Here is a 50,340-nt window from a genome sequence, read left to right as displayed (position 1 = left end):
GAAGGAGAAGCTCAAGGCCGGGTTGATTCGCTCAGAGGAACCCACCACCACGATTAACTGAGGACCGGGCGGGTGGGTGAGGAATTCTCAATGACCGCAGATGGGGAAATTTGAATGACCGTTGACAGTGGGCATCAGTTGGACGGCGACACTAAAGGCGGGAGGTACGGCCTAGGGCGATATCGCTCTAGACAAAGGCGATATCGCCTTATCGCTGTTGCTTGGGACCCGCCGCCAACTCTTCAGATCGACGGCTCTAGCCCTATTCTGTTCGCTTGAGGTCTACCTTCTCCTTTGCCTCGTTCAGCCACTTACGGACGGTCTCATCCGTAATCTGAATCCCCAAGCGCTCGAGGTCGCTGGCAATCATGGACGCGGTAGGACTCCGTGCTGCGTCTGGATCGTGACGGTATTTGGCAACCGCCATGCCGAAGACGAGAGCCGCAACTAGACTCCTTTCTTTGCCTTCGACTGCCTCGGCAGCCCTCGCGCGCGAGACATTACTTTCCTCCTTATGTGGTGGCTCGTGTTGGAGCGGATCAATTTGAGCTTGCAGCTCGCATACTGATCGATTCGCAGTATCCAAAGCGTCCTGCAACTGTTGAATAGTCGATTCCTTCGTCCTCACAAGCTCCGTTTGTTTATCGTAGAGGTCCTTCCAATTCGCAATCAGGCCGCCGAACTTTTTGACTCCGGCTATCAGCTCAGGCGGGACTTCGATCTCATACTTGGCTGCCCACGCGAGAAAAAGCGTCGGTAACACCGGGTCGAACAATTGGCTCCAAACCACAGCCCGCGTCGCCAGATCACGGCGCTGCTCGTATTTGCGAGCGAAGGCTGAACTGTGAGTGATGGGTTTGAGATACTCCCACTTCACTGCGCTTGGATCACGCCCAAGGCTAAGCGCGATAGCCTCCTCAATCGTCCAATGCGAGCACTTGGTCCAGTGGTCGTATTTGGGCATTGCCGACGGCAGGTTAAAAAAGCGCTGGTCCTCTTCCCGTTGCGCCTTTTCGTTCTGCTCAGCTGCCCATTTGTCGTACTCTTCTCGGTATATTTCTTCTAGTTCTTCAGGCGGCTTGGCGGCAAGCTCTTCCCTATACTGCGCCACTGACTCATTGAATTGCTCACGCGCCTTTATATCCTTGTGAGGCGCGCTCCGAGCAAGGCCGGTGCCATAGATATCGTCCCATTCAGTACGGCCGAATTTCCGCCAAACCAAGAAATCCTCGGGGCTTTCGTCCGGAATCTTTGCCATGTCGCACCCTACGCGGTCCCTGAGAGACACCGCGCCAATTGGGCAGGGTTACCCAACTTTCGGTAGCGAGCCTAGGCGCGGCGTTAGCCGAAACGCTTCGAGCGGATTGCGACTACCGCGCCTTTGGCTTTCAGCCCGTCGAGGTAGTCGGCCCAAGCCTGCATCATCTTCTTTCGTTCTGCTAGACGCTCTGCGCGGTTATAGGCTGCGCGCACTTTGTTTCGTTCCTTATGGGCCAGCTGTAGCTCAATCACATCGGGATGCCAGCCCTGCTCATTGAGGCAAGTTGACGCCATCGCGCGAAAGCCATGCCCGGTCATTTCTTCTTTCGAGTAGCCCAGGCGACGCAGGGCGGCGTTCACCGTGTTGTCGCTCATGCATCGCATAGGTGTCCGCAGGGAAGGGAAGAGGTATTTCCCATCGCCGGTCATAGCGTGAAGCTCGCGCAGGATTGAAACAGCTTGGCGGGATAGCGGGACTAGATGCTGCTCGGCCATCTTCATTCGCGCGGCCGGGATTCGCCACACCGCTTGGTCCAGGTCAAATTCAGTCCATTCGGCGGCCCGCAACTCGCCTGGACGCACGAACGTCAGTGGCGCGAGCTTCAGGGCCGCCATAGTTGCCGGCTGCCCTGAATAATCGTCCATCGCGCGTAGAAGCTCGCCGATGCGCTTCGGATCAGTAATGGCGGCACGGTTCTTCACTTCCAGCGGCGCGAGAGCGCCCCGCAGGTCTGCGCTCACGTCGTGCTCAGCGCGCCCCGTCGCGACCGCATACCGCAGGACACGGCCGCATAGTGATCTCACACGATGCGTGGTCTCTATCTTCCCTTGCGCCTCGACACGGCGAAGCACAGCAAGCAGGTCTGCAGGCTTGATTGCAGATACCGGCCGACTGCCGATCTGCGAAAAGGCGAATCGCTCCAGCCGGCCAGCATCACGAAGGCGTGTTGCTTCGGAAAGGTTGGTCTGCTTTCCCAACCACTCACGCGCGACCGATTCGAACGAGTCGGCGAGCGCAGCTTTCTTTGCCTGTCGCTCGGCACTGGGGTTAATGCCGTCGAGTATGAGCTGACGCACTTCATCACGGCGCTCACGTGCGCGTTTCAAGCTTACGTCCGGATAGGTGCCGAGGCTCAGCAGCTTCTCTCTACCTTCGAAGTAGTACTTGAATCGCCACCCCGGGGAATACTTGGGATCGATGAGCAGGTAGAGCCCGCGCTCGTCGAAGAGCTTGTAGGGCTTGTCGCGTCGCTTGGCGGCGCGGATGGCGGCCTCGGTTAGCATTTCTACCCCCGCTGCAGAATCTACCCCTGGATTCTACCCCCGAAGGTATCAGGCTGCCAGCGGATCACCTCGGACGAAGCCGGATGGAATTTCTCGGGATATTGGCTGCTTTCGGGAGCTTCAAAGACACCACGCGATGTCTTCAGAAGCAGAGATGGTGCCTGGGACCGGAATCGAACCGGTACGGAGTTGCCCCCGAGGGATTTTCGTACTCGCTACAGCTTTCGCTGCCGACCGACGGACTGTTGATCCGTTGGTCGTTTGGAGTCTGGACTTTCTCTTTGTCGTGTTCCGCGAGCGAGCGCGGAAGTTAGACAGGGGCCGTCAAGTCTCTACACTTTCCTGGACATCGCCCAGGCTTAGCTCGGGATTGCAGGCACGTGCGCGGTGAAGCGCGAGCGTGAGGCTGGTTCCCCGAATTTGACCCCATTCACGCCGGCCGTTTCCGAGCCGGGTGCTCAAAAATTTAAGTCCCTTGCGTCTACCAATTTCGCCACCCAGGCACGGGCGGGGCGGGGATTGTAAGCCACTTGAGGGCAGCATGCTAAACTGCGCGCGCACAAACCATTACACACAGAACTTAGCGCGACACCAAGCATGCTTGCACAGGTCGCTGCGACTTCGCCGCAGCCGCAATTAGAAGCGCGCGCCGTCCATCTCTGGCGCGGCGAAAAACACCTGTTACGCGGCGTGTCCTTTGCCCTTTACAGCGGCGAGCTGCTGCAGGTCGTCGGGCCGAATGGCGTCGGCAAGACCAGTCTTCTGCGCTGTGTGGCGGGCTTGTTGCCGACCGAGTCGGGCGAGATCGTCTGGCAGGGGCAGCAATTGCCAGATGGGCGTGATGAGTTTCATCGCGAGCTTGCCTACCTGGCGCACGTGAACGGCCTCAAAGCCGAGCTCACGGCGCTGGAGAACCTGCGGTTTGGTGTAGCCGTCCGGCGCGCAGTCACTACGCAGGAGCTACGCGAAACTCTCCAGTTACTGCAAGTCGAAGCTTGCGCAGACTTGCCGGTGCGCGCGCTGTCGGCAGGGCAGAAGCGGCGAGTCGCTCTGGCCCGCATCATGCTGACGCGCGCCTCACTGTGGATTCTGGACGAGCCGATCACCAACCTCGACAAGGCCGGCATCGCGTTGTTCGAAGCGCGGATCGCCGAGCACATGCGAACCGGCGGCATGATCCTCACGGCCGCACATCAGCTGCTACTTCAGGGCCAGCCTGGGGTACGTACACTGGAGTTGCGCTGATGCAGTCGTCCGTTCAGACGACGCCCGGGCTGGGCAAAATCCTGATGCTGGTGCTGACGCGCGACCTGCGGCTGGCCGTGCGCCATTGGGATCAGGTGCTTCAGCCGCTGATCTTTTTCGTGATCGTCACGACGTTGTTCCCGCTGGCGATCAGTCCCGCGCTGGACGAGCTGCGCAAGATCTCGCCGGGGGTGCTATGGGTGGCCGCCATGCTGGCTTCGTTGCTGGCCCTTGAATCGCTATTCAGGCCCGACGTCGAAGACGGCACCATGGAGCAGTGGGTGCTGTCGGGCCAGCCGTTGTCCCTGTTGCTGCTGGCGAAGACGCTCGCGCATTGGCTGCTGACAGGGCTGCCATTGGTGCTGATGGCGCCGATCGTGGGAACTGCTTTGGGAATGCCGCAGTCTGTATGGCCGGTGCTGGCCGCGACGCTGGCCCTGGGCACCGGATCGCTGTCGGTGCTTGGAGCCATCGGTGCGGCTCTTACGGTGAGTGTCCGGCGGGGAAATGTGCTGTTAGCGTTGCTGGTGCTGCCGCTGGAGATGCCGGTGCTGATCTTCGGCGCCCGCGCCGTGGACCTGGCCATGCACGGCGAACCGGTGGCCGGTCCGCTAAACTTGCTGACAGCGCTATTGTTGTTCTTCGTCAGCCTCGGGCCTTTTGCCATGGCTGCCGCCATGCGGATCAGTGTGGAGTCCTAAAAAAGCTATGTGGCTGTGGTTTCACAAGCTCAGCTCGCCGCCTTACGCCTACCGCACGGCCGGTCTGGTGCGCCCGTGGCTGTTCTGGCCGGCGATCCTTTTGATGATCGTCGGCGCCGTCGGCGGCCTGGTGCTGGCGCCCGAGGATTACCAGCAGAAGGATGCGTTCCGCATTATTTATGTCCACGTCCCGAGCGCATCGCTGTCATTGATGATCTACGTCGTCATGGCCGTGGCGGCGGGTGTCGGCATGATCTGGCGGATCAAGTTGGCCCACGCGGTGGCCGCGGCCTGTGCGCCGATCGGCGCCTGGTTCACGGTCGCAACGCTCGTGACCGGCTCCATCTACGGCAAGCCCATGTGGGGCACCTGGTGGGAATGGGATCCGCGCCTCACCTCGGAACTGATCCTGCTCTTCTTATATCTGGGCTACATGGCCCTGCGAGCGTCATTTGACGACACGCAGCGCGCCGATCGGGCCAGCGCGATCCTGGCGATCGTCGGTGTGGTCAATGTGCCCATCGTCAAATACTCGGTGGTCTGGTGGAACAGCTTGCACCAGGGCCCCAGTATCTCGAAACTTGCCGCCCCCTCTATCGAAGGGTCCATGCTCTGGCCGTTGTTGATCATGATGCTGGCCTTCATTCTGTACTTCGGCGCGGTGCTCTGTGACCGCCTGCGCGGAGAGATCCTCCGGCGTGAGCGCAACGCCAGTTGGTTAAGCGAAAGTCTAGCCCGATCATGAACTTGAAAGACGTACTTGACATGGGGGATTACGGCGTTTACGTCTGGTCCTGCTATGGACTGGTGCTGGCCGTGCTGGTCCTGAACGTGTGGCTGGGCAAGCGCTCGCTGGCCGAGCAGGTGCTGAGCGCCCGGCGCCGGCTCAAGATCGCGGATTCAATCAACTCGGAGTCGTCGTCACCGTCATGACCCCTCGTCGCCGTCGCATGACGCTGGTTGCACTGATCGTCCTCGGGGTGGGCGCCGCCACCGCGTTCGCGCTGACTGCCTTCCAGGACAATCTGCTGTACTTCTATTCACCCTCGGACGTGAGTGCGGGCAAAGCGCCTGCGGATCGCGTGTTCCGCGTTGGTGGCATGGTTCCCGAAGGCACCTTCAAGCGGGAGCCGGGCAGTCTCGAGGCACACTTCGTGCTCACCGATTACGCCCACAACGTGAAGGTCAGCTACACCGGCGTACTGCCGGATCTGTTCCGTGAGGGGCAGGGCGTGATCGCGCGCGGACGCATGGGTGCCGATGGCGTATTCATCGCCGAAGAAGTGCTCGCCAAGCACGATGAGAACTATATGCCGCCCGAAGTGGCGGACTCGCTGAAGAAGCAGCATCAGAAGCCGCCGGCCGACGGGCCGCTGCCCACCACTTAGGAAGCGACATGGCCGCCGAACTCGGACACTTCGCGCTGATCCTGGCGTTCTGCCTGGCGCTGCCTCAGGCATTCTTCGGCTTGATGGGCGCACATTGGCGGCGTCCGCATTGGATCGCGCTGGCCAATCGCGCGGTCGCGGGTCAGTGGGTGTTCACGCTGTTCTCGTTCGCCTGTCTCTCGTACGTTTTCTATCAAAACGATTTCTCGGTGCTGTACGTCGCGCAGAATTCCAACTCGGAGCTGCCGACGTTCTATCGATTCGCCGCTGTGTGGGGCGCGCACGAAGGCTCCTTGTTGTTGTGGCTGCTCGTGCAGGCAACCTGGGCGCTCGGGGTTGCGGCCTTCAGCGGCAACATGCCTCAGCAGATGACGAGCCGTGTGCTCGGCGTGTTGGGTCTGATCAGCGCGGGCTTTGCGCTGTTTATTCTGATGACCTCGAATCCATTCCTGCGCTTGTGGCCGGCCGCGCCCGATGGCCGCGATCTCAATCCACTCCTGCAGGATCCGGCGTTGGCGATCCATCCGCCGATGCTCTACATCGGTTACGTCGGCTTCTCCGTGCCGTTCGCGTTTGCGGTGGCGGCGATGCTGGAAGGCAAGCTCGATTCGCTGTGGGCCCGCTGGGTGCGGCCGTGGGCCACGGTCGCCTGGATGTTCCTGACCTGCGGTATCGCGCTCGGCAGCTGGTGGGCGTACTACGAGCTCGGCTGGGGCGGCTGGTGGTTCTGGGATCCGGTCGAGAACGCCTCGTTCATGCCGTGGCTGATCGGCACCGCATTGATTCATTCGTTGGCGGTGACCGAGAAGCGCGGGTTGTTCAAGAGCTGGACGTTGCTGCTGTCGATCACGGCGTTCTCTCTTTCGTTGCTGGGCACGTTCCTGGTCCGCTCCGGCGTGATCGAGTCGGTGCACGCTTTTGCGAGCGATCCGGGCCGCGGCCTCTTCATCCTGTCGTTCCTTGGAGTTTGCGTCGGCGGCGCCTTGGGGCTGTACGCCTGGCGCGCGCCCTTGTTTCGTTCGAATGCCGGCTTCGCGCCCGTCTCGCGTGAGTCGTTCCTGCTGTTCAACAACATGCTGCTGGTGGGCGCGACCGTCGTGATCTTGCTAGGCACGACCTATCCCATGTTCATGGATGCGTTCGGTCTCGACAAAGTCTCTGTCGGTCCGCCGTACTTCGAAGCGATGTTCCTGGTGCCGATGTTGCCGATGGTGTTCCTGCTCGCGCCGGGTATGCACGCGGCCTGGAAGAAGGCGTCCTTCGAATCGACCAAGAAAATTCTCGGTGTGCTGTTGGGCGTAGCGGTCGTGCTGGCGCTCGCAGTGTCGGCAGGCGTGTACGGCTGGAATTCCGTGATGACCATCGTCGGGCTGACGGCGGCGTTCTGGGTCGCCGGCGCAGCTTTGGTCGATCCGATCAGCCGCTGGCGCAACGGCCATTCGCTGCCGGCGAGCATCGTCGGCATGAGCGTCGCTCACTTCGGTCTCGCGCTCTTCATCATCGGCGCGACCACGGTGGAGTCGTACAAGGAAGAGACCGACCTGAGCTTGAAGCCCGGCCAGACCACCGAGCACGCCGGCTTCCAGTTCACCATGACCAAGCTCGAAGACGTCGCGGGTCCGAACTATCAAGCCGTGCAGAGCGAAGTGGTGATCACGCGCGATGGCGAGCAAGTCGCCGTGGTGCATCCGCAAAAGCGTGTTTATCGCGTGCAGAAGAACGCCATGACCGAAGCCGGCATCGATGCGCACTGGAACCGCGATCTGTTCGTCGCCATGGGCGAGCCGCTCGGCGAGGACGCCTGGAGCCTGCGCTTGCAGTACAAGCCCATGGTCCGATTCATCTGGTTGGGCGCGGCCGTGATGGCCCTCGGTGGTCTGATTGCGATTTGCGACCGACGCTACCGCAAGCGGGTGACCGTCGATGAAGGCGCCGCCGCCGCAGCCGGCGCCAAGACTGCCTGAGCCACGCCACCGCATGCTTAAGTACCTGCTTCCTATCGGGCTGTTCGCTGTCCTCGTCGGCTTTTTGTATTTCGGCCTGGGCCGCGACAAAGAAACGCTGCCATCGCCGCTGATCGGCAAGGCCGCGCCGGTCTTCGAGCTGACCCGTCTGGACGATCCCGCCAAGACCTTCTCGAACAGCGAACTCGCCGGCAAAGCGTACGTGCTCAATGTGTGGGGCTCCTGGTGCGTGGGCTGCCGGCAGGAGCACGGCGCGTTGCTGGAGATCGCTCGACGCGGTGAAGTGCCCATTGTCGGCTTGAACTACAACGACGAGCGCGAAGCGGCGTTGAACTGGCTGGAACAACTGGGCAATCCGTACGTCGTGAGCGCGTTCGACGGCGACGGTCGCGTCGGCATCGATTGGGGCGTATACGGCGCGCCGGAAACGTTCTTGGTTGGCGCGAACGGCAAGGTCATCAAGAAACATGTGGCGCCCATCACGGTGGAGATTTGGGAACAGGAGTTCGTGCCGCTGTTGTCGCAGGCAAAGGCGGGCTCGCCATGAAACAACTTCTTCTGGCCGCGATGCTTACGCTGTTCGGCTTCCAGGCGCTGGCCATCGACAAGGCGCCGGCCTTCGAGGATCCCGTGCAGCAGGCTCGTTACGAGCGGCTGGCGCGCGAGCTGCGTTGTCTGCAGTGTCGCAGCGAGACCATCGCCGACTCCAATGCACAGCTCGCCGCCGACTTGCGCCGCCAGCTGCGCGAGTTGATGGCGGCCGGCAAGAGCGATCAGGAGATCATGCAGTACATGACGGATCGATACGGCGACTATGTGCTCTACAAGCCGCCGGTCACGCCTCGCACCTGGCTGCTGTGGGCCGCGCCGGTGCTGCTGGTCATCGGCGGCGGCCTCGTCGCGGCCATCGTGATCTCGCGAAAATCCAAGCTTCCTGACACCGATCCTGCCGATCCCGGCCTGGGTGCCTCGTGACCGTTTTCATCGTCGTCTGCGTCGCCATGCTGCTGGCGGCGCTGTTGTGGATGGTGCTGCCGCTACTGCGTGCTCCCCAAGAGAAGGGGGCGGCGGCTGAGTCGACGGAGCTCGCGTCGTATCGCACCGAGCGGCGTTTCTCCGGTCTCGCGGTCGCACTGCTGGTGCCCGTACTCGCCGTCCTCATGTACGCCGGTCTCAGCAACTGGGACTGGAAGGCCGTGCAGATCGAAAGCGCGCAGGCGGCGAACATGGAGCAGGCCCTCGCTGGCCTGGAAGCGAAGCTCAAAGAGAATCCGGACAACCTGGAAGGCTGGATCATGCTCGGTCGCTCGTACACGGCGATGAGCCGTTACGCGCGCGCCGCGGATGCCTACCAGCAGGCGTATGAGCTGTCGAAGGGTCAGGACGTCGAAGCCGTCGTCGGGCTGGGCGAAGCGCTGGCGCTCACCGACGAAGCCTCGTTGGCGGGCCGTGCCGGCAAGCTGTTCGATGCGGCGCTGGCGATGGCGCCGAATCATCCCAAGGCGCTTTGGTATGGCGGTGTCGCCGCGTTGCGCTCGGGCGACCTGCGTCTCGGTCGGGACCGTCTGAAGATGCTCCTGGCGCAGAATCCGCCCGAAGAAATACGCGGCGTGCTCGCCCGGCAGGTCCAGGATCTGGACGAGCAGATTGCAGCTGCCGGCGGCGAAGCGCCACCGGCGCAAGCTTCAACGCCTTCGGCCGCGCCGGCTGCGGGGTCGCGGGCGATTCAAGTCTCCGTCTCCTTGTCGCCGCAACTGCGCCAACAGCTGACCGGCGCTTTGCCGCTCTTCATCCTGGCTCGCGACCCAAGCGCGGGCGGCCCGCCGCTCGCTGTGCAGCGGCATAGCTCCGACTCGCTGCCATTGAATGTGACACTCTCGGAAAGTGATGCGATGATTCCGTCCCGCTCCATTGCCAGCGTACCGAAGGTGGTAGTTGTTGCACGGTTGTCGCGCTCCGGCGCGCCTCAGCAGCAAAGCGGAGATTTGTATGGCGAGGCCGAATATGAATTCGGCAAGAGCAGCGGTCCGTTGACCATCGTCATCGATCGCGTCGTGCCCTGAGCTTCGTCACCGTCATTGTCCTTAAACCGTCGCTCATTGATGTCAGCACCGACCAAGATTTCTTTTGCCCGCCGCCCCTCGATGGTGCCTGCGTACGCGCGCGTGCTGCTCGGCAAGAAGCCGTACAGCGCGCCTGCCGGCACGGTGATCGAGCCCGTCGAGCTCGAAGCTCGCACGGTGAAGCTGTCGGCGGCGCATCTGCAGCGCTATCGCGATGTGTGCGCCGTGCCCGCGGCGGCGAAGGGATTGCCGCCGGCCTACCTGCACGTGCTCGCGATGCCGCTGCACATGCAGCTGTTCGTCGTGAAGAATTTCCCGGTGAAGGTGCTGGGCTTGATTCACCTGCGCAATACGATTCGAGTACTGGCGCCGGTCGATGAGCGCGCTCCGCTGCGTCTGCGGGTGTACTTCGAGACCATGCGTGAGACGGACTTCGGCCAGGAATATGACTTCACCACCAGCTACGAGCAGAACGGCACGCTGGTGTGGGAAGAGATCAGCACGATGTTTGCTCGCGGCACGTCGGGGCCGAAAGAGGGCAGCAAGCGTCCGGTGATCGAGCGCTCGCACCATCCCGAAACCGGCACGCACACCGACACGCTCGAAGTCGCGGACAACACCGGCTGGCGCTACGCGCGCGTTTCCGGCGATTTCAATCCGATTCACCTGACGGCGCGCACCGCGCAGATGTTCGGTTTCAAGCAGGCCGTGGCGCACGGCATGTGGTCCATGGGGCGCTGCCTGGCCTCGGCCGCGCCGCATATTCCGAACATGAAGATTCAGATCGACACGCAGTTCAAGCTGCCGGTCTACATCCCCTCGCAAGCGCTGGCTCGGACCTGGGCGGTCGACGGCGGCGCCGACATTTCGATGTGTACGATGAAGGGCGACCGGCTGCATCTCGCCATGCAAGTCCGGACGCTCTAATAGGTTAGGACAGACGATGGATCTGCTGGAAGGTATTCAGTCGCGGACCTCTCCGCTGAAGCTCGCCGCGCCGGCGCCGAGCGCCGTGCAGGTAGAACAGATCATTCGTGCCGGCACGCGTGCTCCGGATCATGGGCGCTTACGTCCCTGGCGGTTCACTGTGCTCGAAGGTGCTGCCCGCGAGAAGCTCGGCGCCGCGATGGCGAATTCGCTGCGCACTCGAGTGCCTGGCTCTACGCAGGAACATCTGGATGCCGAGAAAGGCAAGGCGATGCGCGCGCCGGTCGTGATCGTCGTCGGCGCTAAGATCAGCAAGGGCAAGATTCCCGAGATCGAGCAGGTGTGCGCGACGGCGGCAGCGGTGCAGAACATGTTGCTCGCGGCACAGGCACTCGGTTTCGGCGCACAGTGGAAGACAGGTGCGGCCGCCTATGATGCCGGCGTCAAAGAGCTGTGCGGCCTTGCGCCGGAAGATCACATCGTCGCCATCGTTTATCTCGGCACGGTGACTTCGCCGGGCCCGCTGGTCGAAGCACCGGTCGACATCAAGCGTCTCTGAGCCGACGCCGCTTAGGTAAATCTCTTCAGGGAACCTGCTCCGTCCGTCAGCACTGCGGACGGGGATCCTCTGTGCTCGATCACTTATCCGAGGCCGCGGCGATATACTGAGCTCGTCGAAGCGCGGCTGCGGAGGATCGAGCGATGAGCCAGATACTAAAACCGGGTGCGGTGACGCTCGAACAATGGCAGCGTGTATACAGGGGCGCGTCAGCGACGCTCGACCCTTCCTGCTTCCCAGCCGTTGAACGCAGCGCCGCTGCTATCGAGCGCGTCGTCAACAAGGGCGCACCTGTCTATGGAGTGAATACAGGCTTCGGCAAACTGGCGTCGGTGCGCATCGAGATCGCGGACCTGGAGCGCTTGCAACGTAACATCGTGCTATCGCATTCGGCGGGTGTCGGCGATCCCATGCCGGCCGCCATCGTGCGACTCATGATGGCGCTGAAGATTGCAAGTCTCGGGGTAGGCGCGTCGGGTGTGAGATTGCCGACTCTGCAATTGCTCGAAGCCATGCTCGCGCGCAACTTGCTTCCAGTCGTGCCGGCGCAAGGATCCGTTGGCGCATCCGGCGATCTCGCGCCGCTCGCGCACATGTCGGCCGCAATGATCGGCGTTGGAGAAATTCTGGTCGACGGCGTAGCGCGGCCTGCGGCTGACGCATTGGCTGCGGCGGGACTGAAGCCGGTCACGCTCGGCCCCAAGGAAGGTCTTGCGTTGTTGAACGGTACACAATTCTCGACCGCCTATGCGCTCGCCGGATTGTTTGAAGCCGAGCAATTGTTCAGTCACGCACTGATCTCTGGCGCGATGTCCACTGAAGCTGCGAAAGGGTCGGACACTCCGTTCGATGAGCGTATACATCGACTGCGCGGACATCGCGGTCAGATCGAGTCGGCGACGGCCTTGGCGCAGCTGATGGCAGGCTCGGCGATTCGCGCGTCGCATCGGGACAATGATGCTCGCGTACAAGATCCGTACTGTCTGCGCTGCCAGCCTCAGGTGATGGGTGCCTCGCTCGACCTGTTGCGTCACGCCGCTCGCACGCTCGAGATCGAAGCGAACAGCGTTTCCGACAATCCGCTGGTGTTCGCCGAGGACGACGCGGTGCTCTCGGGCGGCAACTTCCACGCGGAGCCGGTGGCCTTTGCGGCGGACATCATCGCTCTGGCGCTCTGTGAAATCGGCTCATTGGCCGAGCGGCGCATCGCCATGCTGGTGGATCCGGCGCTCTCGGGGTTGCCTGCGTTTCTCACGCCGCGTCCGGGATTGAACTCAGGATTCATGTTGCCGCAGGTCACCGCCGCCGCGCTCGTGTCCGAGAACAAACAACGGGCTCATCCCGCGAGCGTCGATTCCATTCCCACCTCGGCAAATCAGGAAGATCACGTTTCCATGGCCGCCCACGCTGCACGTCGCTTGCTGCCGATGGCGGCGAATGCGGACGCGGTGATTGCGATCGAGCTGCTCGCGGCCGTGCAGGGTTGTGACTTTCACACACCCTTGTCGAGCAGCAACGTGCTCGAGCAGGTGAGACAGCAGGTCAGGGCGCTGTCGCCGGCATTGGAAGACGATCGTTATCTGCACGCCGATATGCGAGCCACGCTCGCGCTGCTGCAATCCGGGCGATTGCTGGAAACCGCGGCGAATTGTGGTGTGCGCTTGCCGTCCACGCTGCTCGCTGCATGAAGTTCGGCCTGATCGAAACCACTGCGCTGGCGAGTCTGCTGCTGTTTCTCGGCTATCGAGCTCGCGCCGCCGTGCCGATTCTGCAGCGGCTGAACATTCCGGCGCCGGTCATCGGCGGTTTGACCATGTCGCTCATCGTGCTGGCGCATCGCGCGCTCGCTCCGGCGCCGATGGAATTCGATACAACGCTGCAACGGCCTCTGATGATCGCGTTCTTCACCAGCATCGGCTTCGGTGCGAGCTATCGACTGTTACGCGCTGGCGGACCGCAGGTTGTGATCTTTCTGCTGGCGTGTTCGATCCTGGCGTTATTGCAGAACGTGCTCGGCGCAGGCGTCGCTGCGATGTTTGGCTTGCCGCCGTTGTTTGGAACGTTGACCGGCGCGGTCACGCTCAGCGGTGGACCGGCGACGGGGATGGCGTTTGCGCCGCTCTTTGAAGAGGCGGGCGTGGCAGGCGCGGGGTCGATCGCGCTGGCCACTGCGATGGGCGGGATCGTGTTGGGCAGTATCGTCGGTGCGCCGCTCGCCACGCTGCTCGTGGAGCGCAATCGTCTGCGTGCGGGAGGCGGGCAGTCGCCTTCCGAGCAAACGGTCGCGGCTCCTGCCGAACCGGAAGCCGATCCAGTCTATGCCGCTCTCAAGAGCCTGACGTTCGTGCTCGTCGCCATGTGGCTCGGCTCGGGCATCAGCCAGCTCATCGAGAATGCCGGCGTCACCATGCCGGCCTACGTCGGTGCGTTGATTGTCGGTGCGGTGCTCAGAAGCGTGGATGACGCCACCGGATGGCTGCGGCTTTCCCATCCGTCACTCGACACCATCGGCGCGGTCACGCTGTCCCTGTTTCTTTCGATGTCGCTGATGACGCTGAATCTGCTCGAGCTTGCGAGCCTGGCGTGGCCCTTGCTGATCAACCTGATCCTGCAGACGGCGATGGTCGCCCTGGTCTGCCTCGGTCCGATCTACAAGCTCATGGGCAAGGACTACGACGCCGCTGTGATGAGCGGCGGCTTCGCGGGCGTGATGCTCGGCACGACGGCAAACGCGATGGCGGTGATGCGCTCCGTGGTCGAGCGTTACGGCGTCGCGCCACGTGCGTTTCTCGTCGTGCCCATCGTCGGCGGTTTCTTTGTCGACTTCAGCAACGCACTGATCATCACGCTGTCAGTGAACCTGCTGCGCTGACCTTCGAACTGGCTGCGTCCGGGAAGGATTCGAGCAGCCGTCGCACGATCTTGCCGGCGCCCATGGCGATGGGATCTTCACAAGGCAGGTTGAGCTCGTTCTCGATCTGCTCGCACAAACGGCGTGCGGCGCCTGCATCGAGCTTCGAAGTATTCAACGCGATGCCGACCGCAACGACCTCAGGCTGCGTGACTTGTGCCGCCTCGAGGTTCGCGAGCAAACATTCCTTGAGCGACGGCAGTGCTCTTCCTGGCAACCCGCGCATGTGAGTTCGTGTGGGCTCGTGGCACATCACCAGTGCATTCGGCTGTGAGCCGTGCAACAACCCGAGGGATACGCCGGCGTAGGACGGGTGAAACAGCGAACCTTGACCTTCGATGATGTCCCAGCCGCCGTCATGGCGAGCCGGGGACAACCATTCCGCCGCGCCCGCGATGAAGTCTGCGACGACCGCATCGATGGGCACGCCGCTGCCGGCCACCAGGATGCCGGTCTGACCGGTCGCACGAAAATCTGCGAGCCGGCCCTGTCGGCGCAGCTCCCGCTCCAGGGCGAGGCTGGTGTACATCTTGCCAACCGAACAGTCCGTGCCCACGGTCAGCAAGCGACGGCCGGGACGTGGGCTACCGTTGCCGATAGGCAAGTCAGCGGGGGGCTCTCGAACGTCGAACAGCAGGCGCCCCGTGCGCCGAGCGGCATGTCGAATGTCGGGGTGCTGGGCAAGGCGCTGATGCAAACCGGACGCGACATTCAAGCCCGCTTCCAACGCGGCGACGACTTCTCGCGCTGAAACCTCGCTGAGCACGCCACCCGCATTCGCTTCGCCGAGAATCATCGTCTTCGCGCCGCGCGCCACGGCTTCGGAATAGGAAAGATCGTCCAGACCCAGCGTGAGATCGCAGCCGGGCAGGCGACGCTGGCCGACGCACAGCTCGCGCCGCCAGTCAGCCACGCCCCGCGAGGTCTTGATGGACAGCGGATCGGTCGCGGCTCCGAGATACAGCAGATAGGGCGCAGGAATAATCATGACGGTAATGATTTTTCATCCGGTCGCCGGCGTCCAATAGCGAAGCTTACGGCACCCATAGACTGGGGTTATGGCCTTTATCGGCTCCGCGGGTTGTGGGCGGCCTGCGCCTGCAGAACCTGCTCCTTCATCGCCTGCACGAACGAGCGTGCCAATTGCGACAACGGCCGGTCTTCGAGATGGATGGCGCAAACGTTGAATCGCATCGGCGGGTCGAAGCACTTGATATCGGTGCGTGCATCGCTCATGGCATAGGCGGTGGGCTCGTCGACGATTGCGATGCCGGCGCCGTGGCGGACCAGGGCCGCGGCGAGATAAAACGTTTGTGCAGAGATCACTTCGTTGGCGATGACGTGTGATCGGCCGAGCGCGGCCGCAAACAAATCGCCGACCGGACCGCTGGTTGACAGGCCCACGATGTCCTTGCCCTTGAGCCAACTCAGCTCGATGCGAGCGGGAATCTTCGCGGCCTCACGGCCGTGCATGAGCACCAGCTCTGCCGTGCATAGCTCGATGATTTTGAGTCGCGGATGCGGCGCCGGTGCGTAGGCAATCGCGACTTCACTGCGGCGCTCGTATAGAGATCGCAACACGTCGTCGTGGTGCAGAGTCATCAGATCGAACGTCACCGCCGGATGGGCTTTGCGCAGCTTCGCCACGGCGGCCGGCGCGAGATCGAGACCCAACGCCGGCAGGACAGCGACGCGAACGTTGCCGGCCGAGCCGCTGCGAAGATTGCGCGCCGTCTTGCGCAGGGACGACAGACGATCGTGAACGTCGCTCACCTCCCGAAACAGGACGTGCGCTTCGTCGGTGGCGACCAGCCGGCCCTTAACGCGACGGAACAGCGCGAATCCCAGCTGTTGCTCGGCGTGCTGAAGCACTTTGGTGAGCGAGGGCTGCGAGACGTTCAGGACGCGCGCGGCGCCGCTGATCGAGCCGCTGACATAGATGGCGTGAAACGCTTCGATTTGTCGCATGCGCATGGGCGTATAATGCCACGCGCCCGCACCGACACCATTCACGGGGATGCGAATGACCCTGACCCTGGCCGACATCCGCGCCGCTCACAGCCGTATCAAGGACCGCATTCACCGCACGCCGGTCATGACCAGCGAGGCGCTCGATGAGAGAGCGGGCGCACGGCTGTTCTTCAAATGTGAGAACTTGCAGAAGATCGGCGCGTTCAAGGCGCGAGGCGCGACCAACGCGGTTGCCTTGCTATCGGATGAAGAAGCGAAGCGCGGTGTGGTGACGCATTCGTCCGGCAATCATGCCGCCGCCTTGGCGCGGGCGGCAAAATTGCGAGGCATTCCGGCGTATGTCGTCATGATGTCGACCGTGCCTCAGGCGAAAATCGCGTCGGTGCGACGCTACGGGGCGGAAGTGATTCTTTGCGAGCCGACCTATGCGGCAAGGGTCAGTACTGCGAACAGCGTGGTCGAGCGCACTGGCGCCGTGTTCATTCATCCATTCAACGATCCACGAGTGATGGCGGGGCAGGGCACCACCGCGCTGGAATTGCTGGAGGACGTGCCGGATCTCACCGACATCCTGTGTCCGGTGGGCGGTGGCGGTCTCATCAGCGGCATCTCGGTAGCCGTCAAGAGCATCAACCCGGAAATCCGTGTGTTCGGTGTCGAGCCGAAAGGCGCGGATGACGCCGCGCAGTCGTTGGCCGCAGGACGGATCATTCCATGTACTTCGCCGAACACGATCGCCGACGGCCTGCGGGGCACGCTCGGCGATCTGACGTTTGCAGAGATCCAGCGTCACGTGGAGGGCATCGTCACGGTTTCGGAAACCGAGATCGTCAATGCGATGCGCACGATCTGGGAAGTGTTGAAGATCATCGTCGAGCCGTCGGGCGCGGTGGGCTACGGCCCGCTGGTCGACGGCCAGTTGGATATGCCCGGGCGCCGCATCGGCATCATTCTCACCGGCGGCAACCTGGATCTGGACACGCTGCCCTGGATGACGCCGGCTAAAGCGTAGCGGGCGCCTCGATCCGGCCAAGCTTGGTGAAGTAGCCGTTGACCTCGAGCACGATGGTCAGCGGTGCATCGCTGAGGTTGCGCCAGTACCACCCGTGCCTGCCCGTGAAGGGCGCGACGAACGAGCCGTGCGCCGTCTGGCTGCGCTCCACGGTTTCATAGCTGCGGTAATAGTCCTTGGGCCATTCGCCCTCGGTCGGCTCGCCATGAAACTCGTAGTACACCGGGCCCGCGCCCTGCGTGGTCCACGAGTACAGCAGGGGCTCGCCCGCCGCGAGCTCGGCTTTGTATTCGAGCTCTTCGCGAGGCTGCACGTTGATCTCGATGCGCACCGTGCGAGGCTTGCGAGGATGCGCGTGCATGACGCTGGCCACGGTGCGTGCGCTCGTATCGCTGCCGAAATAACCGGTGAGCTGAAAGCCCACGAGCACAAAACCCGCTGCCATCAACAAGACATTCGCCGCCTTGGCGTGTCGCGTGAACGAAGGCGCCGTGCGCCAGTACATCATCACCATCAGGATGGCGCTCAGTGCCAACACCTGCCCGATCTCCACGCCGACGTTGAAGGCCAGCATGTTCGGCACCAGCCCGTCGGGCGACAAAGAAAAATCCTGCAGCTTCGTCGCGAGGCCGAAGCCATGGAAGAAACCGAACACCAGCACCGCGACCTTGTTGTTCGGCTGCACGCCGAGCCAGCGCTGAAACACGCCGAGATTGTCGAGCGCCTTGTAGACCACCGACAGGCCGATGATGGCATCGATCAAATAGGGATCGACCTTGAGTCCGCCCAACACCCCCAACAGCAGCGTGACGCTGTGGCCGATCGCGAACAGCGTGACATAGGCGACGACTTCCTTGAGCCGGTGCAAGAAGAAGATGACGCCAAACAGGAACAGCAGATGGTCGTAGCCGGTGACCATGTGCTTGGCGCCGAGATACATGAACGTCAGCAGTTGCATTCCGCTGGCATTCTCCAGTAACGATTGATCCTCGGGCGCAACGCCGTGCGCCAGTGCCTGGCTGCCGAGCACACAGCCGACGAGCGCAAGGATCAGAGATTTACTGTCGATCATCTGGCGGCGCAGTGAATATGTACTTGGCATGACAGTCGGTGCAGGTTTGATAAATGTCTCCGGAAGCGGCGAACAACGCCTCGGGGTCTTTTACGTCGGTCGCCGCGATGGCAGTTCGAGCAGCCGCGCTCATGGCGCGAGCTTTCGCGTTCCAATCGGCGACATCCTGAACCGATGAGGGGCGGGTGCGGCCTTCGAGCATCAGCAGGTTGCCGGCCTCGAGCACCATGACCGCATTGTTACGAACGTGGTTCCATTCCTCGTCGGTGTGGGGCTGCACGTTCTGCTCGCCTTGCTCGGTGATGATGGTCGCGACCGCGCCAAACACCACTTTGGAGCTCGGGTCGATCATCCAGTTCATCAACTGCCGCGTATCGACCGAAGTATCGAACGCCACCGCAGCTCGATCGCTGCACGCCGACTGCAGCAGGGCGCCGGCGAGCAGCGCTGCCATCGTTATTGTTCGCATGAGCTCGGGCACCGACCGAACGAGGGAGGCGGTTATCGTAGCGCACCGTCGAGCCCCGACCGTCAAGAATTGCCTGCGAACGTATGCAGATCGAGACACGCTGCTATCCACCTCGCCTTATTTCCATGCAGACCGATTGCTGTACACTACGGACGGCGGCGGGGGCTGTCGTCATGAAAGTTATTCATAGCGGAGAAAGCTTTGAACGCTCTGCAGTCGCTCGTCCCGCCTCGTTTCCGTCCCGCCGCTAAACGCGCCTTCTTTGCCGGTCAACGGCTCGTCAATCTGCCGCTCACGGTGCTCCACAAGCTGGTGTTGACGCCGGCGCACCTGCTGGCGCGACGCTCCAGAAAACATCGCAAGCTCGAGATCGGCCCGGGCGAAGAGCGCATCGCCGGCTTCGAGACGCTCAATGTCATTCCCGCCTCGAACGTCGATTTTCTGTGGGACGCCGCGAAGCGGTTGCCGTTTCGCGACGGCGCGTTCGACGTGGTCTACGCCAGTCACATTCTCGAACACATTCCCTGGTACCGCACCGAGGAGGTGCTGGCGGAGTGGGTGCGCATCGTCGCGCCCGAGGGACGGCTGGAGATCTGGGTGCCGGATGGCTTGAAGATCTGCAAAGCCTTCGTCGATGCCGAGGAGCGCCACTCGCCCGACTACGAGCAGGACGGCTGGTATCGCTTCAACGAAGAAAAGGACGCGTGTCGCTGGGCTTCGGGGCGCATCTTTTCGTATGGCGATGGTGTCGGCACGCTCGGACACCCGAACTGGCACCTGGCCGTGTTCTCTTATCGCTATCTCGAACAGGCGTTGAAACGGGCCGGTTGCCGGAATGTCGAACGACTGCAACGCTCGCAGGTTCGCGGTCACGATCACGGCTGGATCAATCTCGGCATCGCCGGCATCAAGTAGTCCATCATTCCCAACAATCCAACGCCAGACGTGTAGCCGCGTACGCCACCTCGCAGCGCGAGATCAGCCTCTGCACGCTGTGAAATCGCAGGTTCTCGCCTGTGAGCTCACTGTATCGCTCAACCGTCCAAGCATTCGCCGCGCTCTTGAACCGCGACTCCCGTTAGCATCGCGCCGCTCATCGCATCGTTATGAAGGAGCGCGCCATGGCAGGTGGGTTTGACGACGAGAACGGCAAGTTCCGCGTACTGGTCAACGAGGAAGAGCAATATTCCCTGTGGCTGGACGGCATGGACATTCCGCGCGGCTGGACTGACTGTGGCGTCGCGGGCGATAAAAAGACCTGCCTCGACTATGTCGGCAAAGTGTGGACCGACATGCGACCCAAATCGTTGCGCGTGTGGATGGAAGAACACGCGAAGAAAACCGCCGCAGCCGAATCGACAGAGGCAGCGACGCCGGAGACATGACGCACGCTCGTGGTGCACGTGTCGCTGTTGGCTCTAACATTTGTTAACCAATAATGCAGCAGCTCCGTTTGGAGCACCCGCGCGCGCTGGTTACACCCTATGCCCGATTGGGGCATAGGACGTCGCTTAGGACGCTCAAGGAAAACTCTGAACTCGCGTTGCCCGCTTTGCCGGCGTGACTTTGCCAGTCGCGCTCATCAATAACTGCCTTCGTAGTGCCGATCCTGTATCGACAGGCAATGGACCCGTGAATGAGTCGCGGGCTGGCACTGAAGGAGAGGACATTGAGAGTAGCGGCACGGTTGCTGGCTTTGTGGATGTCGATGGGCGCGGCGGCGGCTCATGCGCAGCAGTTCGACAAGCTTGGCTTTTTTGTTGGGGAGGCAACGCCCGCGACCGCGGCGCCTGCCTATCGCGCCTTCGTGAGCAAGGTGCAGCAGATCCCGAACTCCACCAATGTGTTCGTCGATTATCGCGAACCGATCTGGAGCGCCGGCACGTACGATCCAAAGTGGCGCAACAACGCTGCGTGGGCCGCCGGCAATCTGGCGGAGTTGTGCGCGGTGGAATATCTGAATCGACTCGATGCCGATGGACGGCCCACGCTGATTCCGATCGTCAGCGTCGGCCTCACCGACGATCCCACCGCTTATCAGCTCAATCTGCCGGCGGACGATCCGAATCGCGGCAAGTACAGCGAAGCGGCGGCCGTGGCGATGATGAACGCTGTTGCCGCGGGGAAGTACGACGCTGACGGCACAGACCGACATCGCGTCTGGCCGGCCATTTTGGAGGTGTTCAAGAACCAGGGGTTTCGCAAGATCTATCTGCGCATCGGCTGGGAGCAGAACGGCAACTGGTATGGCTGGCAGGTTCGCAGTGAGGCGACCCGCAGTGCTTACATCGCCGCCTGGCGTCACGTGGCGAATCTGGCACACGCCTATGCGAAGGCCAATGGCATGGTCATCGAGACCATGTGGAGCCCATCGGCGTCATACGCCAACTACGGGCTGAGCGAGGAGAGCAGCTATCCGGGCGATGCCTATGTCGATATCGTCGCGCCCACTCACTACAGCCCGATCTGGAACCCGACGCGCTCGCGGGACAAAACCGCCTACCACGATTGGACGAGCGGTCAGAACGTCACACTCGCGGACTGGCTTGCGAACGCGGCTAATCGTCGCGTGATCTGGGATTATCCGGCGGCGGACTATTGGAACCCGACGCGCGGCTGGGGCTTGCCTGCGGCAATCGAATTCGCTCTGGCCCGTAGCAAACGTTTCGCGTTGTCCGAGACGGGCACCGGCAGCTTCGGTGTGACTCGCTCCGGGGGCGGCCCCATCGACGAAGGCGATTATCCGATCTATCTCGGCGAGCGCCTCGCCGCGGCTGTTGCCCGAGGCCTGGAGTTGGAGCTCGTCGAAATCTGGCCGCAGGCTTCGGGCGCTGATCGGCTGACGTTCCTGAGTGACGAGCGGCCGCTCGAGGCCGCGGGCTGGAAGAACTTCGGCACGATGATGGCGGCGGCACAATCGCCGCGCAATCTCGCGAAGGGGCGCAAGGCTTATCCGAGCTCGACCGAGAGCAGCACGTACAGCGCCGCCAAAGTCACCGATAGCAACACCTCAACCAGTTGGCATAGCGCGCCTGGCGCTGCCGACAAGCAATGGATCTACGTGGATCTCGGCCAGCGCTATTCGATCTCGCGCGTGCGCCTCATCTGGGACACGGCCTATGCGTCCGAATACACGATTCAAACGCAGGTGAGCACTAACACGTGGGCCAATCTCTACAAGACGACGGCCGGCGATGGCGGTGTCGATGATGTGCGCGGGTTGACTGGGACAGGACGATTCATCCGCGTGTTCGCGACCAAACGGGGCACGACTGCACGCAACTACGGCATCAAGGAAATCGAGATCTATCCTTGAGGCGATCCTTCAAGCCGCGGCGCTCGCTGAGCGCCGCGCGATCACCAGCCAATTGTTGAATGGAGTACGCCCCCACAGCGGCTTGAACTCGGCGTGCAGGCCGTGTCGTTGCAGAACGGCGCGCAGTTCCTGCGCCGAAGGTTGGGCCTTGAAGGATGTTTTCATCCAGCCGACCAGATGACCGAAGCGATCGGTAGCTCGGGTCATCGTGCTTCGCCAGGAGCCGTCGGCAAGTCCGGTGCGAATCACCAGCTTGCCTCGTTCGCTGACGCACTGAACGGCCTGCTCGAGCAACGTTCCTTGCGCTTGCTGCGGCAGATACTGAAGGACGTCCAGCAGCGCGACACTCCCCCGATGCTTCGGGAACTGCACGCTCAAGTCGCATACCTGAAAGTCCGCATCGTTATACCCGCCGCGCGCCGAGGCGACGCGTGCTGCTTCGATCTTCGCGGCATCGGTGTCGACACCGACGTACGGCAATGTGCAACCGCTGGCACGCAGGCAGTGCAGTAGCAAACCAATTCCGCATCCCAGATCCAGCAGCGGTTCGCGCTCGTCATCGAATGCACCGGGCACGGCTTCATACAGCGGATCCATCGCCAGTTTGCTCAGCGAATACCAGTAACGATATTGATCCGGCAGGAAGCTGGCAGCGATCGCGCGTTTGGGCAGCGGCATAAAGGGTCAGGACTTTTCTTGACATTGTCGGCACTGGCCAGGCCGGTGCGCAGGGTTAGTATGGTCGCACACTAACGAATGCCTGATCGAGGGGGACTATGGTCGGCAAGTACTCGCGGCGTGAGGTCATTGCGAGCGGTGTAGGCGCGGTGGTGACCGCTGGGCTGTTACAAACGCCCCGGGCGTTCGCCACTTCGGATCCTGTCGCCGAAACGACCGCTGGCAAAGTCAAAGGGCTCACTCGAGAGGGCGTGCACATCTTCAAGGGCGTGCCCTATGGCGCGCCGACGGGCGGGCGCAATCGCTTTATGCCCCCTCTGCCGCCGGTGGCTTGGAAGGGCGTGCGAGATGCGCTCGACTACGGCCCCAGTACTCCGCAAAGAGAGCCCGGCAAACCGCCCGCGACGGGTGGCCCAGCAGCCTTGATCGGCGAACTGAGCGATCGCCCCGAAAGCGAAGATTGCCTGGTCCTCAACGTATGGACGCGAGGCTTACGCGACGGCGGCAAGCGTCCGGTGATGTTCTGGATCCATGGCGGCGGCTTCACGGCGGGCTCTGGGTCTTCGCCGGGCTATGACGGGACCAATCTCGCCAGGCGCGGAGATGTGGTAGTCGTCACGATCAATCATCGACTGAATGTCATGGGCTTCACGTATCTGGCCGGCATTGGCGGCGCTGAGTTTGCGAACACCGGCAATGTCGGCATGCTGGATATCGTTCAGGCGCTGCGCTGGGTCCGCGACAACATCGAGAGCTTCGGCGGCGATCCGAATCGCGTGATGATCTTCGGTGAGTCCGGTGGCGGTCGCAAAGTCGGCACCTTGCTCGCGATGCCCGATGCCAAAGGCTTGTTCCATGCGGCGGTCAATCAGAGCGGGCCGACGATCAAGGTTGTCTCGCAGGAAGAGGCAGCCAAGTCGACCGATGCTTTGCTCGCGGAACTGCAGATCCCGTGGGCGGATTTTCGCAAGCTGCAGGACGTGCCGGTCGAGAAGATGATCGGCGCGTTCTACGCCGCCAGCCGCAAGCATCGCCTGTCGCACACGACGAATGGTTTCGCGCCGGTCGTCGATGGCAAAGTCCTGCCGCAGCATCCGTTTCATCCGCAGGCATCGGCGTTGATGGCGGACGTGCCCTTGATCATCGGCACCAATCGTACCGAGATGACACTGCAGCTCGCGGGCGACCTGGCAGCCTTCAAGCTCGATGAGGCGGGCTTGCAGGCACGCGCCAAAGGTCTGCTCGGCGATCAGGCCGAGTCCGTGCTCGCGGCCTATCGCAAGGCGGAGCCGACCGCCACGCCCTCCGAATTGTTCTTTTTGATGATCAGCGATCAGCGCTACTGCGCACCGTTGATGACGATCGCGGAGCGGCGCGCAGCGCTCGGCAAAGCGCCGGTGCATTGTTACTACTTCACCTGGGAAACCCCGGTGCAAGGCGGTCGACTGAAATCGCCCCACGCCTTGGAAATCGCTTTCGTGTTCGACAACACCGAGCGGTCGTCGAGATTCACCGGCGGCGGCCCACGTGCTGCGGCGTTGGCGGACAAGATCGCCGATGCATGGATCGCATTCGCCCGCACCGGCGATCCGAACACCTCGAAGTTGCCGAAGTGGACACCCTACACGGCGGCACAACGCGCAACGTTGGTGCTCGATGATTCCAGCGCCATCGTGAACGATCCATTCGGGCCGCGACGCACGGCCATGCAAGCAGCATTGAAGCTATCGAACTCATAAGAGGAATGGCACATGAGAACCTGGCGTTGGCTCGCGATGTTCGCGAGCGCGTGGCTGTGTAGCACTACCGCCCACGCAGATGAGCCGATCGTTGCAACCAAGGAGGGGCGTCTGCGGGGCGCTCAGCTGCCAGAGTCCGCTGTGTATGTTTTCAAAGGCGTGCACTACGGCCAGTCCACTGCGGGCGCCGCGCGATTCAAAGCGCCGAAGCGCGTCGCTAAGTGGGAGGGCGTAAAGGACGCGGTGAAATTCGGAGCGATCTGCCCGCAGGCGGGCGACCCCGGACGTCGCACGACGACGCCAGGCGAACTGTTGTCACCCAGCGAAGACTGCCTCGTACTGAACGTCTGGACGCCCGCCATCGCCGGCAACGGCAAACGTCCGGTAATGGTGTGGCTGCACGGTCGCGGCTTCTACGCAGGCGCAGGCTCCGAGCCTCTCTACGACGGCGCGAGGCTCGCGAAGCGCGGCGATGTGGTCGTCGTGACCATCAATCATCGCTTGAACGTCTTTGGGTACTTGCACCTTGCCGAAGCGGGGGGCACAGAGTTCGCTACATCGGGCAACGTGGGCGTGCAGGACATGCAGCTCGCCCTCGAATGGGTCCGGGACAACATCGCAGCGTTCGGCGGCGATCCGGGCAATGTGACGATCTTCGGTGAGTCCGGCGGTGGCGTGAAGGTCTCGACGCTGCTGGGTGTGCCCTCAGCGAAGGGCCTCTTTCAGCGAGGCATCATTCAAAGCGGCGCGCGCACGCGTGGCATGCCTGCCGAGACGGCCATCAAGAACGCACAGGCGGTGATGCAGAAGCTGGGCCTCAAAACCGTCGCCCAGTTGCAGGCTGTGCCGATGGATGAGCTGCTCGCCGCAGTGACAACGACGGGCCGCACGACGCCAGACTTCGGCCCCGTCGTCGATGGCAGCTACTTGCCCGACGACATGTTCGAGCCCGAAGTGGCGGCGAGCGCGCGAGGCATCCCGGTCATGGTTGGCTCAAACAAGGATGAGTACTCGATCTACGCACGCGAGCATCCCTTGTTCGGCAAGATGACTGAGGCGCAGCTACGTGACGATGTGCTGCGTGACTACGGCGCAAACACCGATGCTCTGATCGCCGCCTACAAGCAGTCCCGACCGCAAGCGTCGCCGTGGGATCTGATGGTCGCGATTCGCAGCAACCGCTTTCACATCGGCACGGTACGGCTCGCTGAAGCCGCCTCGAAAGTGTCGCCCGTCTACGTGTATAGCTTCGACTTCGAGGCGTCGCCGTTGAAGGCCGCGCACGGCTCGGAGATCGCGTTCGTGTTCAGCAATGCAACGGCCAGCCCGACAGCTCGGCCGGGCGCGAAGGCCGTCGAAGATGCGATGAGTGAGGCGTGGATCGCCTTTGCTCGCACCGGCAACCCGAATCATGCCGGTATGCCGAAGTGGCCCGCCTATGACGCCCAGACTCGCGCCACGATGATCTTCAATACGCAATCGAACGTCGTGAATGATCCGCGTGCGCCAGAGCGCAAGGTATGGGAGGGCAAGGAGCTCGTGCGGTAGACGAACTCTAAGCGGTCAGCAAGGCTCGGAAGCGTTCTTTGGCTTCCGGGCCGATATCCGAGGTTTGCTCCGCGCCCGGGAACGTTCCTTCGGAAACATCCCGGACGAATTGGCGCGCGGCCGTCACGACGTCCTGGGCCACGTTCAGATAGCGGCGGGTATGGCGCGGCTTGAAGTCCGTGTACAACCCGAAGAGGTCATGGAACACCTGGACCTCTCCGTCACAGTGCGGCCCGGCGCCGATGCCGATGGTGGGAATCGACACGCGCTGCGAAATCTCCTGAGCCACCGACGATGGCACCAGCTCCAGCACGATCGCAAACGCGCCGGCGGCCTCGAGCGCCTTGGCATCGGCGACCAGCGAGGCGGCCGCGGAGGGCTCCTTGCCTTGAATTCGAGGGCCACCCATCGCGTGCGTGGACTGCGGCGTAAAGCCAAGGTGCCCGCACACGGGAATGCCGACGTTGACCAGGCGCTCGATGGTCGGCGCGATCGCCACGCCACCTTCGATCTTCACGGCTCCGACCTTGCCCTCGGTCATCAGGCGCGCCGAATTACGTAAGGCGTCCTCGACGTTCACCTGATAGGTCATGAAGGGCATATCGCCCACCAGCAGCGCCCGCTGCGCGCCGCGAGCGACCATCTGCGAGTGATAGATGATCTGGTCCAGCGTGACCGGCAGCGTCGTGTCCTGGCCCTGCACGACCATGCCGACGGTGTCGCCGACCAGGATCGTGTGGACCCCGGCGGCATCGACCATCTGCGCCGAGGTGTAGTCGTACGCGGTCAGCATGGCAATACGCTCGCCACGGCGCTTCATCGCGACGATATCGATGGTCGACAGTCTTTGGCCTTTCACAGCGTGCTCCCCAGTCTCGGCGCGGTCACGATTCCATTTGCCCGGACATTAGTCAACGCTAAGGTTCTTTGCATCGATCCAAGGAAATGCTTATATGCCCTCATGACGCTCGAAGATCTCCGCATCCTGGTCGCGGCCTGCGAGGCCGGCAGCATGAGCTCGCTGGCTCGCGAGCTGCAGCGAACGCAATCCTCCATCAGTCAGCACATCGCACGGCTGGAAGCCGAGCTCGGCATTCGATTGTTCGAACGGCACGCCCGCGGCGTGCAACCGACCGCCGCCGGCAAGATCCTCAAGGACTTCGCGCTGGAAGGACTGGATGCAATCGAAGTCGGGCTGCAACGGGTGCGCGCGTTACAGCACGGCGAGTCCGATACGCTGACCATCACCACCGGCGGCACGACCGTGCGTCACTTCATGCGTCATGCGGTAGTGAGATTCAGAAAAGAACACCCCGGCGTCAACCTGCGATTTCTGCCAGCCAGCTCGACCCGGCGCTGTTTCGAGATCCTGCGGCTCAATCAGGCGGAGCTGGGCTTTGTCACGACCGGCGAGCCGGCGCGCGGCATCAACGAGAAAACCATCGCCAGGCAGCGTATGTTTCTGTTGACGACCAAGGACGATGAGTTGTCGCGCCGGCGCAAGTTACGTTTGCAGGACCTCAAGAGCATTCGTTACTTGGGTCTGGCTGGCGGCACGACCCATCACAGCGCCATCGAACAGGCCGCGGCGCAACGCGGCGTGGAGCTGAAGGCTGAAGTTGTCTTCGATGATTTCGACACCGCGAAGCTGTTCGTCGAGCTCGGCCTGGGACAGGCCATCGTACCGGCCGTGCACGCCTACAACTTCGAGCGCAGCGGCTCGGTGAAGGCGGTGCCCATCACCGATCTGCCATCAGTCTCGATTGGTTGGGCGTTCCGGCACTGGCACCACCTCTCGCCGGCCGCGCGAGAGTTCGTGGCGATCACCAATCTGGAGATCGGCAAGCTCCACAATGTGCCGGGCCTGGAGTTGTCGGCGGCGATCCGCTGAATCAGCCGTCGCTGGAGGCAGGCGAGGGATCCAGTCGCGACCGGCCCAGCAGCTTCAATGTGAAATTGCGGCCCGCGCGCAGGATGGGATATGCGAAGCGCGAAACGGCTCGCGAGCGAAACGCAGCCGAGTTGATCCGGTTGAACCAGCCGGCCGACGTCGTCAGCAGCGCCAGCGCATGGATGCAATCGGCGCCGTGGTAGTAGCGACCGTTCAGCTTCAACACCATGCCTTCATCCACGTCATAACCGAGCCGCGCCACTTCCTCGACCAGTGCCGGATGCTCACGCGCATTGGCCAGCATCACGGGCCCGATCGCCTCACGCAGACGAACATGAACGACGTAACGCGAGCAGAAGGGGCACTCGCCGTCGTAGAGCAGCCAGTTGGCCGACGTTTCCATCAGTCGCTGCGGCCGGCAACGGGGGAAGAATTGTCCGGGCACTCAGAGTAGAAATTACAACCGCTCAGCACGGGCAGGTTGCGCAAAGCATCGTATGCACCGGCGAGCGCCAGGGCGGCAAGAAAGTAAAGCGCCAGTTTGCGGCGTGTGAGCATGCATTCGATACCTTTTGAGCTTGCAGCGATAGTACTTCAACAGCATGTGACATTCATCAGCGCTCACCTATGCCGTATTTACACGACGGCACGATTTTCGCTTCAGCCTTCCATCTGCAGGCGGCGCGGTGGCGCTGGTTGGTGACAGGTGGCGCCGGGCGATCTCCGCTGGCACACTCGGCCGACTTCAAAACGGCGCTCGAACTTCAGATACAAACATAAGTTTAGGGGAGGGGACCAAGGAGCATGAGCGCTCACGCGGATCGTTCCGTTGACCGGTTCTGGTACAGCGTCTGGCGCCTTTTGCGCCCATCGATGAGTCGAGCGACAGAACGGGTCTCTGCCGATGGCCTGATTGCGTTTTCGCCCGTGTGGGCCGCCGCAGCTATTTTCAGCCTGGCCGGCGATCGCACCATGCTGCTGTTCCGCGACGGCCCGTTGCTTGGGCTGATGAGCTGGGCAGCAATCTCCGTCGCACTCCTGTTGATCTGGCGTCCGCGCTGGACTCCGCTGCTGGTGCTGCTGGCGGGCGTGATGGCAACGCGCTACGCCATGGCCATGCCCGTCGCGGGCAACAACAAAATGATCGCCGCGTTCATGAACGCAGGCATTCTCGCGATCTGTGCACACGCCGTCCTGCGCTACGGCAACTCTGCGCAGATGCGAGAGAACATTTACGAGAACATGCGGGTGGTGGCGCGGGCGCTGCTGGCCGTCATGTACTTCTACGGCATCTTCCACAAGATCAACACGGACTTTCTCGACCCACGGGTCAGCTGCGCCGTGGCGTTGTATATGCCGCTGGCCGATGGCTTCGGCTTGCAGAACAGCCTCGCGGGCAAGCATCTCGCGATCTGGAGCACGTTCATCGTCGAGGCAATCGCCATCGTCTCGCTGTATTGGAAACGTTGGTTCGCAGTCGGCCTGTTGCTGGCGCTGATGTTTCATTTCGTGATCCCGATCTCCGTGTACTCGTGGTACATGGATTTCTCGAGCCTCGTGCTGGCGCTGTATATCCTGTCGGTGCCGCGAGAGGTCAGCGAACGGTTCTACGACAACTGCGCGCGATTGTTCCGGCTATTGCGCGAGCGCTTCGGCATGTTGGGCCAGGCGTTGCCGTTTGGAATCGTGATCGGCGGGGCAGTGGCGCTGGTCGGTGTTCTTTCGGTGTTCAGCCGTCAGGCGAGCATTCCGCTCTCGCACGTTTACCAGTCTGTGTGGGTGCTGATGTGGGTCGTCTACGGCGGCGTCACGATGCTGCTGCTGGCGGATGCGGCGATCAATCACCTGCCATGGCGTGGAACGGTCGGGCCGCGGCGGCCGATGTGGCTGTATGCGGTGCCGGCAACGCTATTCATCGTGTGCACGGCGCCTTACCTTGGGCTGCGCACCGAGGCGTCCATCGCCATGTTCAGCAATCTGCACACGGAAGCGGGTGTGTCGAATCATCTGGTGATCACGCAGCCGCTGGCGCTGTTTCCGTATCAGAGCGAGGTCGCGATGATCAAGGCGTCCTCGGACCCCGACCTTCAACATTTCGCCGACCGCAACCAGGGCCTGGTAATGTTCTCGCTCAAGGAACGCCTCAGAAAGAAGCCCCAGCACTGGGTCACTTACGAACTGAACGGCGTTCGCTACGAGAGAGCGACCGCTCAGTCACTGGGCGCCTTCACTCACGCGAACCTCTGGGAGCGCAAGCTACTCATCTTCAAGCACGTGGACTTTGCGCGCCCGAAGGTGTGCACGCACTAGCGTCGCGATTCGACGGCCATTCTCACGGCGAGCCCGGCCAGCACCGTGCCCATCAGCCACCGCTGGATCACCTGCCATGACGGCCGCGAAGCAAGGAACAGGGCGACGCTGCCCGCCATGAAAACGATCAGTGCGTTGACGCTCACACTGATCGTGATCTGCGTCAGCCCGAGCACCAGCGACTGAACCCACACGCTGCCATGTTCGGGCTGGATGAACTGGGGCAGCAAGGAAACATACAGGATTGCGATCTTCGGGTTCAGCAGACTGGTGAAGAGGCCCATACCGAACAAGCGACGCGGGCTGTCTTCCGGCAGATCCCGCACCTGAAACGGCGACCGACCGCCCGGCTTCACGGCTTGCCACGCCAGATGGAGCAAATAGATCGCGCCGGCGATGCGAAGCGCATCGTACGCAAGCGGCACCGATAGGAAGATCGCAGTAATGCCTGCCGCAGCGCAGAGCAGATAAACCATGAAGCCCAGCGCGATGCCACCCAACGAGATCAGTCCCGCCATCCGTCCCTGACAAATCGCGCGTGAGACCAGATAAATCATGTTCGGACCCGGTGTGAGCACCATGGCGAGCGCAACGAGCGCGAACTGGAGATGATTGGTCAGCGTGGGCATCGGCGAGTCCTTCGAGCCGGAGAATGACCGGCATCTTACGATGACCCGAGAGCTGCACGCGAATTCGCGAGCTGTATCGCATCAGCGGGCGTCTCACTGTGCTCCCACATAGGAGGTATCAATCGTTGCCGGGGACAGAATCGATTAGAGCCTCGCTCGCCACCCGGTTAGTCTTGGCTCACGTCTCGTCGGATCTATTTGGATTGCACATGTTCGCCAAGCATCCGCTCCGTTCCGGTTTCCGTGCCCTCACGGCGACGGCCATCGTCGCCGGAGCCGTGATGAACCTCGCCACTCCGGACCCTGCGTCCGCTGAGCACGGGAGTAGGGTGGTCGCGGCGGCGGCGCTCTAAGACCGCGGCAACCCTTTTGCGAAATCTCAGGCTCTCCAAGAGGGCAGATGCCTGCATCCGCTGCACCGTAACGGCGCATCGTCCCCCTGCTTTTGCCCGCAAAACCGCCTCCAGTCCCTGGCATAGCTCTTGCTGCACAGGCTTGTTGATCCAACGACGGGTCGGCAAGGCACTGCTGCCATAGCGGGCAACTCTCCTTCCCGCTGAACACTCGCGCGGTCCACTACGCGCTCGAGATTCCATTGAAGCTTCATGCCCGAATCGGCCCGGTTCCGAGCGGGTAGTGCTCACATTCAAGAGGCAATAGAACAATGTCTTATCTGGCACCGTCGGAATTCGTGACCAAGATGGTCGATGCGGGCGAATCGAAAGTATTCATGTCCACGCGAGATACCTTGATCCGCGCCTATATGGCCGGCGCCATTCTCGCATTGGCAGCGGTGTTCGCAGTGGCGGTCACTCAGCAGACCGGCTACCCGATCATCGGTGCGATTTTGTTTCCTGTCGGCTTCTGCATGCTTTACCTGCTCGGCTTCGATCTGCTGACAGGCGTGTTCGTGCTGTCGCCACTTGCATTGATCGACAAGCGTCCGGGCGTAACGCTGGTCGGCGTGCTCAAGAACTGGGGATTGGTATTCACCGGCAACCTGGCCGGCGCGGTCACGGTCGCGATCATGATGGCGATCGTTTTTACCTTCGGCTTCTCTACCGAGCCGAATGCAGTTGGCAAGGTCATCGCCGGCATCGGCGAGTCGCGCACGCTCGGTTATAAGGAATATGGCGCGGCGGGCATGCTCACGCTGTTCGTTCGTGGCGTGCTGTGCAACTGGATGGTCTCCACCGGTGTGGTGGGCGCCATGATTTCAACCTCGGTCGGCGGCAAGGTGATCGCCATGTGGATGCCCATCATGGTGTTCTTCGCCATGACATTCGAGCATTCCGTGGTGAACATGTTTCTGTTCCCGTCCGCGCTGATCATGGGCGGCAATTTCTCGGTGATGGATTACATCATCTGGAATGAGATCCCGACGGTCATCGGCAACCTCGTCGGCGGCTTGTCGTTCACTGGACTGACGCTGTATTCGACGCACTTGCGCACGGCGCCGAAGAAGCAGGCGTTCCCGCGTGCCGCGTAATCGGACCTGATGCTGCCCGCTCGATTGCAGATCTCTTTAGGGCAGCATTCCGACTCGGGCCGAAAGGAGATCAACCAGGACTTTCACGGCGCGTGCATTCCCGACGAGCCGCAACTGACCGCCAAAGGCATCGCCGTCGCATTAGCCGACGGCGTCAGCAGCAGCAATGTCAGTCAGATCGCCAGCGAGGCGACCGTGAAAGGCTTCCTGGAGGATTACTACTGCACCTCACCGGCCTGGTCGGTCCGTCAGTCCGCGCAGCGCGTGTTGATGGCGATCAATTCCTGGCTCTACGCGCAGACGCGTCAGAGCCAGTATCGTTACGACCAGGACCGCGGCTACGTTTGCACACTGAGCGCACTGGTCATCAAGTCCACGACGGCCCACATCTTTCACGTCGGCGATTCCAGAATCTATCGACTGCGGGATCGATCGCTCGAGCAGCTCACCCAGGATCATCGTCTCTGGATCTCTCGCGAGAAGAGCTATCTCGGGCGCGCCTTGGGTGTGAATCCACAGCTCGAGATCGACTATTCGGCGGCGAACGCGGAGCGGGGCGACGTTTTCATTCTGGCCACGGATGGCATTCACGAGCACGTCGATCCGAAATTCATCATCGATGCTCTGTGCGAGCCCGCTGCGGACCTCGAGATAGTGGCGAAATCCATTGTCAGCGAGGCGCTGGAGCAGGGCAGCGATGACAATCTGACCATTCAACTGGTGCGCATCGATGCAGTCCCGCAGGCTGAAGCGGGCGAACTTCATCACCAGCTCAGCGAGTTGCCGCTACCGCCGGAGCTTGCGCCGAGGATGGAGTTCGACGGTTATAGAATCATCCGCGATATCCGGATCAGCAGCCGCAGTCACGTGTACCTTGCGACGGATGTTACCGAGCCTGAGGCACCGGCCGTGGTCATCAAGACGCCATCGGTGGATCTAAGCGGCGATCCAACCTATTTGGAACGATTTCTTCTCGAGGACTGGATCGCACGTCGAATCGACAGCCCACACGTCGTCCGGGCCTGCGCGCCAACGCGCAAGCGCAACTATCTCTACACGGTCACCGAGTTCATCGATGGTCAGACGCTGACGCAATGGATGATCGACAATCCGAAGCCTCAGCTGAGCACGGTGCGAGGCATCGTCGAGCAGATCGCCAGGGGTTTGCAGGCGTTCCATCGGCTGGAAATGCTGCATCAGGACCTGCGGCCGGAAAATATCATGATCGATGCCACTGGCACCGTGAAGATCATGGACTTTGGATCCACCCGCGTTGCTGGAATCGTCGAGAGTGCCGCGTCGGTGCAGAATCTGCCGGCGGGCACCGCTCAATACACGGCGCCGGAATATTTTCTAGGAGACGCCGGCACGTCACGCTCGGATTTGTTTTCGCTGGGCGTCATCACTTATCAAATGCTGACGGGACGCTTGCCATTCGGCACTGAGGTTGCCAAGGCAACCACCAAGGCCGCGCAACGACGCCTGGTGTACCGATCGCTGCTGGATGACGAGCGCGACCTTCCGGCGTGGATCGACGAGACCCTGAAGAGAGCCACGCATCCGGATCCGGACAGGCGCTATCAAGAGCTGTCCGAGTTCGTGTACGACCTGAGCCATCCCAACGACGCCCATCTGCGAAGAACCCGGCCGCCGCTGCTGGAGCGTCACCCGGTGATGTTCTGGAAGACGATCACGGCGATCCTGATCGTCATCATCATAGTGCTGCTCGCGCGGCGATGAGGGCGAGCGCGCCATCGTGAGCGCGTTCCAAGAGCCTTCCATCATTATTGTTAAAGCCGCTGCTTCGCGACTCGGTCCTCGGGTTGCCGAGTCAACAAAAGATCGTCGTGAGATGAAACCTTCCAAGAAGGCCGTTCGTGTTGAACTAAATGTGCCCACGGAAAAGTGAGAAGTGCGTCACATTTTTCTCGCATTGTTAGACTCGTGTCACATCCATTCGTTCCCTCGGCAAGCAAAGTTCGCCGGCGAATTACGTCAAGGGCAAAGCCATCGAAAGATGGCGACGCAAAGTCACCGGTCTAAAGAGCGCCTCGCGCGCTCCATGACAGCGGGACCGCCGGAGTCGACGTCCGATGCAATCGGGCTGCCTCGAACCCACGCGTGTGCGTGCCCAAGGTTGAATGGAGGTGGCTCATGACTCGATGGATATCGATCGCGAACGCGGGTGCGGCCTTGCCGTCCTCGCGCGATATGCGCGGCGCCCTGTCTGCGTTCACTTGCACCATTCTCTCTTCGCTGAGCTTTTCCAAAGCGGCTGTCTCGCCTGCCTCGTGCCCAGCGAGCGCTTCCGCGCCACGCTCTCGCGCGTGCCTGAGCACCATGCGGGCTCGCGTGTCTCACTAGAGCCGGACCGTCCTGGTTCATTGACTTAATCCGCCCCTATCAGGCGAAACCCCATGCAAAAGACTTTCTGGACCGCGACGTTCAGCGCTTGCTGCTGCCTCTGGGCCGCGATTGGCGCCGCCGACGACAGCTATCGAGCGCAAATGAAGGGCCTCGATGAGCAGGTGCAAGAGATCAAATCCGACGTGCTGAGCATCGACGCCGAGCTACGCCGTCTCGAGGAAAGGCTGCTGTATCCGTCGAACACACATGTCGCGCTGTTCGTGGCGCTCGCCAAGGGCGAAACGATGCGACTCGATTCGGTACAGATCCAGCTCGACGGCAAGCTCGTCGCGCACTACATCTACAGCTACAAAGAGCTCGAGGCGCTGCAGAAGGGCGGTGTGCAGCGGATCTATACGGGCAACATTCCGACCGGCGCGCATCAGCTCGAGGTGTCCGTGATGGGCAAGCTCGATGGCGGTAGGGACTATGCGCGCAGCGACAGCTTCACGCTCGACAAAGGTGTCGAGCCGAAGCTGGTCGGCATCACGGTGGCCGGCGGCGAGGCCATCCAAGTAGGGGACTGGTGAGAGTCATGACTCGCGCAGTCCACAGCACGCTCGGCCTCGGTCTGACGGCATTGCTCGCCGTGCAGCCGTGTTCCGGCGGCGATCTCCAGGATCTGCACTTTGGCGAGGCGCTGTATTACGCCCACCAGGGTCAGTACCTGGAGGCGCTCGAACGACTCGATGCCGAGCTCGGCCAGTACCGTGATCTCGACGAGCCGCAGCTCGACTCATTGCACTTTCACGTCGGCGAGGCGCAGTTCTCGGTCGGAGATTTCGAGCTCAACTATCGGATGCACCATCGGGCCGGCCGCGCCATCAAGGCCGTGCTCGAAGGCGCCGTCGATGAAGCAGTCCGCAATGAAGCGGCGTTCCGTCTGGCGCGCATCCACTTCCAGAAAGACCAACTGGAGGAAGCGTTGCACGCGCTCGATCGCATCCAGGGTCGTATTCCCGAGAGCATTCGGGATGAAGTCGAGTTCCTGCGCGCGAACGTTTATCTCGCCAGCGGCCGTCCCGCCGATGCTGCCAACGTACTGCAACGGCTGCAAGGTGCCGACGGGCTGACAGGCTTCGCCGAGTACAACCTCGGCATCGCGTTGTTACACGATCAGCGCGCGGACGCGGCGCTCGAACAGCTGGACAAGGCCGGCAAGATCCAGGCCCAGGACGACGCTGTCAAAGCGATCAAGGACAAGTCGAACCTGATTCTCGGCGACCTGCTGTTCGAGTCGAACCGCTTCGAGCGGGCGCAACTCTCCTTCGATCGCGTGCGACTCGAAGGGCCGTTCTCGAATCAGGCGCTGCTGCGTTCGGGATGGGCGGCCATGTCTGCCGAGCAGTACGACAGAGCGATCGTGCCGTGGACTGCGCTCGTCGAGCGCGACGTGACCGATGGCGCCGTACAAGAAGCATTGCTGGCGCTGCCATACGCGTACGGAAAATTGAACGTCAACGGCCGGGCCGCGCTCATGTATGGCCGCGCGCTGGAAACTTTCAGCGCAGAAGGCGCGCGTGTCGATGCTTCGATCAGGAGCATTCGGGAAGGGAAGTTCCTGAAGGCCCTGGTGCGCGAGGAAATTCGCCAGGACAAAGATTGGGTCATTCGTCTGCGCAGCCTGCCGGAATCCCCCGAAACTTATTACCTCGCAACGCTGATGGCTTCACACGATTTCCAGACGGCGCTGCAGAACTATCTGGACCTGGAGGACGTGCGCAAGAAGCTGGAAACCTGGCAGCGCAGCTTTGCCGCTTTCGAAGACATCATCGAGCGGCGCCGTAAGAACTACGAGCCGCTGTTGCCGGAGGTCGATGCGAAGTTTCGTGAGCTCGACTCGCAGATCCGCTTGCGTCAGGAACAACGCAACAACATCGAGAAGCGGCTGCACGGCATGTTGACGGCGCCCAGACCCGACCATCTCGCGACCGCGGACGAGCGCATCGTTCGCGAGCGTCTGAACGAGATCGAGCGAGCGCTCGAGAGCATGCCCGAGGCCAGCATTGAGCACGAGCGACGCCGCCTCGAGCGCTTGCAGGGCGTGCTGACCTGGCAGCTCAACACGCAATACCACGAGCGACTGACCGAAGCCTACGAGCACCTGGAACAACTCAATGCGGACATCGCAAAGATGCGGTCGCAGTATCAGGCGTTCGTTCGTGCTCGGCAGGCGGCGATGCACAGCTATGTCGGTTACAGCGCCCCGATCACACGCTTGCGACGACGCGTCGGCGAGTCGCTTCAGCAGGTCACGCTGGTCATGGCGCGGCAGGGCCGGGTGCTGGAGATGGTCGCTATCAATGAGCTCGGCATCCGTCGCGATCGCTTGGAATCCTACGAAAGCCAGGCTCGCTACGCGGTCGCCGATAGCTACGATCGTGCAACTCGCGCGCAGGCCAATGCAGGAGGGCAGCAGTGATGCGTCCCCTTCGCCTGGTCCTCATTCTCTCTCCAGTGCTCGTTACGGGCTGCACGCCCACCCCTGACAAACAGACCCTGGCGGAGCTGCGCAATGTGCCGGCCGACACGGCGGATGTGCACGTCGATCAGGGCCTCGACCGAGCCATGGAAAGTTATCGGCGTTATCTCGAGGAAACGCCGAAGACCGCAATGACGCCCGAAGCGATGCGGCGTCTGGCCGACCTGAAGGTCGAGAAGCAGTTCGGCATCCTGGGCGATGGAAAAATGGTGGAGCTGGAGGCGCCCGAGCCGGCGCCGGAACGCATGGCGCTCGCTGCGACGGGCGCCGAGCGTCCGAAGGCCGTCGGTATTGCCGACCTCTCCGAATCGCAACAGGATTTCGAGCGTCGCGCGACCGGCCAGGCGCAGCTCGCTTCGGGCGGGCACGCCGTCGAAACATCCAACCAACCGGCGGCTTCGGGACCGCTGGAAGCGATCGCACTCTACGATCAGTTGCTGGCCGAGTATCCGACTTACGAGCATAACGACAAAGTGCTGTATCAGAAGTCCCGCGCGTACGACGAGCTGGGACGCACCGAGGAAGCGATGCAGACGATGGAGCGTCTGATCGACTCGCATCCCGAGTCGAGATACATCGACGAAGTTCAATTTCGCCGCGCGGAGTACTTCTTCACACGCAGAAAGTTCCGCGACGCAGAGCGCGCCTACGAGGCGATCATCGCCCTCGGGGCTCGCTCCGAGTACTACGAGCTCGCGCTCTACAAGCTCGGCTGGACGCTCTACAAGCAGGATTTCTACGATGAAGCCTTGCACCGATACATCGCGCTGCTCGATCACAAAGTATCGATCGGCTACGACTTCAACGCGCGACACGAAGAGGGTGACGAGCGGCGCGTGGCCGATACGTTCCGGGTCATCAGCCTGAGTTTCTCGAACTTGGGCGGCCCCGAAGTGGTCAACGAGTACTTCGCAGCCAAGGGCAGCCGCACCTACGAGGATCGCATCTACAGCAACCTCGGCGAGTTCTACCTGACGAAGCTGCGCTATCACGATGCGGCTGCGGCATACAAAGCATTCATCGGCTTGTATCCGTTGCACCGGACCTCTCCGCATTTCAGCATGCGCGTGGTCGAGATCTACACCAAAGGCGGTTTCCAGAAGCTGGTGTTGGATTCGAAGAAGGAGTTTGCGAAGACCTATGGGGTGCATGCCGAGTACTGGCGTCACTTCGCAATGGATGAGTCCCCCGAGGTGGTCAGCTATCTGAAGAGCAATCTCAAGGACCTCGCCAACCACTATCACGCGCAGTATCAGCGTGCGGACCTCGCTGAGGAGAAGCCCGCGAACTACCGCGAAGCCCTGCAATGGTACCGGGAGTTCCTCAGCTCCTTCCCGACGGACGCGGACTCGCCGCCAACCAACTATCAATTGGCCGACTTGCTGCTTGAGGAAAAGAACTTCGGCGAAGCAGCAAGAGAGTACGAGCGGACTGCCTACGACTATCCGACACATGAGAAGGCCGCGGCGGCCGGCTATGCCGCGATCTTCGCGCATCGCGAGCATCTGCAGGGGGCTGACGAGGGTCAGCAACCCACGATCAAGCGCGACACGATCGCCAGCTCGCTGAAGTTCTCCGATACGTTCCCACAACACGAGCATGCGCCCAAGGTGCTCGGTGCGGCGGCCGACGATCTCTATCAGCTGAAGGACTTCAAGCCGGCGCTGAGCGCCGCGCAGAAGCTGATCGAGCGCTATCCAACCGCCGATCTGACCGTGCTGCGCTCCGCGTGGACGGTGGCTGCTCACTCATCATTCGATCTTGCGGAATATCCGCACGCTGAGCTTGCCTATACGCGAGTCCTCGAGCTGACGCCGGAAACGGATGAGAAGCGTGCGCCGCTCGTGGATAACCTGGCGGCTTCGATCTACAAGCAGGGCGAGGCAGCGAACAGCGGACAGGACTACCGGGCAGCGGCAAATCACTTCCTGCGCATCAAGCAGGCGGCGCCGACTTCGAAGATCCGCGCAGCCGCCGAATACGATGCGGGCGCTGCACTGATCCGATTGGAGGACTGGACTGCCGCAGCCGACGTTCTCGATGCATTCCGGCGGACTTACCCGGAACACGAGCTGAATCGCGAAGCGACCAAACAGATCGCGTTCGTGTACCGCCAGAGCGGGCAGGTCGCGCGTGCCGCCAGCGAATACGAGCGCATCGCTGCGGAGGCCGACAAACCGGAGCTGCGCGGCGAGGCGCTGCTGCTCGCCGGCGATCTGCATGAGCAAGGAAAGAACAACGAACGTGCGCTCGCGGTCTACCTGGCGTACGTCAACGAGTTCCCGCAGCCGCTCGACCTTGGCGTGGAGACGCGTTCCAAGATCGCGGAACTCTACAAAGGCGCGCAGGACCTGACGCGCTATCACGAGCAGCTGCAGCAGATCGTGAGTATCGATGCAGCCGCAGGGGTGGAGAGAACGAATCGGACGCGAACCCTGGCGGCGCGCTCGGCGCTCGTGCTCGGCGAACAGCTGTATGCGCAGTTCGCTTCCGTAAAGCTCGTGCAACCGTTCGAGCGCAGCCTGCAATTGAAGCAACAGCGCATGGACGCCGCGATGAAATCGCTGGGTGCGCTGGTCGACTACCAGGTGGGTGACGTGACCGCGGCGGCGACTTACTACATGGCCGAAGTGTACTTCGGCTTCAACCGGTCGCTGGTGGAATCGGAGCGGCCGAAGGATCTGCAAGCGGGCCAGTTGCAGGACTACGAACTGGCGCTCGAAGAGAATGCGTTCCCGTTCGAAGAAAAAGCCATTGGCGTGCACGAGAAGAATCTGGAGCTGATCCGCTCCGGCATCTACAACGAGTGGATCGAGAAGAGCCTGGCCAAGCTCGCCCAGCTCATGCCTGCGCGTTACGCGAAAGCGGAGCTGAGCAGCGGCTTTCTGGGATCGCTGGATCGCTATGCCTATCGGACACCGTCCGCCCCGCCGCCTGAGCCGGCAATCGCAGCCAACGCAGGAGCTCCCAATGCCATTGGCCAGTGACATGAGCTCTGTGCGTCATGCCGTGTTGTTGGCGGCGTTGTTCGTGGCCGCGTGCTCGACGTCCGCCAAACACGACAAGCCCGTGCAGAAAGCCGCGGCGAAAGTGGCGCCGTCGGCCCGCGTCGATATTCAACAGGACGCGACCGGCTTCACGATTCTCGAAGATGTGCAAGTCAGCGCGGACCTTCGAGCGGAGTACGAAAGCGCTGTTCGCATGCTGGAGTTGCAGCAGTACGAGCAGGGAATCGCTGCGTTGCTCAAGATCGTCGAGAGCGCGGCAAATGTTACTGCCGTTCATATCGATCTAGGCATGGCTTACGCGCGCTCGGGAGATCTCGAGAAAGCCGAGGAAAGCCTGAAGAAGGCGTTGCAACTCAACCCTCGGCATCCCATCGCCTACAACGAGCTCGGCATGGTGTATCGACGCAAGGGGCAGTTCACCGAGGCGCGTGCCAGCTACGAGAAGGCGCTCGAGATCTTTCCAACCTTCCATTTCGCACAACGCAACCTCGCGATTCTCTGCGATGTGTACCTCGGCGACCTTGCCTGCGCGCTCCAGCACTACACGGCCTACCAACAGGCGGCGCCGGATGATGCCGACACTGCGAAGTGGCTGGCCGATTTGAGTGTCAGAGCCAAGCGCTAGGAGACAGACATGATGCGCAGACTCTTCATCACCGCATGCTCGTTGCTAGCGACGACGACGTTCGCCGCGGATCAGCCGACCGCGGCCGCGTCGGTCGCCGCGGTGGCAGCAGCGAACTCGAACCAGACCCAACCCGAGCCTGCGCAAAGCACACCAAAAGCGGATGCGGGACCCAAGGCGCTCTCGGGCATGTCGATCCTGGGAAATCAGGAAGCGCCCAAGGCGCTGGTGATCGTGCCGTGGAAGAGCTCCCAGCTCGGCGACACGTTGGGCATCGGCAAGACCCTCGACGACGGTCGGCAGCCCGTGGACAAAGAAGTGTTCATGCGGCAGCTGAGCTACTACGAGATCAGGGCCAACGCGAAGTAAATCTTTCGACCCTTTGTAACTGCAGCTGAAGAGGCAACACCGTGGATATCTTCTACTCAATCGTGAACTTCTTTAATCGCGGCGGCGCATTCATGTATCCGATCCTGTTCGTCGCCGCGGCCGCCGCCGCGATCGCGATCGAGCGCTACGTCACGCTGAGCCGGCTTTCCATCAAGAACCGCGCCGCCTGGAATCGCCTGGAACCGGTGCTGACGGAAGGCGACTTCGACAAGGCGCGTGAAGCGACCGCGAAGGATGAAACAGCAGTGTCGCAACTGCTGGCAGTGGGCCTTGCGCGTCAGGGCGCCGTGCGTCGCGTGGACGATGTTGAGAAGGCCATGCGCACGAATCTGATGGAGTTGATTCCGAGACTCGAGAAGCGCACCCACTATCTCGGCACGTTCGCAAACCTCGCCACGTTGCTCGGCCTGCTCGGCACGGTCAGCGGTTTGATTCACGCCTTCACGGCGGTTGCGACCGCCAACCCGGCGGAGAAGGCAAACCTGCTCGCAGCCAGCATCTCCGAGGCCATGAACTGTACGGCGTTCGGTTTGATGGTCGCCGTGCCGGTGCTGTTCATCCATGCGTTCCTGCAGACCAAGACCGGCGAGCTGATCGGCAGCCTGGAAACGGCGGCGATGAAGTTCCTCACGTTGGTCGGCGATCGCCAGTCTGCTCGGATGCAGAACCGCCTGGAGCTCGCGCAATTGCCGAAGGATCACTCCAAGGCCGCCTGAGGATTCGTCATGCCATCCAACTACACGCGTTCGTTCGCTTACGACGGCCCGCTGATGCAGTCGAGTTACACGACTCGGATGCGCAAGCCGGTCGAGCTGATGCTGGTGCCGATGATCGACATCTTCACGGTGCTGGTCACGTTCCTGCTGATGACGGCGGTGTTCTCCCGCATCACGATTCTGCAGCTGGATCTGCCCAGCTCGGATTCGGCAAGCGCGGGCACGCCTCCGGCATTCCGGCTGGAGGTGATCGTTCGTCATCAGGGCTTCGAGCTCACCAACGGCACGAAGCTGATCGCGACCGTCCCGAAGCTCAACGATCAGTACGACTTCGGCACGCTGACCCAGATGGCGACGTCGCTGAAACAGGAGTACCCGCAGGCGAACGATGCATCGGTGTTGTTGGAGCGCGACGTGCAGTACGACTACTTGATCCAGGCGATGGACGCGATTCGTTCTGCTGAAGTCACACAGCCTGACGCTACGACGACGAAGCTCGAGCTGTTCGCCAACATCGCGGTCGGCGAAGCGCCGTGAGCGACGCGGCAGCGCCGACCCCAGGAGCCGACATATGAGTCTATTGAATCGCTCGCAGCCCCGTTCGGACGCGGAGCTCAACTTGATCCCGCTGATCGACATCATGTCGGTCATGGTGGCGTTCCTGCTCATCTACTCCACCGAAGTGGAAGTCGTGCAGAACTCCAAGGGCATCGAGATTCCTCAGTCCACCGCGGAGGTGAAGCCGCAGAACACGGTCGTGGTGATGATCACGAAGGAACACGTGTTCGTGCAAGGCGAAGCGGTGGCCACTATCGCGGAAGTGCAGGGCACGCAGACACCGCTGGTCGAACCGCTTCGTGAGGTGCTCGAGCGGCCCATGCTGACTGGCAAGAAGAGCGATGCCGACACGGTTGCGGCGAGCGAGGTCACGGTGATCGCCGACAAGAGCTTGCCGTTCGATATCGTGAAACGAGTCATGGCGACCTGCAGCGCTTCCTCTTACGGGAAGATTTCGCTGGCCGTCTTGCAGAAGGAGAAGGCAGCCAATGCGGCCAGCTGAAGCACGACTCGGGGCGGACGAGATTCCGGTCTTGTCCGAGGCCGTCGGTGCGGATGGCGCCGATGCACCCTATTCAGATCCGCCGAGTGCGGATCTGCGCACGGATGAACAGAACCAGCAGGCGCTGGCATCCGAGCTGGCGCAGGCGCGAGCTGCTGTCGATGAGCTCGCGATCGATCTGCGCGCCGTCGAGCTGGAGCTCGAAGATCTTGCGACCGAGCGCACGCAGTACGGTTTGCTCCTGGACGCCTGCAACGCGCTGGACAGGCTCGACAAGATGGGCGGCGCGGCGTTGTTCTGGGGCGAGAGCGCCGATCGGGGCGCCAGCGCCAACTACGTTCGCGGCGTTCGAGGTCGCGTCGCTCAGTTCGATGAGCGGGTCAAGGAGATCGAAGATCGCCGCGCGGCTGTCGTCGATCGAATCAAGCAGCACGAGAGCCATGCCGCACTCATGGAAGACGTCCTCTTCGAAGCGCTCGAAGAGGAGGAGAAGCGCAGGCAGGAATGGATCATCGAGCGTGAGATCAGCAGGCTGCCGGCGTACCAGGCGTCGATGCCTTGGACGCGCGGCGGCGAGGAGGACAAGCGCTTTCGCAAATCCGCCGCGACCACGCTGTTGCTGTGTTTGATCTTCGCGCTGATCGTCCCGCACATTCCTTTACCGACGCGCATTCTCGAGCCCGAGGTGCAGGTGCCCGAACGCATCGTGCGCCTGCTGATCGAATCGCGTCCGAAGCCACCGGTGCAGGCGCGCGAGCAGCCGAAGCTGAAGCCACAGGAAAAGCCCGTCGAGCAAAAGCCGATCAAGGAAGCACCGAAGCTCGCGGCCAAGCCCGACCAGGAAGTGCCCGAGCCTGCGGCAGGTGAAGGTCCCAAGGTTGCGGAGCAGGGCATTCTCGCGTTCCGCGAGAAATTCGCAGGCATGCAGCAGGATCAAGCGCTCGCACGGCTCGGCTCGCAGGCGCAGATCAACAATGCGAGCGACTCCGGTCCGGTTCAACGTGCCATGTTGACGACGAACGCGCCTGGCTCGAGCGGCGGCATCAACCTCGCTTCGCTCAGTCGAGGCGTCGGCGGCACGGGCGGTAACGGCGGCATGGCGAGTGTGCAGACCACACGCGTCACCAGCGGTATCGGCGGCATCGGCAAGCCCGGAGCGGATCGACCGCTCAGTGGCGATGGCGTCGGCCCCTCACGCACGGATGAAGAGATCCAGATCGTGTTCGATCGTTATAAAGCGGCGCTCTATCGGCTTTATAACAAGGAGCTGCGCAAGGATCCGACGCTGCGCGGGCAGATGGTGCTGAATCTGACCATCGAGCCGGACGGCAGCGTGTCGATGTGCGCGTTGCAAGCCTCGGACATGAATGCTCCAGAGCTTTCGGCGCAGGTGGTCGAGCGCGTCAAGACGATCAACTTCGGCCCCAAGCAAGGCGTGCCGGCGATCACGATTCTGTATCCGATCGACTTCCTGCCAGCGGCCTGAGGGTCGTACGAAGTCGCGAGTATTCATCAAAAGTAAGTCCGACAAAGGCAAAGCCACCGAAAGGTGGCGACGCAAAGTCACCGGTCTAAAGAGCGCCGCTTCGGCGGCGCTCCACGACAGCGGGACCGCCGGAATCCAGCTCGCTGCGTGCGGGCACTCCCTCGGTCCATTCGTGACTCGCGTCCAGCGAATGGAACGAGGGTGCGCATGAGCTTCAGGGTAAACATCGACGTGAGAGCAGGCCGCAGTGGCATCGCCACAGTGCTGCCGTTGCTGCTCTTTGCCCTGTTGATGGCAGTCGCTTCCGGTGCGCAGGCGCAAACCCAGGTCGATTGTTCGGCGCCACCCTACAACGGCGTCATCGATGGCAACGTGCGTCCGGTGCCGCCGACGAACGTGAAGCTCGACACCCATTGCACCATCCTCAACTACCCGGGAGGCATGAGCACCAACTTCACATTCGACAACAACGACCCCACCCCTTATCTGGTCGTGTTCGACAACGTCGTGCACACCGGCAACATGTCGTGCAACGCCGTCGCTCAGCACAAGATCTGGTTCACCAACGGCTCCTCGACGACCATTCAGGACGGCTGTCAGAACTATTTGATACCTGTCGAGAAGATCGACAAGCGCAGTCCCGCGCCGTACGCAGCCGTTGGCGTGCCGTTCACCTACCGCCTCACGATTCCGGTGCTGTTCGATCCGGCGACCGGCACGGTCATTCGTAACAGCGGATCCGTGAACGATCTGCACACGATTCGTGTGGTCGACAACTTGAATGAAATGGGCGTCGATGTGGCGCTCGCGGGCACACCGACTGTCACCTGGCTGAGTAGCGGCACGCCGGTGCCGCACACCTACACGGAGGTGGGCGAGGTGCTGACGTTCAACGTCACACCGATCATTCCCGCCGATACGCAGATCGCGATCGATATTCCCCTGGTGCTGGAGGACACGCCGACCAATTTTCTGGGGCGGACCTTCGTCAATATCGCGCGGTGGTCGTTCGGTCGGGCGGTCGATGTCAACGAGAACGGCGTCATCGATCCGGACGAGTTCTTCTCGCCGTTGCCGGGCGAAAATGGCATCTCGCAGCCGATGACCATCGGCGCGCCCAGCCTGACGCTGACCAAATCCGGACCCGCGACGATGAATCTCGGGCCGGGCGCACAATTCACGCTGGACGCTACCAACAACGGCACCAGCGCCGCGTGGAACGTCACCATCGTCGATCGGCTGCCAACGGGCCCGACAGGTGGCATGTGCGAAGTTCCGCCAGCACAAGTGAATGTGACGCTGGGCGGCACGCCGCTCGTGCAAGGCACTCACTATGCGTTGAGTTACGCTGGCGCGCCGACGTGCGAGTTGACACTCTCGCTGCTCGACGCTGCAGGTCCCGCGGCGCCTGGTCAACATCTCATCGTCACCTATCGGGCGCAGCTCGATACCAATACCCAGAACGGCGCAACGCTGACGAACGTTGCCGCCGCGACGCAGTGGTCGACCGACGGCACGACCAATTCGAATCGCACGGTTTTCAATCGAACACTGACGAACGGCACCGAGGGCACGCTCGATCATGAGGACTCTCACACCGTCAGCGTCGCGCTCACTGGCAACTTCTTCGAGAAGACAGTCACGAATCTGCGCACCGGTCAGAACCCGGCGACGGTGGCCGCGCCAGGCGACATCCTGCGCTACACGTTGCGTTTGCAGACCACGACGAGCGCACTGAGCAATGCGAGGATCTACGACGAAATCGACGCGCTCAACACGCCTGCGGCCATTGTTCCTGGATCGCTGTCGATCATCAGTCCGCTGCCCGCGGGCGCCGTGAACAATACCAATCCGAACGCCGGCGCAAAGGGCACGGGGGTCATCGACATCAGCAACGTCAATGTGCCGGCCGGCAGTCAGATCAGCATTCAATTCGAAGTGCGGGTCGCGGCGGGTGTTGCCGCCGGAAGCATAGTTTCAAACCAAGCGCAATTGAGCGTGAACGGGACGCCGCTCATGGTCAGCGACGATCCGTACGTCAATGGTCAGTCCGACCCGCTCGTGGCGGGAGATGAAGACCCCACGCGCGTCGCAATCGCCGTCCCGACCCTGTTGTTCCACAAGACTGCGATCTCCGGCGCAACGGCTCATCCGGCCGATGTCGTGCGGTACCGCCTGCAGATCACCAACCTCAGTAACGTGCCGGCCTTCGGCTTCTCGATCCTCGATGAGCTCGACATGCTGAACGCCTCTGCGATGTTCGTGCCGGGCACGTTGACCCTGGCGACAGCGTTGCCGGCAGGTGCATCGAGCAACAGCAACGCCAATGGCGGCAGCAAGGGCACGGGGGTGCTCGACGTTCGTAACTTGACGCTCGGCGTGGCCGGCTCGGCAACCGAGTCGGTGACACTCGAATTCACGGCGCAGCTGGTTCCCGTCATTGCCAACGGGACCATCGTGTTGAACCAGGGTCAGCTGTTCATCGCCGGCGCCGAACTTCAGCGCAGCGACGATCCGGCGGTCGGCGGGACTCAGGATCCGACGGGCATCGCGATCGAGTCTGCGCCGGTGTTTCGTGTGCAGAAGATCTCGCAGGACGTGACGAACGATCCGAATCTGCTGCTCGCCGGCGAAACCCTGCGATACACGATTACCGTCAAGAACATCGGCAACGCCGATGCAACCGACGCGGTGCTGCGCGACCAGGTTCCGGTCAACACGACCTACGTTGCCGGCAGCACGACGCTGAATGGCGCTGCAGTCGGCGACGTCTCCGGCCTCTCGCCGCTCGTGAATGGCATGTCGATTCATGCGCCAGAGAACGCGACCCCTGGTGCGCTGGGAGCAGATGCCGCAGCTACGACGAGTAACGTGGCGACGATTACGTTCGACGTTCGCGTCAACCCCGATGTCGTGGATGGCACGATCATCTCGAACCAGGGGTTCGTGAGCGCGGTCGCCAATAACATCGCCGACTATCCTTCCGACGATCCGACGACATCGATTCCGAATGACCCGACGCGCGATGTCGTTGGCGCCGTTCCCCTACTCTTTGCCGATAAGCGCGCGACGCTGCAGGTCGATCTCGGCTCACCAGGTGTCGTCGATCCCGGCGATGTGCTGCGCTATACGATCACCGTTCACAACAACGGCAACGTGCCAGCGACCGGCGTCATGCTCCGCGACGGCGTGCCGGCGAACACAACCTATGTCGCCGATTCGCTGTACTTGAACAGCCTCCCCGTGGGTCAACCCGACGGCGGAGTTTCACCGCTGATCGCCGGAATCAACATCAGCTCCGCAGATCAGACTCCACCGTTGCCCGGCGTGGGGCAGGGCACACTCACCGCCGGCAACTCCGCCGTCATTCAGTTCGATCTGCGTGTGAATGCCGCGGTGGCTGCCGGCACGCTCATCACCAACCAGGCACGCGTGCTCACCAACGAGTTGCCTGATCAGTTGACCGATGGCGACGGCAATCCCGCGACCGGTCCGGAACCGACTGTTGTCGTGGTGGGAGTCGGCCAGCAGCTGGCTATCGTGAAGCAGGTGGCGGTGGTCGGCGGTGGCTCCGCTGTGGCAGGCGCCACGCTCGAGTACGTGGTGCGTGTAACCAACATTGCGAGCGTGCCGGCTCAGTACGTGGTGATCACGGACGACCTCAACGCTCCGATGCCGGGTTATCTGGCGTACGTGGATCAGTCGGCCACGCTGAACGGTGTGAGCAACGCCATCACGGTTGCGAATTCACTGATCACCGCGGACTACTCGACTGCGTACGGTCCGCTGCAACCGGGTCAGGTTGCAGTCCTGCGCTTCCGGGCGGTGATCAATCCCAATCTGCCGATCGGCACTCGCATCACGAATACCGGCGTCGTCACCTGGAACAACCCGCCGCGCACAGCACGAGCCAGCGTATCCATCGATGTCGGCGGGATCGTGGGCGTCGGCACACTCAACGGCAGGGTGTGGCACGACGCGAACTTCAACCGCACGAATGACGCGAATGAGCGATTGCTCGAAGGCTGGAGCGTCGATCTGTATCGAAACGATCGGCTCGTGCACTCAGCCATTACCGATGCGAGCGGTGCTTATCGAATCAGCGGTATCGCGCCGAATTACATCAACGGTGACCGCTACGAGCTGCGCTTCGTCGCGCCGGGCGCGGGAGCCAGTACTGCGAAGCTGGGTCGCGCGTACTCGGAGTTCAGCAACGATCTGCAACGAGTCACAGAGATCGTTCTGCAGCCCGGCAGCAATATTCAGAACGTCAACCTGCCGATCGAGCCGAATGGCGTGGTGTACAACACCATAGCGCGAACACCGGTGCCCGGCGCGGTCGTGACCATGCTCAGCGCGGCAACCCAATCGCCGTTGCCGGAGACCTGTTTCTACGACCCGGCACAACAGAATCAGGTCACCTTGGCGTACGGCTATTACCGCTTCGATCTCAACTTCTCGGAGCCCACGTGCGCGAGTGGCGGAAACTATCTGATCGAAGTGACCGCGCCGGCCGTGGGCTACATCGCGGGACCCTCGCAGATCATCCCACCCACATCGGATGCCTCGACGGCGGCGCTCTCGGTGCCGACTTGCCCGAGCAGCATCGACGACGCGATTGCCGCGACTGCTCAGCACTGCGAAGTGCAGACCTCGGAGTTTGCGCCGCCGCCGTCGGTTCGTGCACGCACCGCCGGCACGCGATATCACAAGCACTTCCGGTTCGATGACAGTCTGGTGCCGGGCTCGACCCAGATCTTCAACAATCACATTCCGGTCGATCCCGACCTGCAGGGCGTGCTGTCGCTGTCGAAGGTCACGCCGATGCTCAACGTCACGCGCGGTCAGCTCGTGCCGTACACGATCACCTATACGAATGTGACGCCGGTGCCGCTGTTCGACATCACGCTCGTCGATCGCTTCCCGGCAGGCTTCCGCTACGTCGAAGGGTCCGCGCGCATCGATGGTGTGCCTGTCGAGCCTGCGGTGGTGGGCCGAGAGATCAGGTGGAACGACCTTTCGGTCGACGGCAACGCGCGGCACTCGATCGTGCTGTTGCTGGCCGTCGGCGCCGGTGTGAGCGAAGGCGAGTTCGTCAATCGCGCTCAGGCCATCCAATCGTTCACGAACAGCGCGATATCGAACGAAGGGTCCGCGACCGTGCGCGTCATTCCGGATGCGACCTTCGATTGCACGGACGTGACCGGCAAGGTGTTCGATGACTCGAACCGCAACGGCATTCAGGACAGCGGTGAACGCGGCTTGTCCGGTGTGCGCGTGGTGAGCGCACGGGGCCTCACTGTGACCACCGACAGCTTCGGTCGATTCCATATCACTTGTGCGATCACCCCGCGCGAAGGACGCGGCAGCAACTTCGTGCTCAAGCTCGACGACCGCACCTTGCCCAGCGGCTATCGCTCTTCCAGCGATCAGATCCGAATTCAGCGCGCCACTCGCGGTAAAGCACTCAGGTTCAACTTCGGGGCGTCGATCCATCGCGTCATCGGCCTGGACATCGCGGATGCGGTGTTCGAACCGGGTACGACCGAGATGCGTACGCAATGGAAGCCGCGCTTGAACCTGCTCATGGAAGAACTGCAGAAGGGGCCGGCTGTGTTGCGCCTCTCCTATCTCGCGGACGTGGAGGATGAGCGCCTGGTCGAGCAGCGCATGGCTACGATGAAACAGCAAATCATGCAGTCGTGGCAGGCATTGAACTGCTGCTATCGGCTGACCATCGA

General features: G+C 62.1%; 43 protein-coding genes, 1 pseudogene and 2 riboswitches (1 of these 46 cut by a window edge). Of the genes and pseudogenes, 33 read left to right on the top strand and 11 right to left on the bottom strand.

The genetic code is table 11. The features are described from left to right. Positions 1 to 262: 262 nt before the first annotated feature. Both EK373_RS29250 and EK373_RS29245 read right to left on the bottom strand, forming a co-directional pair. Entirely contained in the window at positions 263 to 1,258 is a 996-nt protein-coding gene (locus EK373_RS29250; protein ID WP_129648538.1) for a hypothetical protein, read from the bottom strand. An 83-nt stretch (positions 1,259 to 1,341) separates the two neighbouring features. After that, entirely contained in the window at positions 1,342 to 2,544 is a 1,203-nt protein-coding gene (locus EK373_RS29245; protein ID WP_129648536.1) for a tyrosine-type recombinase/integrase, read from the bottom strand. A 597-nt stretch (positions 2,545 to 3,141) separates the two neighbouring features. Between EK373_RS29245 and ccmA the strand changes: the two genes are divergently transcribed. From ccmA to gltS, 13 genes are all read left to right on the top strand, one after another. Then, positions 3,142 to 3,789, top strand: coding sequence for a cytochrome c biogenesis heme-transporting ATPase CcmA (gene ccmA / locus EK373_RS29240; RefSeq protein WP_129648534.1), 648 nt, complete (start codon positions 3,142 to 3,144; stop codon positions 3,787 to 3,789). Between the two features lie 29 nt (positions 3,790 to 3,818). Then, complete coding sequence (ccmB, locus tag EK373_RS29235; protein WP_407676225.1) at positions 3,819 to 4,490, top strand: heme exporter protein CcmB; 672 nt, start codon at positions 3,819 to 3,821, stop codon at positions 4,488 to 4,490. Between the two features lie 7 nt (positions 4,491 to 4,497). Beyond that, positions 4,498 to 5,235 (top strand): heme ABC transporter permease, encoded by a 738-nt coding sequence (locus EK373_RS29230; RefSeq protein ID WP_129648530.1) that lies wholly within the window; start codon positions 4,498 to 4,500, stop codon positions 5,233 to 5,235. A gap of 2 nt (positions 5,236 to 5,237) precedes the next feature. After that, on the top strand, positions 5,238 to 5,423 hold the full coding sequence (gene ccmD, locus EK373_RS29225; protein WP_157994594.1) for a heme exporter protein CcmD: 186 nt from the start codon (positions 5,238 to 5,240) through the stop codon (positions 5,421 to 5,423). Further along, positions 5,420 to 5,878 (top strand): cytochrome c maturation protein CcmE, encoded by a 459-nt coding sequence (ccmE, locus tag EK373_RS29220; protein WP_129648526.1) that lies wholly within the window; start codon positions 5,420 to 5,422, stop codon positions 5,876 to 5,878. Before ccmD ends, ccmE begins: the two co-directional genes overlap by 4 nt. Positions 5,879 to 5,886: 8 nt before the next feature. Next, positions 5,887 to 7,842, top strand: coding sequence for a heme lyase CcmF/NrfE family subunit (locus EK373_RS29215; RefSeq protein ID WP_129648524.1), 1,956 nt, complete (start codon positions 5,887 to 5,889; stop codon positions 7,840 to 7,842). 13 nt (positions 7,843 to 7,855) lie between these two features. Beyond that, entirely contained in the window at positions 7,856 to 8,389 is a 534-nt protein-coding gene (locus tag EK373_RS29210; protein ID WP_129648522.1) for a DsbE family thiol:disulfide interchange protein, read from the top strand. Continuing rightward, the gene (locus tag EK373_RS29205; RefSeq protein WP_129648520.1) at positions 8,386 to 8,817 is read left to right on the top strand and encodes a cytochrome c-type biogenesis protein; all 432 of its coding nucleotides are present in this window, start codon (positions 8,386 to 8,388) and stop codon (positions 8,815 to 8,817) included. Before EK373_RS29210 ends, EK373_RS29205 begins: the two co-directional genes overlap by 4 nt. After that, complete coding sequence (locus EK373_RS29200; RefSeq protein WP_129648518.1) at positions 8,814 to 9,905, top strand: tetratricopeptide repeat protein; 1,092 nt, start codon at positions 8,814 to 8,816, stop codon at positions 9,903 to 9,905. Before EK373_RS29205 ends, EK373_RS29200 begins: the two co-directional genes overlap by 4 nt. 39 nt (positions 9,906 to 9,944) lie before the next feature. Next, positions 9,945 to 10,832 carry a MaoC family dehydratase gene (locus tag EK373_RS29195; protein WP_129648516.1) on the top strand — a complete coding sequence of 296 codons (888 nt, stop codon included), beginning with the start codon at positions 9,945 to 9,947 and terminating at the stop codon, positions 10,830 to 10,832. Between the two features lie 16 nt (positions 10,833 to 10,848). Next, positions 10,849 to 11,391 carry a nitroreductase family protein gene (locus EK373_RS29190; RefSeq protein WP_129648514.1) on the top strand — a complete coding sequence of 181 codons (543 nt, stop codon included), beginning with the start codon at positions 10,849 to 10,851 and terminating at the stop codon, positions 11,389 to 11,391. A gap of 143 nt (positions 11,392 to 11,534) precedes the next feature. Then, positions 11,535 to 13,079 carry a histidine ammonia-lyase gene (gene hutH, locus EK373_RS29185; RefSeq protein WP_129648512.1) on the top strand — a complete coding sequence of 515 codons (1,545 nt, stop codon included), beginning with the start codon at positions 11,535 to 11,537 and terminating at the stop codon, positions 13,077 to 13,079. After that, a complete protein-coding gene (gene gltS / locus EK373_RS29180) occupies positions 13,076 to 14,263 on the top strand; it encodes a sodium/glutamate symporter (RefSeq protein WP_129648510.1) in 1,188 nt (395 codons plus the stop codon). The genes hutH and gltS overlap by 4 nt, the downstream gene beginning before the upstream one ends. On the opposite strand, the gene dgcN is transcribed toward gltS, so the two are convergent. Together dgcN and EK373_RS29170 are read right to left on the bottom strand one after the other, a co-directional pair. Continuing rightward, entirely contained in the window at positions 14,235 to 15,290 is a 1,056-nt protein-coding gene (gene dgcN, locus EK373_RS29175) for an N-acetyltransferase DgcN (protein ID WP_129648508.1), read from the bottom strand. The genes gltS and dgcN overlap by 29 nt on opposite strands. Before the next feature lie 77 nt (positions 15,291 to 15,367). Then, the gene (locus EK373_RS29170; RefSeq protein WP_198683736.1) at positions 15,368 to 16,276 is read right to left on the bottom strand and encodes a LysR family transcriptional regulator; all 909 of its coding nucleotides are present in this window, start codon (positions 16,274 to 16,276) and stop codon (positions 15,368 to 15,370) included. A 49-nt stretch (positions 16,277 to 16,325) separates the two neighbouring features. Between EK373_RS29170 and EK373_RS29165 the strand changes: the two genes are divergently transcribed. Beyond that, positions 16,326 to 17,285 (top strand): pyridoxal-phosphate dependent enzyme, encoded by a 960-nt coding sequence (locus EK373_RS29165; protein ID WP_198683735.1) that lies wholly within the window; start codon positions 16,326 to 16,328, stop codon positions 17,283 to 17,285. A 391-nt stretch (positions 17,286 to 17,676) separates the two neighbouring features. Here EK373_RS29165 and EK373_RS34145 read toward each other — a convergent pair. Together EK373_RS34145 and EK373_RS29155 are read right to left on the bottom strand one after the other, a co-directional pair. Beyond that, a pseudogene (locus EK373_RS34145) lies at positions 17,677 to 18,357 on the bottom strand (HupE/UreJ family protein); the annotation flags it as partial. Further along, positions 18,344 to 18,826, bottom strand: coding sequence for a cytochrome c (locus EK373_RS29155; protein WP_129648500.1), 483 nt, complete (start codon positions 18,824 to 18,826; stop codon positions 18,344 to 18,346). The gene EK373_RS29155 and the pseudogene EK373_RS34145, both read right to left, overlap by 14 nt. A gap of 201 nt (positions 18,827 to 19,027) precedes the next feature. Between EK373_RS29155 and EK373_RS29150 the strand changes: the two genes are divergently transcribed. From EK373_RS29150 to EK373_RS29140, 3 genes are all read left to right on the top strand, one after another. Further along, the gene (locus tag EK373_RS29150; RefSeq protein ID WP_157994593.1) at positions 19,028 to 19,741 is read left to right on the top strand and encodes a class I SAM-dependent methyltransferase; all 714 of its coding nucleotides are present in this window, start codon (positions 19,028 to 19,030) and stop codon (positions 19,739 to 19,741) included. A 206-nt stretch (positions 19,742 to 19,947) separates the two neighbouring features. Continuing rightward, the gene (locus tag EK373_RS29145) at positions 19,948 to 20,211 is read left to right on the top strand and encodes an MbtH family protein (protein ID WP_129648496.1); all 264 of its coding nucleotides are present in this window, start codon (positions 19,948 to 19,950) and stop codon (positions 20,209 to 20,211) included. A 284-nt stretch (positions 20,212 to 20,495) separates the two neighbouring features. Then, the gene (locus EK373_RS29140) at positions 20,496 to 22,142 is read left to right on the top strand and encodes a galactose-binding domain-containing protein (RefSeq protein ID WP_198683732.1); all 1,647 of its coding nucleotides are present in this window, start codon (positions 20,496 to 20,498) and stop codon (positions 22,140 to 22,142) included. A gap of 9 nt (positions 22,143 to 22,151) precedes the next feature. Here the strand turns inward: EK373_RS29140 and EK373_RS29135 are convergent, their stop codons facing one another. Next, positions 22,152 to 22,820 (bottom strand): class I SAM-dependent methyltransferase, encoded by a 669-nt coding sequence (locus tag EK373_RS29135; RefSeq protein WP_129648492.1) that lies wholly within the window; start codon positions 22,818 to 22,820, stop codon positions 22,152 to 22,154. Between the two features lie 98 nt (positions 22,821 to 22,918). On the opposite strand from EK373_RS29135, the gene EK373_RS29130 reads away from it, so the two are divergent. Further along, a complete protein-coding gene (locus EK373_RS29130) occupies positions 22,919 to 24,559 on the top strand; it encodes a carboxylesterase/lipase family protein (protein WP_129648490.1) in 1,641 nt (546 codons plus the stop codon). Between the two features lie 12 nt (positions 24,560 to 24,571). Continuing rightward, positions 24,572 to 26,107: a carboxylesterase/lipase family protein gene (locus EK373_RS29125; RefSeq protein WP_129648488.1), complete on the top strand. Its 1,536-nt coding sequence runs from the start codon at positions 24,572 to 24,574 to the stop codon at positions 26,105 to 26,107. 7 nt (positions 26,108 to 26,114) lie between these two features. Here EK373_RS29125 and panB read toward each other — a convergent pair whose 3' ends face one another. Then, entirely contained in the window at positions 26,115 to 26,966 is an 852-nt protein-coding gene (gene panB, locus EK373_RS29120) for a 3-methyl-2-oxobutanoate hydroxymethyltransferase (RefSeq protein ID WP_198683731.1), read from the bottom strand. A 102-nt stretch (positions 26,967 to 27,068) separates the two neighbouring features. On the opposite strand from panB, the gene EK373_RS29115 reads away from it, so the two are divergent. Further along, positions 27,069 to 27,998, top strand: coding sequence for a LysR family transcriptional regulator (locus EK373_RS29115; protein ID WP_129648486.1), 930 nt, complete (start codon positions 27,069 to 27,071; stop codon positions 27,996 to 27,998). A 1-nt stretch (position 27,999) separates the two neighbouring features. On the opposite strand, the gene EK373_RS29110 is transcribed toward EK373_RS29115, so the two are convergent. Both EK373_RS29110 and EK373_RS33240 read right to left on the bottom strand, forming a co-directional pair. Further along, positions 28,000 to 28,401, bottom strand: a complete 402-nt coding sequence (locus tag EK373_RS29110) for a DCC1-like thiol-disulfide oxidoreductase family protein (protein ID WP_129648484.1) — start codon at positions 28,399 to 28,401, stop codon at positions 28,000 to 28,002. Beyond that, positions 28,401 to 28,556: a hypothetical protein gene (locus EK373_RS33240; RefSeq protein ID WP_157994592.1), complete on the bottom strand. Its 156-nt coding sequence runs from the start codon at positions 28,554 to 28,556 to the stop codon at positions 28,401 to 28,403. Before EK373_RS33240 ends, EK373_RS29110 begins: the two co-directional genes overlap by 1 nt. A gap of 315 nt (positions 28,557 to 28,871) precedes the next feature. Between EK373_RS33240 and EK373_RS29105 the strand changes: the two genes are divergently transcribed. Next, a complete protein-coding gene (locus tag EK373_RS29105) occupies positions 28,872 to 30,308 on the top strand; it encodes a thiol-disulfide oxidoreductase (protein ID WP_129648482.1) in 1,437 nt (478 codons plus the stop codon). On the opposite strand, the gene EK373_RS29100 is transcribed toward EK373_RS29105, so the two are convergent. Further along, positions 30,305 to 30,937 carry a LysE family translocator gene (locus tag EK373_RS29100; protein WP_129648480.1) on the bottom strand — a complete coding sequence of 211 codons (633 nt, stop codon included), beginning with the start codon at positions 30,935 to 30,937 and terminating at the stop codon, positions 30,305 to 30,307. The two genes, EK373_RS29105 and EK373_RS29100, sit on opposite strands and share 4 nt — an antisense overlap. Positions 30,938 to 31,601: 664 nt before the next feature. Here EK373_RS29100 and EK373_RS29095 point away from each other — a divergent pair. The 12 genes from EK373_RS29095 to EK373_RS29040 form a co-directional block, all read left to right on the top strand. Further along, complete coding sequence (locus EK373_RS29095; protein ID WP_129648478.1) at positions 31,602 to 32,426, top strand: formate/nitrite transporter family protein; 825 nt, start codon at positions 31,602 to 31,604, stop codon at positions 32,424 to 32,426. 9 nt (positions 32,427 to 32,435) lie between these two features. Then, a complete protein-coding gene (locus EK373_RS29090) occupies positions 32,436 to 34,166 on the top strand; it encodes a bifunctional protein-serine/threonine kinase/phosphatase (RefSeq protein WP_232831363.1) in 1,731 nt (576 codons plus the stop codon). Between the two features lie 250 nt (positions 34,167 to 34,416). After that, a riboswitch (cyclic di-GMP riboswitch) is annotated at positions 34,417 to 34,508 on the top strand. A 335-nt stretch (positions 34,509 to 34,843) separates the two neighbouring features. Beyond that, positions 34,844 to 35,362, top strand: a complete 519-nt coding sequence (locus tag EK373_RS29085; protein ID WP_129648476.1) for a hypothetical protein — start codon at positions 34,844 to 34,846, stop codon at positions 35,360 to 35,362. Positions 35,363 to 35,367: 5 nt separating this feature from the next. Further along, entirely contained in the window at positions 35,368 to 37,254 is a 1,887-nt protein-coding gene (locus EK373_RS29080) for a tetratricopeptide repeat protein (protein ID WP_129648474.1), read from the top strand. Next, positions 37,254 to 40,301 carry a tetratricopeptide repeat protein gene (locus EK373_RS29075; RefSeq protein WP_232831375.1) on the top strand — a complete coding sequence of 1,016 codons (3,048 nt, stop codon included), beginning with the start codon at positions 37,254 to 37,256 and terminating at the stop codon, positions 40,299 to 40,301. The genes EK373_RS29080 and EK373_RS29075 overlap by 1 nt, the downstream gene beginning before the upstream one ends. After that, complete coding sequence (locus EK373_RS29070) at positions 40,285 to 40,947, top strand: tetratricopeptide repeat protein (RefSeq protein WP_157994591.1); 663 nt, start codon at positions 40,285 to 40,287, stop codon at positions 40,945 to 40,947. The genes EK373_RS29075 and EK373_RS29070 overlap by 17 nt, the downstream gene beginning before the upstream one ends. A gap of 9 nt (positions 40,948 to 40,956) precedes the next feature. Further along, positions 40,957 to 41,316 (top strand): hypothetical protein, encoded by a 360-nt coding sequence (locus tag EK373_RS29065; RefSeq protein ID WP_129648468.1) that lies wholly within the window; start codon positions 40,957 to 40,959, stop codon positions 41,314 to 41,316. A 41-nt stretch (positions 41,317 to 41,357) separates the two neighbouring features. Then, positions 41,358 to 42,053 (top strand): MotA/TolQ/ExbB proton channel family protein, encoded by a 696-nt coding sequence (locus EK373_RS29060; protein ID WP_198683730.1) that lies wholly within the window; start codon positions 41,358 to 41,360, stop codon positions 42,051 to 42,053. 9 nt (positions 42,054 to 42,062) lie between these two features. Then, entirely contained in the window at positions 42,063 to 42,590 is a 528-nt protein-coding gene (locus EK373_RS29055) for an ExbD/TolR family protein (protein ID WP_129648466.1), read from the top strand. A 34-nt stretch (positions 42,591 to 42,624) separates the two neighbouring features. Further along, positions 42,625 to 43,113, top strand: a complete 489-nt coding sequence (locus EK373_RS29050; RefSeq protein WP_129648464.1) for an ExbD/TolR family protein — start codon at positions 42,625 to 42,627, stop codon at positions 43,111 to 43,113. Then, on the top strand, positions 43,100 to 44,599 hold the full coding sequence (locus EK373_RS29045) for an AgmX/PglI C-terminal domain-containing protein (RefSeq protein WP_129648462.1): 1,500 nt from the start codon (positions 43,100 to 43,102) through the stop codon (positions 44,597 to 44,599). The genes EK373_RS29050 and EK373_RS29045 overlap by 14 nt, the downstream gene beginning before the upstream one ends. Before the next feature lie 36 nt (positions 44,600 to 44,635). Further along, positions 44,636 to 44,732: riboswitch (cyclic di-GMP riboswitch) on the top strand. A 74-nt stretch (positions 44,733 to 44,806) separates the two neighbouring features. Beyond that, positions 44,807 to 50,340: the 5' portion of an SdrD B-like domain-containing protein gene (locus EK373_RS29040; RefSeq protein WP_129648460.1), read on the top strand. It continues 67 nt past the right edge of the window; only the first 5,534 of its 5,601 coding nucleotides appear in the window; the start codon lies at positions 44,807 to 44,809; its stop codon lies beyond the right edge, outside the window.

Source organism: Peristeroidobacter agariperforans, assembly GCF_004138335.1.
Lineage (GTDB): Bacteria > Pseudomonadota > Gammaproteobacteria > Steroidobacterales > Steroidobacteraceae > Steroidobacter > Steroidobacter agariperforans.
Note: the sequence above shows the minus strand (reverse complement) of the source record. Positions and strands in the feature narration are given on the sequence as shown.

Coding starts and splice junctions, on each gene's coding strand:
- EK373_RS29145 (WP_129648496.1), top strand. CDS start 19,948: ATGGCAGGTGGGTTTGACGACGAGAACGGCAAGTTCCGCGTACTGGTC.
- EK373_RS29100 (WP_129648480.1), bottom strand. CDS start 30,937: ATGCCCACGCTGACCAATCATCTCCAGTTCGCGCTCGTTGCGCTCGCC.
- dgcN (WP_129648508.1), bottom strand. CDS start 15,290: ATGATTATTCCTGCGCCCTATCTGCTGTATCTCGGAGCCGCGACCGAT.
- EK373_RS29155 (WP_129648500.1), bottom strand. CDS start 18,826: ATGCGAACAATAACGATGGCAGCGCTGCTCGCCGGCGCCCTGCTGCAG.
- EK373_RS29055 (WP_129648466.1), top strand. CDS start 42,063: ATGCCATCCAACTACACGCGTTCGTTCGCTTACGACGGCCCGCTGATG.
- EK373_RS29045 (WP_129648462.1), top strand. CDS start 43,100: ATGCGGCCAGCTGAAGCACGACTCGGGGCGGACGAGATTCCGGTCTTG.
- EK373_RS29190 (WP_129648514.1), top strand. CDS start 10,849: ATGGATCTGCTGGAAGGTATTCAGTCGCGGACCTCTCCGCTGAAGCTC.
- EK373_RS29110 (WP_129648484.1), bottom strand. CDS start 28,401: ATGGAAACGTCGGCCAACTGGCTGCTCTACGACGGCGAGTGCCCCTTC.
- EK373_RS29105 (WP_129648482.1), top strand. CDS start 28,872: ATGAGTCGAGCGACAGAACGGGTCTCTGCCGATGGCCTGATTGCGTTT.
- EK373_RS29080 (WP_129648474.1), top strand. CDS start 35,368: ATGACTCGCGCAGTCCACAGCACGCTCGGCCTCGGTCTGACGGCATTG.
- EK373_RS29250 (WP_129648538.1), bottom strand. CDS start 1,258: ATGGCAAAGATTCCGGACGAAAGCCCCGAGGATTTCTTGGTTTGGCGG.
- EK373_RS29065 (WP_129648468.1), top strand. CDS start 40,957: ATGATGCGCAGACTCTTCATCACCGCATGCTCGTTGCTAGCGACGACG.
- EK373_RS29165 (WP_198683735.1), top strand. CDS start 16,326: ATGACCCTGACCCTGGCCGACATCCGCGCCGCTCACAGCCGTATCAAG.
- EK373_RS33240 (WP_157994592.1), bottom strand. CDS start 28,556: ATGCTCACACGCCGCAAACTGGCGCTTTACTTTCTTGCCGCCCTGGCG.
- EK373_RS29075 (WP_232831375.1), top strand. CDS start 37,254: ATGCGTCCCCTTCGCCTGGTCCTCATTCTCTCTCCAGTGCTCGTTACG.
- EK373_RS29130 (WP_129648490.1), top strand. CDS start 22,919: ATGGTCGGCAAGTACTCGCGGCGTGAGGTCATTGCGAGCGGTGTAGGC.
- EK373_RS29170 (WP_198683736.1), bottom strand. CDS start 16,276: ATGCGCATGCGACAAATCGAAGCGTTTCACGCCATCTATGTCAGCGGC.
- EK373_RS29205 (WP_129648520.1), top strand. CDS start 8,386: ATGAAACAACTTCTTCTGGCCGCGATGCTTACGCTGTTCGGCTTCCAG.
- ccmA (WP_129648534.1), top strand. CDS start 3,142: ATGCTTGCACAGGTCGCTGCGACTTCGCCGCAGCCGCAATTAGAAGCG.
- EK373_RS29085 (WP_129648476.1), top strand. CDS start 34,844: ATGCAAAAGACTTTCTGGACCGCGACGTTCAGCGCTTGCTGCTGCCTC.
- EK373_RS29215 (WP_129648524.1), top strand. CDS start 5,887: ATGGCCGCCGAACTCGGACACTTCGCGCTGATCCTGGCGTTCTGCCTG.
- hutH (WP_129648512.1), top strand. CDS start 11,535: ATGAGCCAGATACTAAAACCGGGTGCGGTGACGCTCGAACAATGGCAG.
- EK373_RS29050 (WP_129648464.1), top strand. CDS start 42,625: ATGAGTCTATTGAATCGCTCGCAGCCCCGTTCGGACGCGGAGCTCAAC.
- EK373_RS29210 (WP_129648522.1), top strand. CDS start 7,856: ATGCTTAAGTACCTGCTTCCTATCGGGCTGTTCGCTGTCCTCGTCGGC.
- EK373_RS29245 (WP_129648536.1), bottom strand. CDS start 2,544: ATGCTAACCGAGGCCGCCATCCGCGCCGCCAAGCGACGCGACAAGCCC.
- EK373_RS29115 (WP_129648486.1), top strand. CDS start 27,069: ATGACGCTCGAAGATCTCCGCATCCTGGTCGCGGCCTGCGAGGCCGGC.
- EK373_RS29135 (WP_129648492.1), bottom strand. CDS start 22,820: ATGCCGCTGCCCAAACGCGCGATCGCTGCCAGCTTCCTGCCGGATCAA.
- EK373_RS29090 (WP_232831363.1), top strand. CDS start 32,436: ATGCTGCCCGCTCGATTGCAGATCTCTTTAGGGCAGCATTCCGACTCG.
- EK373_RS29070 (WP_157994591.1), top strand. CDS start 40,285: ATGCCATTGGCCAGTGACATGAGCTCTGTGCGTCATGCCGTGTTGTTG.
- EK373_RS29095 (WP_129648478.1), top strand. CDS start 31,602: ATGTCTTATCTGGCACCGTCGGAATTCGTGACCAAGATGGTCGATGCG.
- EK373_RS29230 (WP_129648530.1), top strand. CDS start 4,498: ATGTGGCTGTGGTTTCACAAGCTCAGCTCGCCGCCTTACGCCTACCGC.
- EK373_RS29125 (WP_129648488.1), top strand. CDS start 24,572: ATGAGAACCTGGCGTTGGCTCGCGATGTTCGCGAGCGCGTGGCTGTGT.
- gltS (WP_129648510.1), top strand. CDS start 13,076: ATGAAGTTCGGCCTGATCGAAACCACTGCGCTGGCGAGTCTGCTGCTG.
- EK373_RS29195 (WP_129648516.1), top strand. CDS start 9,945: ATGTCAGCACCGACCAAGATTTCTTTTGCCCGCCGCCCCTCGATGGTG.
- ccmE (WP_129648526.1), top strand. CDS start 5,420: ATGACCCCTCGTCGCCGTCGCATGACGCTGGTTGCACTGATCGTCCTC.